Below are 56,351 nucleotides of genomic sequence, written 5' to 3'. Positions count from 1 at the left end.
CGCGTTCACCAGCGGTATGGGCAGCCCGCCGAGCGAGCACCGGATCCTGATCGCGGCCGACTTCCCGCACGGTTACCAGAGTTCGGACGCGCAACGGATCGGCTCGCTGATCATGCGCGGCGACCTGATCGGATTGTCCACGGTGATCGTCGGCAGTGACGAATCCGACTCCACCGACACCACGGTCGCGATGCTCTCGCAATCGTGCCGGCACCTGCCGACCGTGGCCGGGACACCGCTGTTCGATCCGTGGACCGGCAGCCCGTGGCAGCTCGACCTGGATCTGCTCAACCAGGAACCGGAGCGGCTGGCGCGCTACCTGCGCACCCACTGAGCGGACGCGTCCACCTGCGGCTGCCATTCGCGGGTGGGCGCCACCCGGGGGCGCAGCACCTCGGGCAGCCACGGCAGCAGCGGATCGGGCGCGCGGTCGACGATGCCGCCGATCGGGTCGTCCACGTAATCGCGGCGCACCAGGTCTTCGCCGGGGCGATAGATCTGGCGAACGATCAAGGCGCACAAGGCGATCACCGCGAGGTCGCGCAGCACGACGGTGCCGGTGAACCACTGCTCGGGCAGGCCCTTCTTGTCCAGGCCGAGGTAGTAGAACATGCGTGGCGCCCAGACGAGGGCGTCGATGGTCATCCAGGCGAGCAGGATGCGGCGGTGCGGCAGCGCGAGCACGGCCAGCGGCACCAGCCACAGCGAATACTGCGGGCTCCACACCTTGTTCGTCAGCAGGAACGCCGCCACCACCAGGAAGCAGAGCTGCGCGAGCCGGGGGCGCTGCGGCGCGGTGAGCGCGATGTAGCCGATCGCCACGCAGGCCGCGATGAACGCGAGCAGCGACACCGCGTTCAGGATCACCGGCGGTTCGCCGTGCGCGAGTTCCCCGTCGAAACCGGCCCAGCCGGTGAACGAGGTGATCACGTTGTAGATCGAGTCCGGGTCGGCGTGCCGGGAGGTGTTGAGCCGGAAGAACTCTCGCCATCCGGTGGGGTACAGCGCGGCGATCGGCAGGTTCACCACGATCCAGGTGCCGAGCGCGGCCGCGACGGTGACCGCCGCGGCGCCGAGCGGGCGCGCGCCGAGCAGGTGCACCCGGTACGGCGTTTCCCGCACCCAGTCCAGTGCGGCCGCGACGCTGTCGATATCACGCAGCCGCAGGCCGGCCTGGGTGCTCGGCATGCGCTGCATCGGGTCGGTGCGCAGGCACAGCAGCACGATCGGGCCGAGCAACAGCAGCGGATACAGCTTGGCGGCGCCGCCGAGCCCGAGCAGTAACCCGGCCAGCGCGGGTCGCCTGCGGGCCCAGGCCAGCAGGCCGGTCGCGGCCAAAGCCGTTGCCAGCGCGTCGAAATTGGTGAAGATGTGCACGATCACCAGCGGTGAACAGGCGACCAGCGCCGTGTCCCACACCCGGCGCCCGGCCAGTTGCGCGCTCGCCCACACCGTGACCAGCCAGGCGAGCGCGAGGCCGATCGCGACGACGTTGAAGTAGATCACCACCTGCAACGCGCCCGGCAGCGGCGTCATGTCCCAGGCCTTGGCGATTCGCATCGACAGGTACTGGTAGAGACCGGACAGCACCGGATACTCCATGTACCTGGTCTCGCGGCCACCGTCGGGTGTCTGCTCGACCCAGAACTTCTTGTAGGGGAACGCACCCTCGTTCAGCCGCTCGGCGCCATACAGGGGCACGGTGTCCGAGTAGCACATCGCGACGTACTGGCGGCCGTTGTTCCAATCGAGCGTGAGCGTGCCGTCGGCGGTGGTGGTCTGCTGGATGCAGCCCGCCTTGCCGAACCAGCCGAACGCCAGGAACACGACCGTGAAGGCCAGCAGCACGCGCATCGGCGTCCAGAACCGGGCCCGGCCGATCAGCGCGTGCTCACCGACCGGGCCGCCGATCACGGTGGACAGCTGTGCGGTCAGCGAGTCGTTGCGACTGGGCCGATCGCGGGCGTCGGCCGAGCGCAGGTCCGGCGCGAGCGGGCCGGGAGCGGCGTAATACGCCGTGCTGGAAGGCACCTCACTCGCGTGCGGTCCGCTCCCGTTCGCCCGCTGATCCACCAGCTGCTGATCAGTCACGGCACCCGAGGCTACCGGGCGATCACCGTCGGGTGCGTCGCGCACCTGTTCCCCCCTGGTCACCCGACCAGACCTACCTGCTGCGCGTGGTCGGGGGAGTTCCGTTCGTATCGCCCTGCCCGTTGGCGCCCGGGCGCGGCGCACCGGTGGCGGTCGGCGACGATCCGTCCGAAGGGGCCACCGGCTGGCCCGGGAGCGGACCGGCGTCCGGCTTCTCGGGTTGCTCGCTGCGCGGCTGCTGCTGTTGTTGCTGCTGCGGCCGCGGCTGGCCGCCGGGCAGCGGGATCGGGCCGAACGGGGTGTCGATCGTCGGCGGAATGTAGATCGGCGGCAGGATCGACGGCGCCTCGGTGGTCGACGGCGGGGTGTACGGCGCCGACCACTCCGGCACGCCCGCCTGGCCCTTGATCGGGGCCGGCTTCGGGAAGGTCTCGTTCTGCGTGCCCTGCAGGGCGCCGTCCATCGTGGCCTTCCAGATATCGGAGGGCAGGCCGGAACCGTAGATCATGCCGCCGCCGTAGTTGCGCAGCGGCGAATCGTCCACGCTGCCCACCCAGACCGCGGTGGACAGCGACGGGGTGTAGCCGACCATCCAGGCGTCCTTGTTCTCTCCGGTGTCGCCGAGCTGGGCGGTACCGGTCTTGGTGGCCGACTCCCGGCCGCCGGCCAGGTTGTGGTTGCGCGACCAGGCCGCGATCGGCTTCATCGCGGCGGTGACGTTGTCGGCCACCGCGGCCGAGACGCGCGGTTCGCCCGCGACCTCACCGCGATCGAGCAGCACCTGACCGTCGGCGGTGACGACCTTCTGCACGAAGTGCGGCTTGTGATAGGTGCCCGACGCGGCCAACGTGGCGTAGGCCGAAGCCATGTCGAGCGCACGCACCTGGTACTGGCCGAGCACGATGCCGTTGTTCGGGCCGGAGCCGTCGGGTTCGGTCAGCGTCTTCGGCACGCCGGGAATGGCTTCCGGGATGCCGAGCTTGTGCGCCATGTCCGCGATCTTCTTCGGGCCGTTGCCCATGTCGATCTGCATCCGGTAGAAGCTGGTGTTCAGCGAGCGCTTCAGCGCCTCGGCGATGGTGCACATACCGCACTGCTCGCCCTCCACGTTGGTGATCTTGATGCCGTTCACCGTGAGCGGCGAGCTGTCGTACAGCTGCGACAGCGGCACGCCCTGCTCCAGGTTCGCCGCCAGACCGAACACCTTGAACGACGAACCCGGCTGCAGGCCCGCGTTGGCGAAGTCCCAGCCCTGGCCGTCCTCACCGCCGTAGTACGCGCGCACCGCGCCGGTCTTCGGATCCACCGAAACGACCGCGGTGCGCAGCTGCTCCGGCTCGCCCTGCATCTTCTTCTGCGCCGCGTCGACCGCGGCCTTCTGCGCCTTCGGGTCGATCGTCGTGGTGATCGACAGGCCCGCGGTGTTGAGCTGCTGCTCGCTGATGCCTTCCGCGGTCAGTTCTTTGAGCACCTGTGACTTGACCAGGCCCTCGGGGCCCGTGTCGAGGGTCTTGTCCTTGGTCGTGGCGACCGGGACCACCTGCGGGTACTGCATCGCCTGCCGGTCGGCGGCGGAGAGGTTGCCGCCGGAGACCATGCCGTCGAGCACGTAGTTCCAGCGGGTCTTCGCGCCCTCCGGGTTCTTCTCCGGGTCCAGGCCGGACGGCTGCTGGATGGTGGCGGCGAGCACCGCGCCCTCGGCGGGCGTGAGCTCCTGCACCGGCTTGCCGAAGTAGGCCTTGGCCGCGGCGTCGATGCCGTACGCGCCGCGACCGAAGTAGATGGTGTTCAGGTACGCGGCGAGGATCTCGTCCTTGCTCCACTGGCGCGCCATCTTGGCCGAGATGACCAGCTCGCGCATCTTGCGGGTGAGCGAGCGTTCGTCACCGACCAGGGCGTTCTTCACGTACTGCTGGGTGATCGTCGAACCACCACCCGCGCTCTCCCGGCCGAGCACGTTGTCCCGGGCCGCGCGCGCGAAACCGGAGATCGAGAAGCCCGGGTTGGAGTAGAAGTCCCGGTCCTCGGCGGCCATCACCGCGTACCGCACGTGCGGCGGGATCTTGTCGATCGTGACGTCGGTCCGGTTGCCTTCCGGCGGAACGACTTTGCTGATCACCGACTCGCCGTCGGCGGCGAGGATGGTCGCCACCTGATTGGTTTTGAGATCCTGCGGCTGGGGTACCGACACTGTCGTGTACGCGATCAGGAAGACGCCGCTGGGGATCAGGATCATCATCGCGATCAGCACGTAGATGACGCGCCGCACGATCCGCCACGGTGATTTCTTCTTCTGCCCCGGACGCTTGCCGGAGCCACCGCCGGAACCGTCACCGGAGCCGCCGTTACGCCGTGGCGGCGGGCCGGACGGCGGTCCGCCCGCGGTCTTACGACGTTCGCCGGTGCCGGTGGCCGGGTCGCCGACGCGGCGGGCGCGTTCGGCCGGACGTGGGCCGGTGGGCGGTGCGCCGCGCCGATTGCGTTCGGCCACCGCGTTGTTGGGCAGGTTGGCGCGTTCGATCCGCTGGGTCGCCTGCGGTCCGTTCGGCGCGCCGGGCGCGGGACGCCCCTGCGGCGGCCGCTGCTGCGGTGGCGGGGGCGGGCCGGGGCGGCGCTGTGGCTGCGGGCCACGCAGCTCGCCCGGGTACGGGGCCGGACGCTGGGGCGGCGGACCCGGACGCGCGCCGGGCGGTGGCCCGGGACGGGGGTTCTGGTACGGGTTGGGACCTGGATGTGAACTCCGCGGAGCACGGCCGCCGTTCGGGTCATCGCCGTAGGGGGAAGTCTCGTAGGGCGAATTCACTGACAAGATCTCCATAACTCGTGACGTTGCTGGTGGCTCGGTGCGGTCACGCGGACCGCGGCGGACCCGTTACGGCTCCGCGAGTCACCCGACGGGCAGATGACCAGGCACTTCATTCGGCTGCGGTGCGCCGGTTGGCTCGGGTTCCGGTGCGGCGGCGGGTGGGCGCCGGCGCGGTACCGAGCACATAGGACTGCACCAGATGATTCCAGCTGCAGGACCGGCACACCTCGACGACATGGACCGAGAACTCTTCGCGAGTCTCATCGAGACGCGCCAGCTCCTCCGGGGTGCGAGCCGAACCCGCCATCGGTCCCAGACCATCGCCGTAGACCCAAGATACAAGCGTGAGCTGTTCTTTCCGGCAGATCGGGCATGTGACCTCGCTCCCCCGACCATGGAACTTCGCCGCACGCAGGAGATAGGGATTCGCATCACATACCTCGGCGACATCGACACGGCCCGCATACACGTCGGCCAGCAGAGATCGCCGCCGGAGGGCGTAGTCGACCACTTGCCGCTGGATTCGCACGAGAACCAGAGTAGCGGTGTTGCCGGGGGGGTGCCCCGGCTCAGGGGTATGAGAAAGCCGGTAGATCGCGGGTTATATCGAGCGGGGCTGTGCACGGTTATATCGCTCCGATATAGTTTGGAGTCGCATCCATCAATTAGGTCTGTACATAGTCAGGGAGGTGAAGCCCGGTGCTCGAGCTGGCAATCCTCGGGCTGCTCCTCGAATCGCCCATGCACGGCTACGAGCTGCGCAAGCGGCTGACCGGCCTGCTCGGCGCGTTTCGTGCCTTCTCCTACGGGTCGCTCTACCCCACGCTGCGCCGCATGCAGTCCGACGGGTTGATCGCGGAGGAGATCCCGGCGGGCGTGGTCGCGCGCCGTGCGCGCCGGGTCTACCAACTGACGCCTGCGGGCCGGGAGCGGTTCAGCGAACTGCTGGCCGACACCGGACCGCAGAACTACACAGACGACGGCTTCGGCGTGCACCTCGCCTTCTTCAGCCGCACCCCCGCGGAAGCGCGGATGCGGATTCTGGAGGGCAGGCGGCGCCAGGTCGAAGAGCGCCGAGAAGGGCTGCGGGAGGCGATCAAGCGGGCCAGCGGGTCGCTCGATCGCTACACCAGGCAACTCCATCAGCTCGGACTCGAATCAAGCGAGCGCGAAGTGCGCTGGCTCAACGAGTTGATTGCGGCGGAGCAATCGACGAAGGCGGCACCACAGAAAGAGGGAAATATCGGCCATGAGTGAAGCACAGAAGGCTGACAACGCCACCGAAGTTCGCGTCGCCATCGTGGGTGTGGGCAACTGCGCCTCCTCGCTGGTCCAGGGTGTGCAGTACTACAAGGACGCGGACGAGACCGCGACCGTGCCCGGCCTCATGCACGTCAAGTTCGGCAAGTACCACGTCCGCGACGTGAAGTTCGTCGCCGCGTTCGACGTGGACGCCAAGAAGGTCGGCTTCGACCTCGCCGAGGCGATCTTCGCCAGCGAGAACAACACGATCAAGATCTCCGATGTGCCGCCGAGCGACGTGGTGGTGCAGCGGGGTCCGACCCTGGACGGCATCGGCAAGTACTACGCCCAGACCATCGAGCTGTCCGAAGCCGAGCCGGTCGACGTGGTCAAGGTGCTGAAGGACAACAAGGTCGACGTTCTGGTGTCGTACCTGCCGGTCGGCTCGGAAGAGGCCGACAAGTTCTACGCGCAGTGCGCCATCGACGCCGACGTCGCGTTCGTCAACGCGCTGCCGGTGTTCATCGCCTCCGACCCGGAGTGGGCCGAGAAGTTCACCAAGGCGGGCGTGCCCATCGTCGGCGACGACATCAAGAGCCAGGTCGGCGCGACCATCACGCACCGCGTCATGGCCAAGCTGTTCGAGGATCGCGGTGTGCAGCTCGACCGCACCATGCAGCTGAACGTCGGCGGCAACATGGACTTCAAGAACATGCTCGAGCGCGAGCGCCTGGAGTCCAAGAAGATCTCCAAGACCCAGGCCGTCACCAGCAACCTGAAGAAGGAGCTCGGCGCCAACGACGTGCACATCGGCCCGTCCGATCACGTCGGCTGGCTCGACGACCGCAAGTGGGCCTACGTCCGGCTCGAGGGTCGCGCCTTCGGCGACGTGCCGTTGAACCTGGAGTACAAGCTCGAGGTGTGGGATTCGCCGAACTCGGCGGGCATCATCATCGACGCGGTGCGTGCCGCGAAGATCGCCAAGGACCGCGGCATCGGCGGCCCCGTCATCCCGGCCTCGGCCTACCTGATGAAGTCCCCGCCGAAGCAGCTGGCCGACGACATCGCCCGCGCCCAACTGGAAGCCTTCATCATCGAGGGCTGAGTTATCGGCCGCGTGGCCGCGGCGTGTTCATGGCCCCTTGGTGTCTCGCGTCCGAGCGGACGAGACTTGCGCCTGCGGCGCGTGCGCTTCGTCCGCTCGGACGCGAGACGGGCCATGAACGCGCTCGTCGGGCTCGCGCTGTGCGGGGCAAGATATCGATGAGCGAGCCGCCCGGAGGGGTATTCCTCCGGGCGGCTTACGTTTTCGGGGCTCGGCCAGTGGTGGCGACTCAGTCGAGGGAAACGTAGACCTCTACGGAGGTCGGGCCGGTGTAGCGCTCGAGCTCGGCGGTGTGGGAGCGGGTGATGGTGCCGGCGCTTTCGGCCTTGCGGACCTGGGCCCAGGCGGTGCGGAGCAGGTCGTAGGGCTTGTCGGAGACGACGAACTTGGCGTAGCGGCCCTGCGGGACGCGGGTGAGCACGTCGCCTGCGTCCATTTCGGCCATGCCGGTGATCTCGTAACCGAGCACCGCGACCGCATGATCGTTCTGGCCGATGTAGGCGGCCACCCGCGGTACGTTCTTCTCCCGCGCGAGGTAGCGGTCCCAGGTGAAGTTCACCAGGTCGAGGTCGCGGGCGGTCACCTCACGCCCGGCCAGCGGGACCGTCAATCCGGCGACCAGGCTCTCGTCCAACGTGACAATCTCGAAGTCCACAGTCTGTTCCTACCCGTCGACCTGATCGTCTGCCAGCGCTACGAACACTTCGACCGTGCGCGCGTCGGGATAATGCTCCCAGTCGCCGGTATAGGACCGCACGAAACGGCCCGCGGCCTCGGCGTCCCACACCGAGCGCCAGATGTAGACGATGGTGTCGCCGAGGTTGTCACCGCTGGCGATGAACCGCGCGAACCGTCCCGCGGGCACCCGCGCCAGTACGTCGCCGGGCAATAAGTCGTCGAGGCTGCGGCAGCGATAACCCACGATGTGGGTCAGATACGAATTGATCTCCGGCGCGTGGTCGACGTACGCGGTCGTCGGCGGTCCGGGCAGCCGGCGCGCCAGATTGCGCTTCCACGCCTCTTCGACTTTCGCGCGGCGCGGCCCCTCGACCGCGAGCGCCGGGCTGCGCAGTACCGTGCCCGCCACCAGCGTCTCGGGTTGGTCAACGACATTGAAATCCACCGGCGTAGCCCCTATGTCTCGTCTGTCTCCAATTGCGGCGCTCCCTGGCCCTTCGTGGTGCGCCTCCGGGCCGGTTCGCGGGTCGCTGTGTTCCGTTTCGAAGCCCGTCGTGGTCAGGCAAGTCGCCGCCTCCGGGCCTGTCGCTCACACCGCTGTGTCGTCGTTCGAGCGCATATCCTTCCGCATCGATCCCGGGACTCCGGCGTCGGCCTGTTCCGACACAGTCCCTGTTCGCTCTCACTCTGGCAAACGATGCTGCCATGCCAACCGTTCCCCCGGGTGCGCGAAGGTCACAGCATCATCGCTATCCCGGGACCGGAATGCTCAGCCCGGGGAAGATCTCCACTTCCTTGGGCGGCTGCGGGGCGGGCGGGATGATGACGACCGGCTCACGCGGGGCACCCGACGGCGGGTTCAGGATGTCGTAGGTGCCGCCGGAGGGCTTGTTCGCGTTGGGTGGCGCGGCCGGGCCGGGCCCGTCCACGGCGGGGAACTGCTCGACCGGCGTGCCGTCGAGCGCGTTGTCCATCACCTGCTTCCAGATGTCTGCGGGCAGGCCGGAGCCGTAGATGTCCGACCCGCGGGCGGTGTGGATGGGCTGGGACTGCTCGGTCCCGATCCAGACGGCCGTGGACAGCGCCGGGGTGAACCCGATCATCCACGCGTCCTTGTTGTCCGCGGACTCGCCGAGCTGGGTGGTGCCGGTCTTGGCCGCGGATGGCCGGCCCCCGGCGAGGGCGTGGCCGTTGGAGTACGCGGCGATCGGTGTCATCGCCTGCGTGGTCTTGTCGGCGATCGCCTTCGGTATGCGCTGTTGCCCTGCGGGCATCTGTTTGCCGATCTGCTGTTCCGGAGCGCCGCGGTCCAGCAGCACCCGTCCGTCACCGGTGACCACCCGCTGCACGAAGTACGGCTGGTGATAAACACCGGACGCACCGATGGTGCCATAGGCCGAGGCCATATCGATGGGACGAACGAGATACTGCCCCAACACGATTCCGTTCAACGGCCGGCCGCCGTCCTCGGTGAGCGTCTTTCCGGCGACCCCGGGGATCTCCTCCGGGATGCCGGCCGCGTGCGCCGCGTCGGCGATCGCCTTCGGGCCGTCGAACATCGACATGGTGAGCCGGTAGAAGCTGGTGTTCAGTGACCGTTTGAGCGCCTCGGCCATGGTGCATTTGCCGCACGACTCGCCGTCCACGTTGGTGATCTTCGTGCCGCGGTCGGTGACCGGGGAACTGTCCAGCAATCGGGTCAGCGGGACGCTCTGCTGCTGCGCGGCGATCGCCGCGAACGGTTTGAACGCCGACCCTGTCTGTAACGGCGCCTGGGCGAAGTCGTAGCCGATGCCGTCGAATCCGCCGAAGTAGGCGCGCACCGCGCCGGACCGCGGATCGATCGACACCACCGCCGCGCGCAGTTCCGGCGGCTGCCCGGCCAGCCGATCCTGTACCGCGCCGAGCACCGCCTGCTGCGCCTTGGCGTCGATCGTCGTGGTGATCTGCAAAGCCCCGGTGTTCAGTTCGTGTTCGCTGATCCCGGCGGTGCGCAGCTCCCGGACCACCTGGGCGCGGATCAGCCCCTCGGGCCCGCGGGCCACGTTCTCGTCGGGAATCTCGTTGAGCGGGATGATCGCCGGGAACGTCGTCGCGTCGCGGGTGCCCGGTGCGAGCACGCCCATCTCGACCATGCCGTCGAGCACGTACTGCCAGCGGGCCGTCAGGTCGGGCAGGTGGGTTTCCGGGTCGAGGATGGACGGGGTGCGCACGAGTGCGGCGAGCACCGCGCCCTCGGCCAGGGTCAGCTGATTCACCGGCTTGTTGAAATACGCCTTGGTCGCGGCGGCGATCCCGTACGAGCCGCGCCCGTAGTAGATGGTGTTGAGGTAGGCGGCGAGGATGTCGTCCTTGCTCCACTGGCGCGCCATCTTCGCCGCGATGATCAGCTCGCGCATCTTCCTGGTCAGCGTGCGCTCGGAACCGAGGAAGGCGTTCTTCACATACTGCTGGGTGATGGTGGAGCCACCGCCCGCGTCGTCGCGGCCGAGCAGGTTGTCCCGGGCGGCGCGCAGGAAGCCGGAGGTCGAGTAGCCGGGGTTGCTGTAGAAGTTGCGGTCCTCCGCGGACAGCATCGCGTCGCGGGTCGACTGCGGCACCTCGGCCAGCGGGATCGGCGTCCGATTACCGTTCGGCGGCACGACTTTGGCGATGACCGTGCTGCTGTCGGCGGCCAGGATGGTGGCGATCTGGTTGGTCTGCACCGAACTCGGATCCGGGATCTCGGCGCTCCAGTAGACGAGCACCGAGAGCAGCAGCGGCACCACGCCGAAGATGATGAACAGCGCGAGCACGAGCCGGCGGAACCGCTCCGCTCTGGTGCGTGGTGGGCGATTCGGATCCGGGGTGGGTTTCGGCGTGGTCGGTGGCCGGTCCTTCGCCGCGTGCGCGCGCCGCTTCGCGCGGGCGGCGGGTGAGGTCAGCTCGTTGAAGCCCGCGATGGAGGAGTAGGGCGCGGAATCAGTGCCGCGCCGCGATTTCCGCCTGCGAATCGAGCCCACGATCATCTCCTCCCGGAGCGTCGGTCGAAACTCACCTGCACGAACAACGATCGGAAATGTGCCCCCACGGCACGACTGTACTCGTGCCGTGGGTGACCCGCGATGCTATCACCGGGCCGTTGCGGCGCACCGGAATTCTGCGCGTGAGCTAGCTCTTGACGCCGCCGGCGGTGAGGCCGGAGATGATCCGGCGCTGGAACAGCAGCACCATCAGCACCAGCGGAATGGACACCATCGTGCCCGCCGCCATGATCGCCGCGTAGGGCTCCACCAGCGGGTTGTTACCGGAGAACCGGGCGACCGCGACGGTCACCGGCTCGGTCTTGTCCGAGGAGAGCAGCCGGGCCAGCAGGTATTCGTTGACCGCCGCGATGAACGCGAGGATCGCGGTGGTGAACACCGCGGGCGCGGCCAGCGGCAGCATCACCAGGCGGAAGGCCTGCATCTTCGTCGCGCCGTCGATCCGCGCGGCTTCTTCGAGCTCCCATGGCAATTCGGTGAAGAAGGAAGCCAGGATGTAGACCGTCATCGGCAGCACGAAGGAGATGTTCGGGATGATCATCGCCTGGTATTCGCCGATCCAGCCGATGTTGGTGAACAGCTGGAACAGCGGGGTCACCAGCACCACCACCGGGAACATCGAGGCGCTCAGGATCAGGCCCGACACCAGGTACTTGCCGCGGAAGGTGAGCCGCGCCAGCGCGTACGCTGCCAGCACGCCGATCAGCAGGGCGATCACCGTGGTGATCGAGCCGATGACCACGCTGTTGATCAACGCCCGGCCGAAGTTGTTGCCGCGGCTGGTGTCGAAGGCGTTGCGGAAGTTCTCCAGCGTGACGTGCGTGGGCCACGGGGTGCTGTCGAAGGTGTAGTCCGGATCGCGGAACGCGGTCACGGCCATCCAGTAGAACGGCCCGAGCCCCCACACCAGCACGATGAACACACCGGCGTACAGCCGCACCGACTTGAGGCGGTGGGTCCACGGGACCGACTGTGGCGGGCGAGTATTCACAGGATTCGTCGTAGTCATGGGTGCACCGTGCCCGGGTAGGTATAGGTCGACCGGAGAAGCGGAGCGCCTCCGGTGGCGGACCAGCGTCTGGTGGGCAGGACGAAAGCCGAGCGCCAGCGAGGTGTCGTCCTGCTCACCCCGCCTCCCGCTGTTCCTCTTGGGTCCGGACGGCGTTGGCGCCCAAGACCTTCACCAGCACGAAGGCCACCGCGAAGATCAGCAGGAAGGTGATCGTCGACAGCGCGGCCGCGCTGTTGGGGCCCTGCCGGACCTGGTCGACCACCAGGATCGACAACACCCGGGTGGACGGGTTGTTCAGCGTCATGATCGCCGGCAGGTCGTACATGCGCAGCGCGTCCATGGTGCGGAACAGCACCGCGACGAGCAAGGCCGGGCGCAGCAGCGGCAAGGTGATCTGGGTGAAGCGCTGCCAGGCGGTCGCGCCGTCGACCCGGGCCGCCTCGTACACGTCGGCCGGGATCACCTGCAGGCCCGCCAGCAGCAGCAGCGCCATGAACGGCGTCGTCTTCCACACGTCGGCGGCGATCACCGCGAACCGGGCGGCCCAGGCGTCGGAGGTCCACAGGATATGGGTGCCGAACACCCGGTTCACCACGCCGTCGTACTGGAACATGAACTCCCACAGCCGCGCCGTGACCGCGGTGGGGATCGCCCACGGGATCAGCACCGCGGCGCGCAGCAGGGCGCGGCCGCGGAACGTCTTGCCCATCACCATGGCGAAGCCGAGGCCGAGCGTGGCCTCCAGCGTCACCGTGATCACCGTGAAGAACAGCGTGACGCCGATGGCCAGCCAGAACTGCGACCCGAGGTTGCCGGTGGGACAGCTGACCGTCTCGCCGCCCGCCTGGCACTGTTGCAGCAGCCAGTGCGTGTAGTTCGAGAAGCCGGCGCTGCCACCCTCGGTGAACATGCCGGTCGCCGGGTCCAGGCCCGAATCCTTCTGGAACGACATCCACAGCGCGCGCACCACCGGATAGCCGATGACCACCGCCAGCGCCAGTAGTACCGGCGAGACGAACAGCCAGGCTTTACCGGAGCGCCGCATTTCCAATGCCAGGGTTTCGCCGAGGCCACGCTTGCGTGGCAGGAAATCCTCACTCGACACAGTGCTGGCCGCTCCCGAAGGATCCGACACCGTTTCTCTCTCCTACGGGTCTCGTCGGGTCCGTTGCGCTTCCGCCTACGATCCCGCGGTCTCGATGCCCTTCTGCATGCCGGTGATCGCGTCGTCGACCGACTTGGTCTGCTTCAGCGCAGCATAGGCGTTCTCCTGGATGGCCTTCGACACCGCGGGATAGAACGGCGTGACCGGGCGCGGCACCGCGCTGGCGATGGAATCCTTGAGCGCGGGCAGGTACGGCATCTTCGCGATCAGGGCCGGGTCGTCGTACATCGACGCGCGCACCGAGGGCAGCGCGCCGGAGGCGACGATGTGCTGGGCGTCCTCGCTGATCAGGAAGCGCAGGAAGTCGAGCGCGGTGGCCTTGTTCTTGGAGTACGCGCTGATCGCCGCGTTGTAGCCGCCGAGCGTGGACGCGCCGACACCGTTCTCGCCGGGCAGCGGGGCGACCGCGAACTTGTCCTTCACCGCGGAGGCTTCGCCGCCGACGTCACCGTAGGTGGACGGCCACGAACGCAGGAACATGAGCTTGCCCTGCGCGAACGCGTTGCTGCTCTCCGGCTCCTTGAACGAGATCGCCTCCGGCGGGATGTCGCCGTTCTTGTAGGCGTCGACCAGCACCTTCAGGCCGGCCCGGGACTGCGGGCTGTTCACCGTCGGGGTCTTGCCGTCGGCGCCGACGAAGCTGCCGCCGTAGGCGTTGATCACCTCGGCGGTGTTCACCGTCAGGCCCTCGTACGGCGCGAACTGACCGGCGTAGCAGCCGATGTTCTGCTCCTTGGCCAGCGGGCACTGGGCGAGCAGTTCGGTCCAGGTCTTCGGCGCGTTCGGCACCAGGTCCTTGCGGTAGAACAGCAAGCCGCCGTTGGTGTTTCGCGGGGCCGCGTACAGGGTGTTGTTGTAGGTGGCGCTGGCGACCGGCGGGGAGAGCAGCGCGGAGGTGTCGATGGCGAAGGCGTCCTTCAGCGGCTGGATCCAGCCCTTCGCGGCGAACTCGGCGGTCCACGGCACGTCGAGGGCGACCACGTCGTAGTTGGACTGCTTGGAGCGCATGTGCTCGACCAGGTCGTCGTACTGCTGCGAGGCGTCGTTCGACTGTTCCTTGAACGTCACCTGCTCGTCCGGGTGCGCGGCGTTCCAGCGCTCGATGAGCTGCTTGACCGCGCCGGTCTCGGTGGTGTCCTTGCCCTCGACATAGGTGATCGGGCCGCGCCCGGTCAGGTTCTGGCTGGTCGGGCTGCCGCCGCTGTCGCTGGAGCAGGCGCTGGTGAACGTCGCCGTCAGCAGCGCGACCGAGACAGCCGCGACCGCGGCCTTCGGTACGAGCGACGTACGTAGGGACGACACCTTTTTCACAGCCATCGCGGACACTCCAGATCGATCGTGAGCATTAGCACACCCTGCCGGTTGCACAACGCAAGATACATGGTGTGGGAGTTACTCGGGGGAATGTGGCGGGAAGTCCTCGCTACATCGCCGCGTCCCGCCGCCTAAGCTCGCAGGTGATGACATCGCCGAACCCGGTTCCCGAACGGATGCTGACACGCATCGGCGGACTGCTGCGTCAGGCCGAGTCCACCGACAACGCACACGAGGCCGAGGCGTTCCTCGCCGCGGCGCAACGCCTCGCGACCCGCTCGTCCATCGACCTGACGGTCGCGCGTGCGCACGTCGCGGGGCGCGAACGCAGGCCGTCGCCGATCCAGCGGATGATCCCGATCGGTGAGCCGGGTAAGCGCGGATTGCGCACGTACGTGCAACTCTTCGTCGCGATCGCGTCCGCCAACGATGTGCGCTGCGATGTCGCTCGCACCTCGACCCAGGTGTACGCCTACGGTTTCGACTCCGACATCGATACCTGCGAGGCGTTGTACGCGAGTCTGCTCGTCCAGATGGTCCGCGCGTCGGATCAATACATCAAGTCGGGTCAATACCGTTCGGCGACCGTGGACAAGGTGGTCACCGAAAAGCGCTGGGGCCGAAAGGTGCAGCGCCGGGTGCAGGCGCCGGTCGCGGGTGTGACGGCGCGCCTGAATTTCCAGATGGCGTTCGCGGCCCGGATCGGGCAGCGGCTCGCCGCGGTGAAGGCCGAGGTCGAAGCCGAGGTGGTACCCGCCGACGCGCCCGCCACCGGCACCGCGCTCGCCTTGCGCAACAAGGAGATCGAGCTCACCGATTTCTACACCCGCACCTCCGAGGCCCGCGGCACCTGGCGTGGGCCGCAGTCCTCCGCCGGGCATTCCGCCGCGGCGCGGCGCGCAGGGGACCGCGCAGGCAAAGCCGCCCGCCTCGGCACCTCCCCCGAACTCGGTGCGGCGCGCGGACAATTGACCACTCGGAAGGCACGCGGCGCGGGCGACGGATCGGAGTGAGCGCGCCGTTGGCTGCGCCGCGGATTTCCTGCTCGGGTCGCGCGTTCGGGTCCGTAGGACGATGCTCGTGAGCGTGTGTCAGCTGAGTGACTTGAGCCACAGTGGGTTCGGGCGAAGGGCAGGGGAGCCGCGGGCTCGGGGCTTGGGCGGCCGAGTTGTCCGGGACACGGCGGCGAATCGTGCGGACCGAGCCGAATGCTCGTTCCGGCACGGGCGTTCGGCTCGGTCGCGAGTGTTCGGTCCGCAGCTGTTCCGGTGCGCGCCCGCGATGTGCCCGCCGGGAGGTTCGTCGTGAGTGCGCGAGATACCCAGCGCGCCAAGGTGTACGACGCGGAGCAGTTGGTGCGGGGGGTGTTCGATCGCGCCGACGAGCACGGCAACCGCACCGTGGAACTCTATGGCTCGCACATCACTTTGCCGATCGAACGGCGCTTCGCCTCGGTGGATTCGGTGCAGAGCTATGCGGACAAGGTGCTCGCCCTGAATTGGGTTCGGGCACACTGGGATCGCGCCGACGTACCGGTGCGGGTGCGCGCCCGGGCAGGCGCGACCGCCGCCCACTACGAGTCCGCCGACGCCGTGCTCGCCGTCCCGCTGCACACCGGCGCAACCGCCTGGGCGCTGCGCGAACTGGTCGTCCTGCACGAACTCGCCCACCACCTGGAATCCGCGCCCGAAAAAGTCGCCCCCCACGGCCCCGAATTCTGCACCCGCTACCTGGAATTGGTAGACGGCATCATCGGTCCCGAAGCAGCCCTGATCCTGCGCGCCACAATGCTGGGCTGCGGCGTACGCCTGGGTTGACCCTTGCGCCCCAGCGGGTGCGCCTTCCCTCGCGCAATACGGCCGGCGTCACACGCCGCTGGGTCAAGGCTGCGATCCATCGACGGTCGCCGCGATTGTTCGGGGTGGACTCCGTGCACCGCCCAGGCCGGAGGCGGCGATAAGTCAGGTCGACACTGTGCCGGGTCACGGTCGGCGGCGCGCATCGCTGGGTCGGTTCTGCGCTGCTGGGGTCGGTGTCACGCACTCCGGGGCCGAGCTGTGCGTGATGCGCGGGCCGCGACCATTCGGAGGTGGTGGCGAATCAGGTTGCGGCAGGGATCAGTTGGAGGGTGCGCTCGAGGCGGTTCGCCCACCAGGTGACGCGTTCGGGGTCGCATTGGCGGTACTGCTCGAGTAGGGCGGGGTCGGGTTGGGGGGCGGTGCGGGGGACGGGGAGGTAACCGTCGGTGGGGCGCAGCGAATCACGCACCGTGTCGCCGGCGAGCAGGGACAACGTGCCCAGACCGCAGGCGAAGCCGAGTTCGGGGAGGGCGCCGGCGAGGGCTAGTTGGGCGGCCAGGCCGACGCTGGTTTCCAGTGCCGAGGAGATCACGCAGGGTAGTCCGGCGGCCTCGGCGACCCGCAGCGCGCGCCGGACCCCGCCCAGGGGTGTGCATTTGAGTACCGCGATATCGGCGGCTCCGGCGACCGCGACCCGTAACGGGTCTTCCGCGCGCCGGATCGATTCGTCCGCGGCGATCCGGACGTCGACGTGTTTGCGCACCGCCGCCAGCTCCTCGATCGTCCGGCACGGCTGCTCGACGTACTCCAAACCGCCTGCGGCCCGGTCGATTCGGGTGATGTGCGCGACCGCGGTCGCCACATCCCATACCGCGTTGGCGTCGACCCGGATCGCCCCGGCCGGACCCAGTGCGTCCCGCACCGCCTCGACCCGGGCGAGGTCTTCGCTCAGCGAATCGGGATGGTCCGCGATTTTCACCTTGGCCGTGCCGCAGCCCGATCCCGCGACGATCGCGTGCGCGCGCTCCGCGTCCACCGCGGGCACCGTGCAGTTGATCGGGATCCGGTCGCGGACCGGCTCCGGCCATCCGGCGCTCACCTGCTCTAGCGCCGTCGCCAGCCACCCGGCCGCTTCCCGGTCGTCGTATTCGACGAACGGACAGAACTCTCCCCAGCCGAGCGGTCCGCGAATCAGCATCCCTTCGCGCACCGTGATGCCGCGGAATCGGGTGCGCATCGGTATGGCGTAGACGAAGCTCTCCAGCACTTGATCGCTCATCGCCGCCAGCGTAACCGGCACGGAATACCCTCATCCGGCCTGAGTAGTTTTGCGGTACTCGCCGTCGGTCGTGCCCACGATGCTGAAGGCATGACCTACTACCCGGCCGCTTATCAGTCGGCCCAGCCGCAGCAGCGGACCTGGGACGTGATCCTCACCGTCGTCCTCTATTGCGCCGCCGCGGTGCTCGGCCTGCTCGCCGCCTACTGCACCGTTTTCTTCGCCTTCGCCGCCGACGCGTGCGGACCCGGTCGCAACTGTAAGGACGAATATCTGAGCGCGGCTTTCGCCGTCTCCTGGGGCGGTACCGCCCTGGCTCTTGCCGGCTCCTTCGTCATGATCATCATCGCCGCCGTGCAGCGCTGGCTGATGTGGTACTGGCCGGTCGTCGCTATGGCCCTGATCGTGGCCTCGTTCCTCAGCGGTGTGGCCCTGGCCAACGAGGTCTACGACACGCCGTGACGCACCGGTTACGCCACCAATCCGGCTGCCAGCCCGGCGAATACCACCACCGGCACCGCGACGATCCGCCACGACCACTGCCGCTGCCTGCCCACCACGTACAGCGTCTTGATCGCCCAGATCAGCAGGCAGACGCCCAGCAGCACCCCGCCGAGCACGATCCCGACCAGCTGATCGGGATCGGTCAGCGCACCGGCGAACGGAACCCGCTCTAGCCGAACACACAGCAGAATCGCCACGCCGAGAACAGTTCCCGCCAACACCGCACCACCCGGCGCCGTGGCGAGGTCTTCTCCATCGGGTGCGACAGTCATCACCCCATCCTGCTGCACCACGACCGAACCCTCAACGCGGCCAACCGCGCTCACCCGGCGCGCTGGTGGTCGGGCTCGATCAGGGCGACGACGCGGTGGAGTTCGCGGGAGTAGGGCCGGCCGGTGTATTTGATCGCGAGCCGGTCGATGATCGCCCAGGCGGCGTCGCCGTCGAGCCATTCGACGACCCGGCCGCGCAGGATCACCGGGTGGAAGAGGTTGTCGGCGGGGGTCATCGACAACGCGACGCGGGGGTCGCGGCGTAGGTTGCGGGCCTTGCGCGAGTCCGGGCCGGTGAGGATGACGACGTGGTCGCCCTCGGTGCCGACGTAGACGGGCACGGCGTGGGGCGAACCGTCGGGCAGCAGGGTGGCCAGGTGTGCGTGCGGGGCACTGTCGAGTACCTGGCGGACGGCGGGGTCGATCATCGCTGGACCTCGTAGTGCAGGTGGGTGACGCCGGGGGCGGGGACGGCTTCGATCAGCCGCAGTCGCACGTGATCCGGGAGCGACTGGAAGAACGGCCGACCGCCGCCGAGCAGGATCGGAACCTGGTGCAGGAGCACCTCGTCGACGAGCCCGGCCCGCAACGCCGCGGCCAGCACACCGCCGCCCATCAGTCCGACGTCACCGTCCCCGGCCGCGTCGCGGGCCGCCGCGATCGCGTCTTCGATCCCGGTCGTGACCAGGATCTGCCGCTCGCTGACCGGCATCGGCCGATGGCTGAGCACGACCAGCCGGGCGTTCGGATGCGGACTGCCGCCGTTGAATCGTTCCGAGTCCTCGTAGGTGTTGCGGCCGGCGACGATCGCGCCCACCCGTCCGCCCGCGGCGTCGAAGACCCGGGCGCTCGGCGCGCTCAACTTGAAACCGTCGAACACCGCACTGGGTGTGTCGCCGTCGAAATACCAGTCGAACAGCATCCCGCCGTCGCCGAGTCCGTGCCCGGCTCGGGGGTCGCGCCCGGTGATGTAGCCGTCGACGGATACCGAATGGGCGCTGATGACCTTGCTCATCGCCGCTTCCTTTCTGAGTTCCTTCAGGAGACTCCAGAACGGTAGCAGTCAGAGTTTCTTAAGGGAACCCCAATTGCTAAACTGACTTCATGCAGCGGACGAATTTCGGTGAGATGGCCTGTTCCATCGCGCGCACCCTCGATGTCATCGGCGAGGCGTGGTCGCCGCTGATCCTGCGCGACGTGTTCGTCGGCATGACGCGCTTCGATCAGCTCCAGGCCGATCTCGGTGTCTCCCGCAAGGTGCTCACCGAACGCCTGAACCATCTGGTCGAGCACGGCATACTCGAGCGCAAGCCCTACGACCAGCGCCCGCGTTACGAATACGTACTGACCCAGCAGGGCATCGAACTGTTCGAGGTGCTCATGGTCATGAAGGGCTGGGGCGACAAGTGGCGGGCGGGTGCAGCCGGTCCGCCGGTCCTCTACCGTCATCACGCCTGCGGCGAGATCAGCAATGTGGAGCTCCGCTGCGACCACTGCGGGGAACCCATGCGCGCCACCGACATCGACCTGCTGCCCGGTCCCGGCGCGGCGACCTGAGGGCCGCGCGTTTGGCAGGGCGACGTTGCGGGCAGAAATCAGGGGTGAGTTCGGAATTGCGGGGGTGGGGAACGGATATCGTGCGGGCGGTGCTCGGGTCGGTGTTCGTGATCGGTTTTGCCTGGGTGGTGGCGGCATTCGTGTCGGTCTACGACGTGGTGGCATGGGAAGACGCCGACGGCGGGGCGCGGCGCTACCTGGCGGTCGCGCAGTTCGTCGCGTTCGCCGGGATCGTCGGCGCGGTGCTCTGGGCGGTGCTGCTGATGGTGGGAAAGGTCCGGGCCCGCAGGCCTGTCGGGTGGACCCCCGTGGTGGCGGTGCCGGTGATCATCGGCGCGTGGGTAGCCGGACTGCTGGTCGCGATCGTGCTGGTCGCGGTCTGACAGCGCCCACCCCGCAGGGTGGGCACCGATCCGATCAGAGGCGTTCGAGGATCATCGCGTTGGACAAACCGCCTGCCTCGCACATGGTTTGCAGGCCGTAGCGGGCGCCGCGCTCCTGCATGGCATGCACCAGGGTGGTGGCCAAGCGGGTGCCGGAGGCGCCGAGCGGATGGCCGATGGCGATCGCGCCGCCGTGCACGTTGACCTTGGCGAGGTCGGCGCCGGTCTCCTGCGCCCAGGCCAGCACGACGGGCGAGAAGGCCTCGTTGACCTCGAACAGGTCGATGTCGGAGAGCTGGAGTCCGGCCCGCTGCAACACTTTTCGGGTCGACGGGATGACGGCGGTGAGCATCAGCAGCGGATCGTCGCCGGCCACCGCGAAGCTGTGCAGCCGCGCCAGCGGACGCAGGCCCAACTGCTTCGCGCGCTCGCTGGTCATGATGAGCACCGCGGCACTGCCGTCGCTGACCTGGCTCGCGGACGCCGCGGTGACCTCCCAGCCGATCTGCGGGAAGCGGGCCGACATGGCCTCGTCGTAGAACGCGGGACGCAGCTTGGCGAGGGTATCCAGGGTGCTGCCGACCCGGATGCCCTCGTCGGTGTGCAGGCCGTTCAGCGGGGCGAGTTCACGCGTGAACAGGCCGTTCTTCGTTGCCAGAGCGGCCTTTTCGTGACTGCCGATGGCGAATTCGTCGAGCTGTGTGCGGTTCAGGCCCCATTTGGCGGCGATCAGTTCGGCGCTGATTCCCTGTGGTACCAGCCCTTCCGGGTAGCGCTCGGCGAAGCCGCGGCCCGAGACATCGTCGGAGCCGACGAGGTTGGCGCCCATGGGAACTCGGCCCATCGATTCGACACCGGCGGCGACGACGATGTCGTACGCCCCGGCGAGCACGCCCTGCGCGGCGAAGTGGATCGCCTGCTGACTGCTGCCGCACTGCCGGTCCACCGTGGTGGCGGCGACGGATTCGGGGTAGCCGGCGGCGAGCGCGGCCCGCCGGGTCATGTTCATGCCCTGCTCGCCGACCTGGGTGACGATGCCGCCGATCACGTCATCGATGAGTACCGGGTCGACGCCGCTGCGGCTGACCACCTCGCGCAGGCTGTGCGCGAGCAGGTCCACCGCGTTGACCTCGTGCAACGCGCCGTTCGGCTTGCCCTTGCCGATCGGGGTGCGTACCGCTTCGACGATCACCGCGTCTCTCATGGTGCTTCCTTTCGGACCGAGAGCCCGGCGGCTCTGCCTGGCTCTATCAACACATAGCCAGAGTACACCTGGCAATAGTAAAGGCAAGTCAGCTCGGCTATGATGTCGGTCATGGCAGCAGTGATGGAAGGCCGGTTGGCCGATCTGAGCGCGTGGCAGACGACGGATTGCTCGATCGCCAAGGCGATGGATCTGGTCGGCACCCGCTCGGCCGTCCTGATTCTGCGCGAGGCGTACTACGGCACCACCCGGTTCGACGGCTTCGCGCAGCGCGTCGGCATCACCGACGCGGCCGCGGCGAGCCAGCTCCGCAAACTCACCGCCGCCGGCCTGCTCACCAAGCAGCCCTACCAGGAGCAGGGCAAACGCACCCGGCACGAATACGTGTTGACCGAGATGGGCCGCGGCCTGCTCCCGGCCGTCCTGGCACTGATGCAGTGGGGCGACGCCTATCTGCAGCCGGGCCCGGCCCCGCTGCTACTGGTCGAAGAAGCCACGGGCGCACCCGTGCGCGTACAGGTCCGCAGCGAATCCGGCCGCGAGATCGCGCTCGAAGAACTCGGCGTCCGCGTGAACGACGACTACCTCGCCGCCAAGCGGTCCCCAAACCCCTGAAGCCCCCGCACCCTTTCCGTCTTCCCGCACTCGCTGCGCCACGCCAGAGCGGGTGCGGGACCGCAGAAGTGGTGCGGGAGCGATCATGTGTGCCGCGCTCGCCGGCGCCGTGCGGTCGGAGCCGGGCTGACGACTCGCTGATCCGTCTGCTGCCGCCGCGCCGACCTACGGTTGCGGCGGCACCACCGGACTCAATTCAGCCGGCGCCCGTCGGCGGACGAGAAGAAGTACGTGTGCACCGGGTCGGTGGAGAGCCGGACCCGCGTGCCCTTCGACGGCGGGTTACGCCAATCCGCCCGCGCCACAATGGTTTCCCCGGCGGCGTTGCCCTGCGAGGTGGTGCGGCCGTAGATGTAGGCGTCGGAGCCGAGTTCCTCGACCACGTCGACTTCCATCTCGATACCGCCGCCCGCGCCGTTGAGTTCGAAGTGCTCGGGGCGGATGCCGACCGACACCGAACCCTCGGCCGCGTCCACCACCGAACGGGGCAGCGGCAGTTCGTGGCCGCCGAGCGATACGGTCCCGCCGGACACCGGCAGCGTGAACAGGTTCATCGCGGGCGAGCCCATGAACCCGGCGACGAACACGTTGACCGGATCCTGGTACAGGTCGCGCGGGGTCGCGCACTGTTGCAGCAGACCGTCTTTCAGCACCGCGACGCGATCGCCCATGGTCATCGCCTCGACCTGGTCGTGCGTGACGTACACGGTGGTGGTGCCGAGCCGGCGCTGCAGTTGCGCGATCTGGGTACGGGTCTGCACGCGCAGTTTCGCGTCCAGGTTCGACAGCGGCTCGTCCATCAGGAACACCTGGGGCTGGCGCACGATCGCGCGGCCCATCGCGACGCGCTGGCGCTGACCACCGGACAACGCCTTGGGCTTGCGGTCCAGATACGGCTCCAGGTCGAGCAGCTGCGCCGCCTCGAGCACGCGCTTGTCCTTCTCCGCCTTGGCGACCTTGGCCAGTTTCAGTGCGAAGCCCATGTTCTCGGCGACGGTCATGTGCGGGTAGAGCGCGTAGTTCTGGAACACCATCGCGATATCGCGTTCCTTGGGTTCGGCGTGCGTCACGTCGTTGGCGCCGATCAGGATGCGCCCGTCGCTCACGTCCTCCAAGCCGGCGAGCATGCGCAGCGAGGTCGACTTGCCGCAACCGGAAGGGCCGACGAGGACCAGGAATTCACCGTCTTCGATCTCCAGATTCAACTGGTCGACGGCGGGTTTGGTGGAGCCGGGGTACAGCCGCGTCGCGCGGTCGAAGGTCACTGTGGCCATGCGAAATCACTTCCCATCACCGGCAGGAACGTGCCGGACGATCCGAGTAAGGGTTGACCCGCGATATTACTGGTTCTGCGCGATTCCTGCTCGAAATGCTCGAGTTCGCGCGGAATCGATCGCTGGGTGCTGGTTGGATCGGGCGCTGGGCGCTGGTGGAATCGAGCGCTCGGCGCTGGTGGAATCGAGCGCTCGGCGCTGCCTGTCGATGCGGCCCAACCCTCGGAAGCAGTTGCTCTCCAGTCGTTTGACCAGGGGCGAGCGCTCGAGTTGTGATACTGGCGTGGCACAGCGATGGTGGCGTGAACTACCGCCCGCGGCGGGGTCGTTCGTGATGGCCACGGGCATCGTGTCGATCGGGCTGCACCTGATCGGCTTCGAGGTCGTGTCCTGGGTCCTGCTAGCGCTGGCCGTGCTCGTCTGGCTGCTGCTGGTGTTCGATTTCGCGGAGCGGTTGCTGCGCAATCGCGCTCGCTGGACAGCCGAGGCCGATACCCCGCCCGCGCTCACCGGTGTCGCGGCGACCACGGTGCTCGGCAGCCGGATCGCGCAACTGGGTCTGCCCGCGCTGGCGGCGGTGCTGCTCCTCGGAGCGATGTTGTTGTGGCCGTTGCTGTTACACGGCGTGCTGCGCCATACCCGGCGACGCATGCCGGGTGTCGTTTTCCTGGTGTGCGTCTCGACGCAGGGTCTGGCTGTCTTGGCGAGTACCTTGGCGCTCGCCGGGGCAGGCGGTTGGCTGATCCTCGCCGCGTCGGTGTTCTTCTCGCTCGGGCTGCTGCTCTACGTCGCAGCCCTGGTGCATTTCGATGTCGAACAGGTGTGGACCGGGGCGGGTGATCAATGGATCGCCACCGGAGCGTTGGCCATCTCGGCCCTGGCCGCATCGAAACTCGTTGCGGCCCACCAGCTGTCCGGCGGCATGCACGGGCTGTTGCGCGTCGTCGCGCTGATCGTGCTGGGCCTCAACCTGATCGGCTACGCCGTCCTGATGGTCGCCGAGGTCGTGCGCCCGCGACCCGGCTACGACATCCGGCGCTGGGCCACCGTCTTCCCGCTGGGCATGACCGCCGTCGCGACCCTGTCCACCGGTGCGGCCGTGGGTGTGCCCGCACTGCACCTCCTGGGGGAGTTCTTGCTGGTCGTGGCGGTGGGCGCCTGGGTGCTGACCTTCGCGGTCCTGCTCACCGACCGCAGCACCTTCCAGCCGCATCGCGCCTGAACGCTGCGCCGGTCCGTCGGCCGCGGGTAGCCTCGGTCTGGGGAATTGCCGCCGACGTCGAGGAGGAGCGTTGCCATGAGGGAACGAATCATCGGGGCGCAAGGATGAACCGGCCGGTTCGGATCGCAGTGCAGCTGAAGCCGCAGCACTCCCCGAAGTACGGGCTCATCCGCGACGCGGTGCGCCGCGCCGAGGATGCGGGTGTGGACATCGTCTTCAACTGGGATCACTTCTATCCGCTCACCGGCGATCCCGCGGGCGCGCACTTCGAGTGCTGGACCATGCTCGGCGCGATCGCCGAGCAGACCGAACGGGTGGAGCTCGGCGCACTGGTCACCGGCGGCGGCTACCGCAACCCGGATCTGCTCGCCGACATGGCGCGCACGGTGGACCACATCAGCGACGGCCGGCTCATCCTCGGCATCGGCGCGGGCTGGTTCCAGAAGGACTATGACCAGTACGGCTACGACTTCGGCACGGCGGGCAGCAGGCTCGCGCTGCTGAAGGAGAACATGGCCCGGCTCACCGCCCGGCTGCGTGCGCTGAACCCGGCGCCGACCCGCGAGATCCCGATCCTCATCGGCGGCGGTGGCGAACGTAAGACGCTGCGCCTGGTCGCCGAGTACGCGCACATGTGGCACAGCTTCTCCGGTCTGGACGAACTCGCGCACAAGAACAAGGTGCTCGCCGAGCATTGCGGCGCCGTCGGCACCGACGACGCGCGGATCGAGCGTTCCGTGCAGTGGCCGGGGCGCGCGCAGGCGCCCGCCTTCGTCGCGGCGGGTGTGTCTACTTTCACTATCGGCGTCGACGGGCCGGACTACGACCTCAGTGAGGCCGAACGCGCGATCCGCTGGCGCGACGAGGTGAACCCGGAACAGGTCAGCGGGCTCGCCTGAGCCGGTTCTGCCCGGTCGGAGCCCGATTGCCGGTTCGGGACGGTCGTAGCGCGGCGGAATTCGGATCACGCTGAGCCGTATCCGTGCGGTCCTGGTCCGACTTGTCCCGTTCCGGGTGCCCCTGGGGTAGCTGCGGGTTAGCAACCCGCGCGCCGCTAGGGTTGTCCATCATGGCTGGTCTGCCCGCTGTGCGGTCTCGTGCGTTGATCGCCGTGATATTGCTTGCCGTCGGTCTCGCGGCCACGGCGTGTGGTTCCGGCTCCGATGGTGCTTCCTCGGAGCGCAACCTGTGTTCCCCGCCCGGGGTGAGCGCGGCCTCGGCCGCGCCGACCAACCTGGCGTCGGCGCAGACCGCGGGCGCGGACAAATACACCACCGCGACCACCGCGCCGGTCTCCGCGATCGACGTCTCGAAGCTCGGCTTGATCACGCCGGGCAAGCTCAGCGTCGGCACGCTCTCCGACGCGCCGCCGAGCATCTGCGTCGACGGCGCGGGCGCCTTCACCGGATTCGACAACGAGCTGTTGCGCGCGATCGGCGCGAAACTCGGTCTGCAGGTGGAGTTCTCGGGCACCGATTTCGCCGGGCTGCTGGCGCAGGTGGCGGGCGGGCGCTTCGACGTCGGCTCGTCGAACATCACCACCACCGATGCGCGCAGGCAGCTGGTCGGCTTCACCAATGGCTACGACTTCGGCTACTTCTCGCTGGTCGCGCCGGCCGACAGTGCGATCAAAGGGTTCTCGGACCTGAACCGCGGCACCCGGATCGCGGTCGTGCAGGGCACGGTGCAGGACGAGTTCGTGGTCAACACACTGCATTTGGATCCGGTGAAGTTCCCCGACTACAACACCGCCTACGCGAACCTGAAGTCCGGCCAGGTCGACGCCTGGGTCGCGCCGTCGGCGCAGGCGGCGGGCGCGATCAAGCCCGGCGACGGAACGACGGTGTCGCAGAACACCTTCAGCTTGGACAACTTCGTCGGCTACGCGGTGGCCAAGAACAACCGGCCGCTGATCGACGCGCTCAACAGCGGCCTCGACGCGGTGATCGCCGACGGCACCTACGCCAAGCTCTACCAGGACTGGGTGCCGCGCGAACTGCCGCCGGGCTGGCAGCCGGGCTCCAAGGCCGCGCCGCTGCCGCAGCTGCCCGACTTCGCCGCCCTCGCCGCCCAGCAGAAGCCGGACGACACCGCGCAGAGCGCGCCGAAATCCACACTGCAACAACTGAAGGACACGTTCTTCGATTGGTCGTTGTACCGCAAGGCTTTTCCAGACCTGTTCAAGACCGGTCTGCCGAATACGCTGATCCTGGCGGTGGTTTCGGGCGTGCTCGGCACCGTGCTCGGCATGTTGCTCGCGGTGGCGGGCATCTCCCGGACGCGATGGCTGCGCTGGCCCGCCCGGGTGTACACCGATATTTTCCGCGGCCTGCCCGCCGTAGTGATCATCCTGTTGATCGGCCTGGGCATCGGGCCGGTGGCGCGCAACGTGACCGGGAACAATCCGTATTGGCTCGGCGCCGTCGCACTGGCCCTGCTGGCCTCGGCCTATATCGGTGAGATCTTCCGCTCCGGTATCCAGTCCGTCGAGGCCGGCCAGTTGGAGGCGGCCCGCGCCATCGGGTTCGGCTACCGGCAGGCGATGACGCTGGTGGTGATCCCGCAGGGCGTGCGGCGGGTGCTGCCCGCGCTGATGAACCAGTTCATCGCGCTGATCAAGGACTCGTCGCTGATCTACTTCCTCGGCCTGCTCGCCACCCAGCGTGAGCTGTTCGCGGTCGGCCGGGACCTGAACGCGCAGACCGGAAACCTCTCCCCGCTGGTCGCCGCGGGCCTGGTCTACCTGCTGCTCACCATCCCGCTCACCCACCTGGTGAACTACATCGACCGCCGGATGCGCACCGGCGGGCCGGACCGGCCGATCGACCCGGTCGAGACCGCCACGATCACGGAAGGGCGCGGGTAGACCCATGAGTGCTTCCCTCACCGGTACCGGACTGCATCTCACGCTCGGGCACAACCACGTGCTGCGCGGGATCGATATCCACGTCGACGCGGGCAAGACCACCACGGTCATCGGCCCGTCCGGCTCGGGCAAATCGACGCTGCTGCGCGTGCTGAACCGGCTGCACGAGCCCGACCGGGGCGACGTGCTGCTGGACGGCGCGTCGGTGCTCACCGAGGACCCGGACAAGCTGCGCCAGCGCATCGGCATGGTGTTCCAGCACTTCAACCTGTTTCCGCACAAGAGCGTGGCCGACAATGTGGCGCTCGGCCCGCGCAAGCTGCGCGGGCTGTCCAAGGAAGCGGCTCGCGCGCTCGCGGTGGAACAGCTCGAGATCGTCGGGTTGTCCGACAAGGTCGACACGCGGCCGGCGAACCTGTCCGGCGGGCAGCAGCAGCGCGTCGCGATCGCCCGCGCGCTGGCGATGAAGCCGGAGGTGATGTTCTTCGACGAGGCCACCTCGGCGCTGGACCCCGAGCTGGTCAAGGGTGTGCTCGCGCTGATGGCCGACCTGGCCTCGGGGGGCATGTCGATGATCGTGGTGACCCACGAAATGGGCTTCGCCCGAACGGTTTCCGACAGCGTGGTGTTCATGGACGAAGGTCGGGTGGTGGAGACCGGGACGCCCGACGCGCTGTTCGACAACGCGCAGACGCCACGCTTACAGCGTTTTCTGTCGCAGGTGCTCTAACGTCTCCGATGCCGTGGCGTCCGCGTTCCTGCAGCGCGTCGGACGCCACGGTTCGGGGCGGGGCCGGCGCACCCTCAGCAACCTTCATTGATGCGCACATGTTAATGTGTTGACGATCACAAGTTCCATCTGTCCATGCTGGGAAAGAGGGAAAACTGATGACGACAGCGCATATGCAGCACACCGAGCACGAGCACGCGCACGGCCCCGGTTGCGGGCACACCGCGGTCGAGCACGGCGACCATGTCGACTACGCGCACGACGGTCACCTGCATCGCGAACACGACGGCCACTACGACGAGTGCGAGCCGTCGGGCCACACCGAGCACGCCGACCACACCCACGAACACGGCGAAGGCTGCGGCCACGAGTCCGTCCAGCACGGCGACCACGTCGACTACCTGCACGACGGCCACCGCCACGCCGCCCACAACGGCCACTACGACGAACACTGAGTTCGCCCGTCCGTGAACCGGCCGAGCCCGGTCCCCGCGGGCCGGGCTTCGGCTACGGCGTCCGGGTCACAGGTGGTACACCAGCAGTAGCCACAGGGTTCCGCTGGTCTTCGTCTCGTGTGGAACGCACACGGGGACGTTGCCGGGCCGGCGATAGGCCGCCGTGGCGGATCGGCAATCCCGTTCGGTATCGAAGGCGCGAACCACCAGATCCCAGTCGATATCGGCGGTGTTCTCCGTGCGCACCGTTGTCCGCGCAGGTTCAGTCTCGTCCGGCATGGCCAGCGCGGTAGAAACGGAAACGAGGGCAAGAAAGCCGAGCGCTTTCGCGGCAACGAACTTTCGAACCATAGACACCCAACCCTCTGCGGACACCGTATCAAGCGGATCCTCGTTCCGCACAGCCGTTTTCCGCGCCGAGCCGGTGACGGCACCGCGCCCTTCCGGCTACCGCCCGCCGGGCAGCAGATGGCGCAGGAACTTTTCTGGGGCGGCGAGGAAGTCGCGGGTTAGATGCACCGGGAGTGCGTCGTCGTAGTCCACGGTGCTGATCGTGCCGTCGTCGGCGATCTCGAGGATGGTCGCGCCCGGGAGCGCGAGCAGCACGGGGGAGTGGGTGGCCACGACGATCTGGCTGCCCTGCTCTGCGAGTTCTGCGAAGCGCGCGAGCACCGCCAGGCAGCCACGAACCGAGAGCGCCGCCTCCGGCTCGTCCAGCAGATACAGCCCACGCGGACCGAAGCGATGCAGCACCAGATCGACGAACGATTCGCCGTGGGAGCGCTCGTGCGGTGAGACGCCACCGTAGGCGGGCAACAGCGGCGGCCCGCCGCCGCGATCGAGTCGCTCGATCTCCGAAGCCACGTTGTAGTACGACTCCGCCCGCAAAAAGAAGCTGTTCTGCGGCTTGTGGATGCTTCGCTGCAGGACCAGATGGTCACCCAGCGACGATTCGGTGGCGCGGGTGGCGAACCGGAAGTTCCGGCTTCCGCCTTCCGGGTTGAATCCGGCGGCGACCGCGATCGCCTCGAGCAGCGTGGACTTGCCGGAACCGTTCTCGCCCGTCAGGAACGTGACTCCAGGCGGCAACGGCAGGCCTTGGGATTCGGCCAGATACCGCACGGCCGGCAACGTGAACGGATAGTGATCGGTGACCGTGTCCGGGTGCAGCAGAACGCGCCGGATGAAACCACCTCGCGATGCGAAACGGTCATCCGTCACCAGCGTCCTCCGCGTCCGGTACCCACGACATCACCGTACGTGCCACGGAACTGTTCTACTACGGGGCCGCCGTGGGGCGTTGGGCTGCGGCGGGGTGGGGTGGAGGATCTAGAGTCGGTCGGGTGATCGAGGCGACGGAGATTACTACGGGGGCGGGGACGTTCGACGTGTTGACCTGCGGGGACGTGCGGGGGCGGGAAGTCATGCTGTTGCACGGGTTTCCGGAGGGGGCCATCGAGTGGGAGTTCCAGCTGCATACGCTCGGGGGTGGCGGGTGCTATGTGGTGGCACCTGATCAGCGGGGGTATTCCGCGGGGGTGCGGCCGGAACGACCGGCCGAGTACCGGGTCGAAGAGCTGGTCGGCGACGTGCTCGCGATCGCGGACGAATTGGGTTGGCAGCGTTTCGATCTGGTGGGTCACGACTGGGGCGGGTACGTCGGCTGGGCGGTGGCGGCGGCGCACCCGGAGCGGCTGCGCACGTTCACCGCGGTCTCGCAACCACATCCCGGCGCGCTGCTGAAAGCGATGAAAGAGGACGAGGATCAGGCGCTGCGGTCCCAATACGTCGCGCGGCTGCGCGAGCCGCGGACCGCGGAACGCGCCTTGCTCGCCGACGATGCCATCGGCCTGCGGCGGCTCTTCGAATGGAAGGTCCCGGAGGAGCGCGTCGACCACTACGTGGAGCGGCTCAGTCAGCCGGAAGCGCTGACGGCGGCCTTGAATTGGTATCGGGCCGCGCATTTGTCGGGCCGGGTCGGCGAGGTCACGGTGCCGACGCTGTACGTGTGGAGCACCGAGGACAGCGTCATCGGATCGACCGCCGCGCTCGCCACGGAGAAATACGTGACCGGTCCCTATCGCTTCGAAATGCTCGAAGACGTCTCGCACTGGATCCCCGAGCAGGCACCGGAGGACCTGACCCGGTTGATCATGCAGCACCTGCTCGCCCATCGGTCTTGAGCCGGGAGCCCTTCGCCCGGCAACCTTTTCGCGAGCGCGCTCCCCGGTCGCCGGGACGAGCCGGACGATTGTGTTAACGAATCGGTGACACGCCGATCCAAAGGGGCACGCCGCTCCGAATGCGGAGCATGCCCAACTCGAATACGCGCACTCTGCACGAACTGCCGCCGGCCGTCGCGGCGGTCGTCCGCGAAGTGGTGGCAACCGGCGCGGACGCCGTCGTCACCGACGGCGACACCGAGATCGCGGTGATCATGACGATGGCCGATTACGAACGGCTGCACCAGTACGCGGATCTGGCCGATGCGTCGCGACCGGACTATGCGGGCGAGGTGCAGGCGATGTCCATCTCGCAGATGCTCGACGTGCTCGGCGTCGATCCGACGGTGGTCCGGACGGTCCGCGGCCGGGCTTAAGCGCGCAGCGTGGCGAAGGCCGACCAGAGCAGCGGCGAGTGCTCGATCGCGCCGTCGCTGCGCCAGCGGTTCAATTGCGCGCGTTGCCATTCGGCGAGCGCGGTGACCGGGTCCTCGGCTTCGTGCGCCGCGTCGATCGCGCAGATCGCCTGCTGGAGCGGATGGGCGTCCGGCGGGGCGCCGGCGATCCGGTGGAAGGCGAGATCGGTGGGCAGTGGCCAGCGGCTCGCCGTCACCAACTCGGCGCCGCCGTTGATCATGGCCGCGGTCAGGCCGAGCGCCTCGGTGAAACGCAGGTCGCCGCCGCTCTCGCAGGCGATCAGCGCGACCCGGCTGGGGATGGGCCAAAGATCCCGGCCGTTCCCGGGTTCCGCGGTCAGCGTGTGGGTGCCGAGCAGGAAGTCCTTGGCGGACAACGGCCGATGGGTGCGATCGGGTGCGGCGAAACCGAGTGTGTCCGCGGTGCAGGCCAGATGGAGTCGCGCGGCTTCGCTCTGGCCCGACTCGGGCGGCGCGGCGGTGACATGGCCGACGTAGACGAGCCTGCTCGCGCCCGCGCGCAGGGTCGCACTGAGCCAGGTGCGATCGAGGTCGGTGCGGCGGAAGATCTCGGTCGGCGCACCAACTGTGGGCTGCAGGCGACCCTGCGCCGCGTAGTCGGCGATACGCCGGGTGAGTGGGGCGTCCTCGGGCATCCGGCCGAGCACCGAGCCGAGGATCGAGTCCGCGCGGAAGCCGGGAACGCGCGGATCGAGCACGGCGACAACGGGTTCGCGCCGCGTCCGAGCCCAGCTGCGGGCGGTGCGGCCCGGCGCCTGCACGATACCGGCCGGAGCCAGCAGGCTGATGTCGGCGATATCGATCAGGCGCAGGTCGGGTGCCGGTGCGAGGAGTTCCCACGGCACCTGCGCCACCCGCGGCGACGGTTGCAGGCGGATATGCGGCCGAACGCCTTGCCGATACAGCTCGTACAGCTGGGCGGCGAGTCCCTGCGGGAGCAGTGCACGGGAAAGCGCCTGGGCGACCAGGTATTCGGTATCGAGCGCGGCGAACGGGCCGGATGTCATGGCATGTTCCAGCCCGCCCGGCTGTTCCGGGTGTGGGAGCGCATCGGTCAGTCGTCGGACCGCGTCGAGCACCGCTTCGCCGGGCAGCATGGCCGCGCCACGCGCCGCGGTGCCGTCGGGCCAGCGCCAGGACATGTATACATCGCCCGCGTCCGCCATGCGCACCAGGACCGTCGGCTGTGCCGTCATACGGTGAGTACCTTGCTGTCTCGGATCAATCGGCCGTACCGCTGTTCGGCGGCGGCGATGTAGGGGTCCAACGCGATCCGGCCCTCCGCCGCCAGCGCCAAACGTGGCGGCGGGGACACCGGCAGTCCTGCCTCGGCCGCCACCTCGGCCAGCGCGGCACCGAGCTGTAGTGCGTCGACGCCGGGCTGCGCCGCCGCCGCGGCGGGCAATTCGAACAACTCCAGCGGTAGGCGCGCGGCGGCGGTGTCTTCGGCTCGGCCGACGTTCAAGGTCGTTCCCGCGCACTGGGTTTCGATCAAGTCCGCGAGCAGCAAGCCGTTGCCGGAAAGGTAGGCGAAGCGGAACGCCAAGCGCATGGCAGGGTCGGCGATCTGCCGATTCCACTGGTTTCGCTGATTGCCGTTGGGCAGGGTGTACCGCACCGCGTCGATGGCCAGCGCCGCCGGGACGGCCACGTCGACGGCTTTGGCGAGCAGCTCCGCCGAGGGTGACTCCGCAGCCGTGACCGCTCCTTCCAACAGCGTCGCGTACCAGTAGTCGAGTTGGGCGCAGTGCAATCCGAGGCCGCGTTCGGCGTACGCGCTGAAAGCTTGCGCGAGCAGCGCCTCGCACTCTGCGACTCGCCCGTTCTTGAAAGCCACTGTCGCCAACCGCATCCGCAGATCAGCGGCGTCCAGGACCGCGCCGGACTCGACGAAGTAGGCCAGGCTGCGCTCGTAGAGGTCCTGCGCCTGGGCGAGATCAGCGCGGCCCTCGGCGAGGAAGGCCAGGGTCTTGAGCCCGATGCCTGCCCGGTAGCCCAGCCCCGCCTGCTCGAAATACTGCTGACTGGCCCGCAACGGTGGCTCGGCCTCGTCCAGGCGCTCCAGCCGGACCAGCATGGTGGCGAGATTCTGCTGGGTCTCGGCGACGGCGTTGCGGTCGCCGGCCGCATCGAACGCGGCGAGCGCTTGCCGGGCGAAGTCGATGGCCAGCTCGCGCCTGCCGGTCTCGAAATACGTGGCGGCCAGGTTCATCAGCGGATGCCCGGCCAGCTGCGGTGCGAATCGTTGTGCCGCGTCCAGTGATTCACGCGCCAGCTCGGCGGCGTAGGCCCAGTGCTGTCGATGCAGCGCGACGGCGGTCAGCGACAGCAGGCAGGCGACTCGCAGCACACCTTGATCAGGATCGGTGCTCGCCGCGAGCAGTGTGCGCGCCTGCTCCAAAGCGTCCTGCGCGGCGTCGAGTTCGCCGAGATGCTGTAGTGCCTGCGACATGTTGACCAGCGCGTTGGGGCGCAACCGCGGGGCGTCCTCCGGCATGGCCGCCAACGCCTCCTGATAGAGCCGCAACGCCGTCGCATGCTCCCCGAGTTCGTCCGCCATACTCGCCGCGTTGACGATCGCCCCGATCCGCACATCCCCGGTCGTGTTACGCGCGGCATCCTCGAAAATACGCAGCGCCCCGGCCGTATCACCGCGGGTGTACGCCTCCGCCCCCGCCGCAAGCAGCGCGCGCCCGTCATCCGGTGTCGGCTCGGCCATGTCAGAAGTCCGAATCCGAAGCGGCGGCTGCGGTTTCGGCGGCCAGGGGGGCCGCGTCCGGGTCGGTCGTGCCGCGCAGGCGCGCCGCAGCGAAATCCCTTATGCGGTGCCGCATCTCCGCACCGTGCAGCGCGCCGCCGTGCAATCCGTGCTCCGCCCTGGCGTTGCTCGCCGCGTTCTCGCTTGTCCCGCCGCTATTCGGCAGGCTGCCGCTCGATCCGTTGTCCGGCTCGGTGCCGCCCGAGCCGGAGTCGACATCGCCTACGCCCGGCACTGAAACCGCGACGCGCACAGTGGTATCCGCTGCGTCGGGTGCCGTTACCTCGGCAGTCCATTGGTCACCGTGTGGCGCCAAGGTTGTTTCGATGGTTCCGGTGGAGGTGTGGATCGCGGCGTGCGGGTGTAGATGTTCGGGGACCTCGGCGGGCAGCCCGGGGGCAGCGACGGCGCGTACGGAGACGGTGGTGCGGCCGCCCTCGCGCCGGACTTCCCAGGAGATCGCGCGTTCGGAGGCGTCGAGCAGGCCGGGTGGGCAGCAGCGCCAATCCCAGCCGGTGCTGCCGCGGGCGAGGACCAACGCGCCGCTCGGCGTGGCGGTGGGTCCGGCGGCCAACGCGTAGTCCTCGGCGCGCCCGGCGTACACCGGCAAGTCCACTTCCTCGATCGCCTGGTCGGCTCCGTCGACGAGCATCTCGCATTCCGCGCCGAGCACGGCGATCTCGTCGAGCAGGAGCCGCTCGTCCAGCGGCGCGATTCCGTCGAGGACGGACGCGGGCCACCAGCGGGCGGCCCAGTGCGCGTAGGCGAGCCGCCACGCACTCAGCACCAGCTCCGGCAATTCGGGGGCGGCCGGCAACTCGACGTCGTCGCCCGCTTCGACGGCGAGGGCGATCGGTTCGCCGAACACCGCCCACAACCACTCCTGTGCTAGGTCGGCACGATCGAGCACCGCGGCGGGTAGCGGCCCGCCGTCGAGCAGGCTCCAGGTCAGATGCCCGCCCAGCACCTCGAGCACGGTCACGTCCAGCCGCGCCGCCGCGTCGAGGACGGTCGGCGCGCCGGCTGGGGCGATCACCACGAGCCCGTCTTCGGTCCGGTGGATGCGCACCGCATCGTTCATCAGCTCGCCCTCGATTCGGTCGAATCCGGCTCGGCCGCCATGACACTCAACGCCTGTTTGACCCTGGTGCGGTGATCGAGGATGACCGAGCGGGCGACACCGTCGAGCAGATCCCACAGTTCGTCCGGGTCGTAGACCGCGTACTCCCGGACATCCCGGCCGTGCAGCCGAACCCACAGCCGCCGCAGGTAAGGCCGCCACGGTGTGGACAACTCCGCGGCGATGGCGGCGAGCGGTCCGCCGGGCGGCGGCGTGGTGGCGCTGCGGACCACCAGCCGCCGGGCTTGCAGCACATATGCTTCCCGCCGCCACCGGCTGTTGATCACGCGGTGCGCAGCGGTTTCCGGACCGCGGGCATGCTGCCCGCCGATCGGCGCGAGACCCTGTGCCAGCGTGACGCCGGTCGACGCCGCCACCCGCAGCGTTTCATCCAGAAGCGCCCAAGGTGAACAACTTCGAGCGATCTCGGCGCGCACCAGCTCGGGAATCGGTGGTAGATCGGCGCGTTCGGTCGAGGCTTGTAGTGCGGTGAACACGCGCTCGTAGACGGTGCGATCGAACGGCAGGCCGAGGGTGGCCGTCGAGGCCGAGACACCGACGGCGGGCGGGCGCGGCACGGGGTGCACCGTGAGCCCGAGTTCGCCTGCGGAGCATTCGGATTCGTCCTGCCACAGCCGGATCCCGGCGTGCGTGCCCGCGTGCGCGGCGACGAGCCGGTCCAGCCTCGCCTGACCGTTGTCCCGATGCTGCCCCTGCCGCGCGGCGGCGCACGCGTCGAGCAGCTCGACGATCGCGGCGGTGTGGTCACCGCCCGTCGGGCCGGTCAACGGCCTGCGCCGCCAAGCGATTTCGATCAAGCCGGCGAGTTCGGTCGTGCGTTGTGCGACATACTCCTTCAGGGCCTGGGTGGTCCGGCCCGCCGCGAGATCGTGCACATCGCGCAGTGTCGCCTCGGCGACCGCGCGGTCGCGCACCGCGTCTGGCGGGCCCGCCGTCGTCGCGAGTTCGAAGCAGCGCTGGAAGTACAGGTCCTGCGGGTTCCCCTCGGTGATCCGCAGGGCTCGGCGCACCTGCTTGAGCAGCGTGAACCAGGCCGCGGTCGCGCGCAGCACGTCCGCGGCGGCGTGCACGCGGGTGGCGAGCAGCACCGCGCCGTCGGCGCTGAGGATCGGGCCGGCGCAGAGCGGATGCTGCACGGGCCGGATCACCAGCGGATCGAGCACGAGTTTCACCGTGCGGCGCAACGGCCCGCCGTGCGGACCGCTGAGCGGTGCCACTCCGTCGAGCTTGCGCCACACCTCGTCGAGCACCATGGCGCGCGGTCGTCGCATTCGACCAGGTTAACGGACATTTGTCGGATTCGGACCGGCGCAAACCTGGGATCGGTAGGGCGCGAACCGTTCCTACCTTTCTCGTATCGGCCCAGCCACACCGGGCCGGCCGAACTCCAGGAAGGCACCGAGCCCTCCACAGACAGTCAGGAAGCATCATGAACACCAAGTCCGTCACCGCCGTCCTCGTCACCGCCGCCGCCGCTACCGCGCTGTTCGTCACCGGATGCAGCGACGACGCGAGCAGCAGCCCGGCCAAGTCCTCGGCCGCCGCGACGCCGTCCGCGCAGGGCAACCCGGCGCCGGCGGGCAAGTCGACCGCCTCGGTCGACGGCAAGGCCCTCACCGCGACGTTCACCACCACCTGTGCGAAGCAGGCGGGCACGCTGGCGCTCGCGCTGACCGACACCGCCAACGCCACCTACGGCAACCTGTCGGTGAGCGCCACCATCACCGGCGCCGACACGGTCCAGGCGGTGGGGTTCGCGGGCACCAAGGGCGGCGAGTCGGGCCAGCCCTATGCGATCGGCTTCGGCAACGGCATGCCGGGCGGCTCGGCCACCCTCACCAAGGACGGCAACACCTACAAGATCTCCGGCGAGGGCGTCGGCGCCCCCGACCTGACCAACCCGCTGGCCGGCCCGAAGACCTCGAAGTTCGACGTCACCTTCGCCTGCTCGGACCTCGTCGGCGGCTGATCGCCCGCGGCGCCAACCTTTCCGCCCCACCCCGTCGTCGCGGCCACGACCTCGACGACGGGGTGGGCTCGAATCCATAAGGAGCATCATGAAATACCTGCGCTGGGGCGCCGTCGCGGTCGGCGCGCTCGCCATCGGCTACTACGTCTTGCACGGCCTCACCTATAACCGCACCGATGTCTACGAACCGGCCGGAATGGCTTGGCTCGGTTGGCAGATGGTGCTGCCCATCCTTGCGCTCACCCTCGTCCCGATCGTATTCGCATGCACCGGCGAGGGCATCGCCGCGGCGTTCACCGGCCGGAACAGTGCGGCGTTCCGCAACGGTTTGCTGGGTCTCGGCACCATCAGGTCGGTCGGTCAGACGGGTATGACCGTCAACGATCAACCGCAGGTGCGGATCGAGTTCGCGGTCGAGGGCGCGGACGGGAAGAACTTCGTCGCGACCGCGAAAATGATTGTGCCGCTGACCGAATTGGCTCTGCTGCAGCCCGGAGTGGTGCTGCCGGTTCGCTACCTGCCGGACCGCACCGACAAGGTCGAGGTGGATCTTTCCGGTGATACCGCCCAGGCCCAGCAGGCCATGAACGAGTCGATGATCCGCAAGGGCATCACCACGCGGCACAAGCTCGACATCGCCGAGCGGGGCATCGCGACCCAGGCGGTGGTCCGGTCGCTGTCGGTGACCGGCGAGATCCGCGACGGCCACTCGAAGATCGCCCTCGGGCTGGTCGTGACCAGGCCCGACGGGTCGACGTTCAGCACGCTGGTGGAGAAGTTCCTGGCCCCGAGCAGTGTCGGCCAGGTGCAGGTCGGTCGCATCCTGCGGGTGCACTATCTGCCGGAGGCCGAGCACGAGGTCGTCATCGCGCTCGCCGTCAATGCCTGAAGCCCGGCGAATGCCGCGCTGCTCCGAATCATGCGGAGAGCGCGGCATTTGTTTGTGCCGAGCGGTAGCTGGGCAAACTGAGGGTTACCTAATTGTTCCGCTGTTCACCTTTTGTCCGTTTCTGGATTGTCCGGATCGTTTAGCGTGCCGTTCGTGAGTTTCCAGCCCCTCGCCTTGTTCGTGAAACACGACGGCCAGTCCTCGCGCGCCGCGGTCACGTGTGAATACAAATGTGCGAACGCGTGTTTCCACGAGGTCCCCAACACCTCGGCCGGCGCCTACTTCGGTGACATCGTCAGCTCGCTGAACCGGCGCGGCCTGATCAAGGGCGGCGCGGCGGCCGTGCTCGCCGTCGGCGCCGGCAGTGTGCTCGCGGCCTGCGGCGACGACGTCGAGCAGACGGGGTCGGCCGGCCCGTCGCCCAGCGGCCCGCCCGGGACCGGCACCGACTTCGCGGCGGTCGCGCCGAACAAGGAAGACGCGCTCGTGATCCCGGAGGGCTACGAGCAGGGTGTCGTGATCCGCTGGGGTGATCCGCTTTTCGCGGACGCGCCCGCATTCGATTTCGACAAGCAGACGGCGGCCGCGCAGGCCAAGCAATTCGGCTACAACAACGACTTCGCCGCGCTGTTGCCGATCGAGGGGCAGGCGAATGGCTTCCTGCTCGTGGTGAATCACGAATACACCACGGGCCCGCACATGTTCCGCGGATACAACAAGGACGCACCGACCGATGAGCAGATCGCGATCACTCAGGCCGCGCACGGCCTGACCGTGGTCGAGGTGCGCGGCGAAGCGGGTACGGGCAAGCTGACCCCCGCCTTCGGCAAGTACAACCGCAGGATCACCGCGACCACCGAGTTCAAGCTCACCGGTCCGGCCGCGGGCAGTGATCTGGTCAAGACCTCCGCCGATCCGACCGGCACCAAGGTGCTCGGCACCTTCGCCAACTGTGCGGGCGGCGTGACCCCCTGGGGCACAGTCCTTTCCGGCGAAGAGAACTTCAACGGCTACTTCGCCAACGGCGACAAGCTCACCGAGGCCACCGCGGCCGCCCGCGCCAAACGGTACGGCTTCGCCGCGGGTAAGACGCCCAACCAGTGGGAGCGTGCCGACAAGCGGTTCGACCTGGCCCAGGAACCCAACGAGGCCAACCGATTCGGCTACGTGGTGGAGGTGGATCCGTGGGATCCCACCTCGACCCCGATCAAGCACACCGCGATGGGCCGGCTCAAGCACGAGGGCGCCACCATCTACGTCACCGCGAAGGGTGAGGTCGTCTCCTACACCGGCGACGACGAAAAGTTCGACTACATGTACAAATTCGTGTCGTCGCGCAAAATGGAATCGGGTGCGGGCGCATCGAGCATGCGGCACAACCTGACCATCCTGGACGCGGGCACGCTCTACGTCGCCAAGCTCACCGGCGACCATCCGGACAAGGTCGACGGCACCGGGGCGAAGCCCTCCGACAAGGGTTTCACCGGTACCGGCCAATGGATTCCGCTGCTGGAGACCGGCGCGGACGGCAAGGGCAAATCGCTGGTCGACGGCATGAGCGCGGAAGAGGTCGCGGTGTTCACCCGGCTGGCCGCGGACAAGGTCGGCGCCACCAAGATGGACCGTCCCGAGGACTTCGAGGCCAACCCGTACACCGGCAAGGTCTATGTCGCGTTGACCAACAACGACAATCGCGGGGCCAGCGGCAAACAGGGCCCGGACGAGGCGAATCCGCGCAACCTGAACAAGAACGGCCAGATCCTGGAGATCGAGGACGAGCACGCGGGCACGAAGTTCACCTGGTCGCTGCTGCTGGTCTGCGGTGACCCGAACGCCGCGGACACCTACTTCGCCGGATACGACAAGTCGAAGGTCAGCCCGATCTCCTGCCCGGACAACCTGGCCTTCGACCCGTACGGCAACCTGTGGATCTCCACCGACGGCAACGCGCTCAAGTCGAATGACGGCCTGTTCTCCGTCGTGCTCGACGGCGCGAATCGCGGTGCCACCAAACAATTCCTGACGGTGCCGCGCGGTGCGGAGACCTGCGGCCCGGTGGTCACCGAGTCGCGCGTGCTGGTGTGCGTGCAGCATCCCGGCGAGTCCGACGACGCCACCCCCGAGAACCCGCTGTCGCACTGGCCCGACGGCGGCACCGCGCAACCGCGTCCTTCGGTTGCCGCGGTGTGGAAGAAGAACGGCGGCCGGATCGGCGCTTAGCGTCCGGTGCGCCGCCCTGCGAAACCGCCACTGTATCCCCTGCAGGAGTGGCGGTTTCGTGGTTTCCGGGTGGCGCTACATGTTGGCGAAGCGGGCGAAATCGCCCTGCGCGCCGCTGTAGCGGTTCAGGTCGGTGTTACCCGCGATGCCGTCGATCCGGCCGCTGTCGGTGGTCTGCCAGAAGGTCCAGTGCGGCCAGCCGCCCGGTACCTCGGGATCGTCGTTGTCCCGGTAGTCGGCGATCCACAGCGGATACCGGGTGAACTCGTTGGTATCGGCCATCGCCGTCCGCCAGAAGTGCGGATAGGTGTAGACGATCGGGACTCGCCCGGTGAGGGCCTGCACCGTGTTGAGATACCGCCGCGTCCAGTCGATCAGCGCGGCGGGCGGCAGTCCGCCGGTGGTCTCCAGGTCGAGCACCGGCGGCAGGTCCAGTGCGCCGTTCTGCCCGAGCACCACGGTCGCGTACAGCGCGGCCTGCGGTTCGGGCGGCAGGTTCGGCCGGGCGTAGTGGTAGGTCCCGCGGGCCACCCCGGCCGCCCGCATCAGCAAGCTGTCCGGGACGAAGTACGGGTTGATGTAGCTGAGGCCCTCGGTGGCCTTCACCATGGCGAAGTCGTGGCCGGAACGCTTGACCGCGAACCAGTCGATCAGCCGCCCGTCGATGTGCTGCCAGGACGAGACGTCCGGGCCGGTCGGCGTCGCCACCGCGGTGCCCGGCAGGGTTGCGGTGAGGATGCCGGTGAGCGCGAGCAGGGTCAGTGCCGAACCGCGGCGACGGATGGTCGAGCTCCAACGAGGGATGTCCATGGCTTTCGACGATAGCTATTTGATCTTCCTGTGACCAGTGTTGCGTAAGAGGCAGTTGCGGAACATTTACCCAACGGCATGCGAACCGGGTGGTTCAGCCCAGCCAATCCAGCACCGAGGCGGCGGTCCACGACTGCTGCATGCTGCCGAGCGGTTCGCCGGTGAACGGCTCGTAGTACTCGGCGAAGCTGCCGTCGCTGGCCTGGCGCAGCCCCTCGGCCCGCAGCATGAACGAGCGTTCGGCCCAGCCACGCCGGGCGAACACCCAGGAGAACAGCCAGCTCATCACCGGCCATACCGGCCCGCGCCAATATTCGCGGGACCGGAACTCCCGCGACACCGGCGAGGTCGAGGGCGGCAGCGCGTAGCGCAAGTCGGGATGCCCGCAGAAGCGCGGACCCTCGAACGTGCGCAGCAGCGCCCGCTCGGTATCGCGCGCCAGCCCGCCGCACAACAGCGGCGCGAACATCGCCAGCGTCTCGGTGCTGATCCAGCGCTGCGCGCGCACATCGTAATCCCGGGCCGCGCCGGTGCGCGGGTCCGTCGTCGCGACGACGCCAGCCCGGAACCGATCGGCCCACATGTACAGCTCGCGCACGTCGGCGTGCGGCTGCTTGTACTCCTCGCCGATGTGCGCGAGCACCTCGCACGCCAGCGCGAAGATCCCGGTGACGAACACGTCCTCGACGGCGAAACTCATCGTCGAGGAAAGCTGATAGTCGTCGTAGCCCGCCCGCCGCATCTGCTCCACCAGCCAGAGATAACGGTCGTACTCGCGATCGCTCGGGCGCTGGGTGGGGTCGGCGACCACCGCGGTGTCCTCGCGCCGGTAGGGCGGCAGATCCTCGGGCACCACGTTGGCGTAGGCCCGATCCCAGCGCGGCGAATTGTCCATACCGGATTCCCAGCCGTGATACAGCGTGATCCGGCCGGTTTCCTTGGGGTCGCGGGCGTGCGCCAGCCAGCGATGCCAGCGCACCAGGTCGGGCCAGCGCCGGTGCAGGAAGTCCTCCGCGACCGCGCGGGTGCTGCGGCCGTGCCTGCGCGAGTGATCGAGGATGCGCTGCACCGCGATGGCGTGCACCGGCGGCTGGGTGATCCCGGAGGTGTCCGGCCCGTCGGGCGCGTTCGCGGCCAGCCTGCGGCACTCCCACCGCGCGGGACCCGGAAAGTAGCCGTCGACGCCGTTGGCGAACACGATGTGCGGGATCATGCCGTTCTTCCACTGCGCCGAGAGCAGCGTGTCGAGCTCGATCACGGCCCGTTCCACGCTCAGCGGCGCCAAGCCGACCGCGACGAACGCGGCGTCCCAGCTCCACATGTGCGGATACAGGCGCGGCGCCGCGCTGGTCATCGTGCCCAGGTCGTTGCCGCGCAGCAGATACGCGGCGCGGGCCGCGAGCTGCGTGGGCGTGAACCCCGGGTGTGCCATCCCCCTATTCTGCGGTGCCACCCGCAAGTACGCCCGTTCTGTGATGTCCGACTCGGCCTCGTCCCACCTGGTGGCGGGGGGCTCGTGCGCGGCGGTTGTCACTCTCGAATGCCCCGTCCGTATTTCACTGCTCGAGATGGTCGATCGATATATGCATGCATCGCTCTGTTTTCCTGGGCTATTACGGTGGGGCGCATGACCAATGCCGTGACCAGCTCCCCGAAGCCGACCGCGCTGATCACCGGTGCGAGCCGTGGGCTCGGCGCCGCCATCGCCCGAGAGCTCGCGCCGACCCACGACCTGCTGCTCGGTGCCCGATCGGCCGACGCGCTGCGTCCTGTTCTCGACGAGCTGCCCGGCGCGACCGCGTGGCCGGTCGAGCTGACCGACTACCCGGCGGTGGCCGCGGCGACCGCGCAGATCCCGCGCCTGGATGTGTTGGTGCACAACGCCGGTGTCGCGGATCTGAACAGCATCGCCGAGTCCACCGTAGAGCAGTGGCGACATACGTTGGAAGCCAACGTGATCGCCGTCGCCGAGCTGACCCGCCTGCTGCTGCCCGCGTTGCGGGTCGCGAACGGCCATGTGGTGCTGATCAATTCGGGCGCGGGGCTGCGCGCCAACGCGGGCTGGGCCTCCTACGCCGCGAGCAAGTTCGCGTTGCGTGCCTTCGGCGATGCCCTGCGGCTGGAGGAGCCCGCCCTGCGCGTCACCGCCATCCACCCCGGCCGCATCGACACCGATATGCAGCGCGAGATCATCGCTCACGAGGGCCGCGAATACCAGCCGGAGCAGTTCCTGCGCGCGGAGACCGTGGCCGGCGCGGTCCGTACCGCCGTCGAAACCCCGCGCGACGCCCACCCCACTGAGATCGTGCTCCGCCCGATGCCCAGCTAGCACCGGAAAGACTACGGCCCCTTCCCGTTCCGTCTGCCGGAAAGGAAGGGGCCGAAACCGGTTCGCGCACGGGCCGGTCACCGTCGCCGTCGATCAGTCGTCGCCGTCGGTCCTGGTGTAGTAGACCGTGACCGACGGCCAGTCACCTTCGGCGGTAACTTCGTTGTGCAGCACCAGATCCTGCACGCTGACCGCGCCGAGTTCCGTCAGCGTCGCGGCGATCGCCCGCAACAGCGCAGGCACGTCCCCCTGCCCAGCCCCCCGCGGATTCGCCTGCGAGAAATGCAGCGCACGGTATTCGGTCTTCGACACAGGGCTACTCGGGTGGGTCAGGCGACGATGTTGATCAGGCGGCCGGGGACGACGATCAGTTTGCGGGGGGCGGCGCCGTTGAGGAGGGCCGCGATCTTTTCGTCGGTGAGGGCGGCGGCCTCGATCGCGGCGTTGTCGGCGTCGGCGGGGACCTGGATTCGGCTGCGGACCTTGCCGTTCACCTGAATCGGGTACTCGACGGACTCCTGCACCAGCAGCGCGGGATCGGCCACCGGGAACGGGCCGTGCGCCAGGGACTCGTTGTGTCCCAGGCGTTCCCACATCTCCTCGGCGATATGCGGGGACAGCGGCGCCAGCATCAGCACCAGCGCCTCCACCACGGCGCGCGGCGCGCCGTCGGGATAGGTCTTGGTGAGATGGTTCGTCAGCTCGATCAGCTTGGCGCCCGCGGTGTTGTCGCGCAGCGCGGCGTAGTCCTCGTCGACACCGGCGATGGTCTTGTGCAGCAGGCGCAGCGTTTCCGGCGTGGGATCGAGTTCGGCGACGCGCACCGCGCCGGTCTCCTCGTCCACCACCAGCCGCCACACCCGCTGCAGGAACCGGTGCGCGCCCACGACGTCCTTGGTCGCCCACGGCCGCGAGCTGTCCAGCGGGCCCATCGACATCTCGTAGAAGCGGAAGGTGTCCGCGCCGTAGAGGTCGTACATCTCGTCCGGCGAGACCGCGTTCTTCAGCGACTTGCCGATCTTGCCGTACTCCTGGAACACCTCGATCTCGGTGCCGCCCGGTTCGGTCCAGAAGAACTTGCCGTCCCGCTCGACGATCTCGGCCGCGGGCACGTACGCGCCGCGGGCGTCGGTGTAGGCGTAGGCCTGGATGTAGCCCTGGTTGAACAGCTTTCGGTACGGTTCCCGGCCGCTGACATCACCCAGATCGAACAGCACCTTCTGCCAGAACCGGGCGTACAGCAGGTGCAGCACCGCGTGCTCCATGCCGCCGATGTACAGATCGACACCGCCCGGATCGTCCGGGCCGTGTTCGGCCGGACGCGGGCCGAGCCAGTACTGCTCGTTCTCCTTGGCGCAGAACGCTTCCGGGTTGGTCGGGTCGGCGTAGCGCAGCTGATACCACGAGCTGCCCGCCCAGTTCGGCATGACGTTGGTGTCGCGCCGGTACATCTTCGGGCCGTCGCCCAGGTCCAGTTCGACGTTGACCCACTCGGTGGCCTTGGCCAGCGGCGGTGACGGCTCGGAGTCGGCGTCGTCCGGGTCGAAGGTGACCGGGGCGAAATCGTCCAGCTCCGGAAGCTCCACGGGCAGCATCGATTCCGGCAGCGCGTGCGGCCTGCCGTCCTCGTCGAAGACGATCGGGAAGGGCTCGCCCCAGTAACGCTGGCGGGCGAACAGCCAGTCGCGCAGCTTGTACTGGATGGTGCCGGTGCCGTGACCGTCGGCTTCCAGCCGGGCGATGATGGTCGCCTTGGCCTCCTCGACGGACAGTCCGTCGAGATAGCCGGAGTTCACCAGCGCGCCGTCACCGGAGTACGCGGCCTCGGCGAGGTCGCCGCCGGTGATGACCTCCACGATCGGCAGGCCGAGCACGGTGGCGAATTCCCAGTCGCGCTGGTCGTGGCCGGGCACCGCCATGATCGCGCCGGTGCCGTAGCCGCTCAGCACGTAGTCGGCGACGAAGACCGGCACGGCTCGGCCGTTGGCCGGGTTCACGGCATGGACGCCGAGGAAGACGCCGGTCTTCTCCTTGTTCTCCTGGCGCTCCAGATCCGACTTCGCCACGATCGACTTGCGGTACGCCGCAACGGCATCCGCGGGATTCGCGGCGCCACCGTTGGTCCAGCGCGGATCGGTGCCGTCCGGCCACGCCGCCGCGGTCAGCTTGTCCACCAGTTCGTGTTCCGGTGCGAGCACCACGTAGGTCGCGCCGAACAGGGTGTCGGGCCGGGTGGTGAACACTTCGATCTGCTCGCCCGCGACGTCGAACTTCACCTGGGCGCCGCGCGAGCGGCCGATCCAGTTGCGCTGCATCGCCTTCACCTGATCCGACCAGTCCAGGTGGTCCAGGTCGTCGATCAGCCGGTCGGCGTAGGCGGTGATCCGCATCATCCACTGCCACAGGCGCTTACGGAACACGGGGAAGTTGCCGCGCTCGCTGCGGCCGTCGGCGGTGACCTCCTCGTTGGACAGCACCGTGCCGAGGCCGGGGCACCAGTTGACCATCGAATCGGTCAGGTAGACCAGGCGATACGAGTCCAGCAGCGCGCCGCGCTCGGTGGCCGAGAGCCCGTCCCACGTCTTGCCGTCCGGGACCGGCCGTGCGCCACTGGCGAATTGAGCTTCGAGCTCGGTGATCGGGCGCGCGCGGTCGAGTTCCTGGTCGTACCAGGAGTTGTAGATGCGCAGGAAGATCCACTGGGTCCAGCGGTAGTACGCCGGATCGGTGGTCGCGAACGAGCGCCTGCTGTCGTGGCCGAGTCCGAGTCTGCTCAGCTGGCGCTGCATGTTGGCGATGTTCGACTCGGTGGTCACCCGCGGGTGCGCGCCGGTCTGTACCGCGTACTGCTCGGCGGGCAGGCCGAAGGCATCGAAGCCGAGCGCGTGCAGCACGTTGCGGCCGTGCATCCGGTGATACCGCGCGAACGTGTCGGTGGCGATGTAGCCGAGCGGATGCCCGACGTGCAGGCCCGCCCCCGACGGGTACGGGAACATGTCCTGGATGAAAAGCTTGTCCGCCGGGGTGTCGCCCGCTAGCGGACCGACCGGGTTCGGCGCATGGAAGGTCCCGCGGTCGGCCCACGTCCGCTGCCAACGCGCTTCGATACGGGCGGCAAGCGCGGCGTTGTACCGATGCTCGGGTACATCGCTATCGGTCGCACGAGTGTCCTGCACGGTCCTGCCTTCTTGTTATCGCCGATCCCCGACAAACTTCGTCTATCAGGGTAGAACGTGCACACCGCAGTACTGAAAATCGGGCTGCGCTGACTCCGTTCGCGCGCCCGTGCCGATCTCTGTTCCCGGGTTACCCACCCGTCGGTATGCGGCTGCGGCACACCGGTTTCGCGATACCGCAGAGTTGGCATTCTCCGCTCGGCGGACCCAACAGTGCGTTTGGTTGCTAGGTCCGCGAGCTGTCCCGGCGCAGTGTGGAAAGCGCTTGTCCGCAGTGGTGACGCGCCGGGTGCTGCAGGGTTGCGCGGGAGCTGTCGGCGGTCCGTCGACACCGATGCGATAGCCTGCATGGGTGTTCGTCGTCGCTCTCGTCTTGTTCGTGCTCGGCCTCGTCGCCCTCGCGACCGGAGCGCTCGGGCTGACCGGCCGGCTGCCGCGCAACCGCTTCGTCGGGGTGCACACCGAGGCCGCCCTCGCCGACGACGAGACCTTCCGCGTCGCGAATCGCATCGCCGCCCCCACCTCCCTGGCCGCGGGTGCGCTGCTGCTGGCGGGTGGTCTCGTCGTGCTCGCCGCGGGTGGTTTCGCGGCGCTGTTCGTCGCCGTAGGTGTCGCCGTCGTCGCGCTGTTCACCCTGGGGGCGGGCGCCAACGCGGCCGCGGCCAAGGCCGCGGCGATCGCCCCGCCCGCCGAGGTCGGCGGCTGCGGCAGCGCGTGCGGCGCCTGCTCGCTGCGCGACGCCTGCCAGCCCGCGACTTAGGGCCTGTTTCATCCGGTCGAACCATTCCACCGGCCCGCTCGTAACCCTATTCGCCCAGGTTTCGATCCGATCACCTCGCCGAATCCGGTTGGCACTGGTGTGGGGCGGTCCCATACTGGGGAAACTACTGGCACGACTCCGGGGTGGATATGGGTACGTTCGACCGGAGCGCGGGCTCCGATCTCGTCGTCGCGGCAGGCGAGACGTGGGGCATCTCCGGATCCGATTTCTTGGCGATCTATCTGCCGTTCGCGCTGCTCGCGGTGGCGCTCGGGGTGTGGATGCGGCTACGGGTGACGCGCGCCGCGCCGGACCCGGGCACCGCGCACCCCGGCGCCGAACTGTCCGTGCCCGAGGTCGGCCTGCTGTTCGACGACCGGCGCGCGGTGCTCACCGCGCTGGCCCGGCTGCGCAGCGCCGACCTCATCGATTCCAGCGCCGCCCCGACCCGGCCGCTGGAGCAGGCGGACGAATTCCGGTTGGACCCGTTCACCTTGGCGGTGCACCGGCAGATCGTCGCCGGGACCAAGCCGACGGTGGCCGCGCTCACCGTCGCGTTGTCCGGCACGCTCGCCAAGCTGCGCGATTCCATGGTGCGGCGCGGCTACTTTCCGGACGCGGACTTCAAGCGGCGGATCTGGGACGCGGGCCTGCCGACGCTGGTCGTCATGACGGTCGGTGTGGTGCGGCTCGTCGCGGGCATGCTCAACAACAACCCGGTCGCGTTCCTCGTCCTCGCTCTCCTGGCGCAGTTCCTCTGCTACTGGTTCCTGGTGGGCAAGCCGCGGCTGACTCCGCTCGGCAAGCGGGCCCGTACCGACGCGAGGACCAGCAGTCAGCATCTGCGGCCGGCCAACTCGCCCGCCTACGCCACCTACGGGGCGGAAAGCGCCGCGCTCGCGGCGGCGGTCTTCGGTGGGGCCGCACTGTTGACGCTCGATCCCGGGCTGGCCGGCGCGGTCGAACCGCCGAGCTCGTCCGGTGGTGACAGCGGCGGGAGCGGGGACAGCGGTGGCGGCGGCTGCAGTGGCGGCGGTGGCTGTGGCGGGGGCGGCGGCTGTGGTGGGTGACGGTCCGGCCGCCCGATGAATGGACTGTTGCCGGCGGCGGCACTCGGCATCGGCTGGCGGCCCGAGATCTGCGGCGTCATCGCCGAACTGGACGGGCTCGGTTTCGCCGAGGTGATCGCGGAGTCGCTGCCGTTGCGGCGGCGGTCCCGGCTGCGCGGCGGGCTGACGGCGGCGCCGCCCGCCGAGCTGACCGCACTGATCGATCGCGGTGTCGCTGTTGTGCCGCATGGTATTTCGCTGTCGCTGGGCGGGGCCGAGCCGGTCGGCGAGCAGCGGATCGCGCACCTGGCCACCGCTGCGGCGGCGCTGGCCGCTCCGCTGGTGAGCGAGCACATCGCCTTCGTGCGCGCGGGCGGCGTCGAGGCGGGGCATCTGCTGCCGGTGCCGCGGTCGGCCGCGGCGCTGGCTGTGCTCGAACGCAACATCATCCGGACCCAGGCGGGGCTCGGGGTACCGCTGGCCGTGGAAAACATTGCCGCGCTGTTCGATTGGCCCGACGACGAGTACACCGAGTCGGAGTTCCTCACCGAGTTGGTCGAGCGGACCGGGGTGTATCTACTGCTCGATATCGCGAATGTCTATGCCAACGCCCGCAATCGGGACCGCGATCCGCTCGGCGAACTACTGCGCCTGCCCGCCGACCGGGTCGCCTACTGTCACGTCGCCGGTGGTCACGAGGCCGGCGGCCGCTATCACGACACGCACACCGATCCCGTTCCGGCTGAAGTGCTCACCCTCGTCACGGAATTCACCGCCCGGCAGCCGGTGCCCCTGATGCTCGAGCGCGACGGCAACTACCCGCCCGCCGCCGAACTCTTGGACGAACTCGACGCGATCGCCGCCGCGGCGCACCGTCCGTCGATCACCGGCCGTGCCCGGGCGGTGCGCGCATGAGTGCCGAATTGGCTGCGCAGCAAGCGGCTCTGGTCCGTGCCCTGGTGGCCGGGGCCCCGGTGCCCGCGGGATTCGACTGCGCGGACGTCGCGGCCGCCGCGCACGCCCTGCTCCGCAAACGCGCGGACGAGGTAGCCCGCCGCTTCCCGATGCTGGCCCAGGCCTGCGGCCCCGACTTCCGCGAGCGTTTCCTCGCCTGGGCCGACGGCAGATCGAAGACCAGCACCGCGGCCGACGCCACCGCCTTCGCGGCGTCTCAGGGTCTCCCGGCACCTGTCGGCACCACTACGAAGAGATGGCCGCGCCGCTGATCCCCGCGACCCCGATAAGCACGAACGTTCGGCTTCGTCCGGAGTGATATCGCAATTCATGGGATGTGAGAAAGTACGCACGGTGTGGGCGCGCTAGGGGCTCGATGCGGCGTTAGCCTGGGCTGTGCGATTCCTCAGCAAGTTCTATATCGACGGATTCATCCTGTCGATCCTCGCTTCTGTCGCCCTGGCCAGCGTTTTCCCGGCCAGAGGTACCGCGGCGGACGTGGTCGACGTGCTGACGAAGATTGCCATCGCATTGCTCTTCCTGCTGTACGGCACGCGTCTCTCGCCGAAGGAGGCGCTGGCCGGCCTCACGCACTGGCGGTTGCATCTGGTGGTGCTCGCCTGCACCTTCGTCGCCTTCCCGTTGCTGGGCCTGGCGGCACGGGTGCTGGTGCCGAGCGTGCTGACCGACGACCTGTACACCGGTCTGCTGTTCCTCTGCCTGGTCCCGTCCACTGTGCAGTCGTCCATCGCGTTCACCTCGATCGCGAAAGGCAATGTGCCGGGCGCGATCGTGAGCGCGACGACCTCGAACCTGCTCGGTGTGTTCATCACCCCGCTGCTGGTGATCCTGCTGATGAACACCACCGGCCATGCCAGCGTGGACTTCTCGTCGATCGGCGACATCGTGCTGCAACTGCTGGTCCCGTTCGCGATCGGGCAGCTGATCCGGCCGAAGGTGATCGGCTGGTTGAGCCGCTACGCCGAGCCGACGAAGCTGGTGGACCGCGGCTCCATCCTGCTCGTCGTCTACGCCGCGTTCAGCGCGGGCATGGTGGAGGGCATCTGGCACATGCTCTCGCCGTGGCGGATTCTCGCGCTGGCCGGCGTGTGCTGTGTGCTGCTCGCGCTCATCATCGCCTTGACCATGCTGATCGGCCGTTTCGCCGGCTTCTCCCGGGCCGACCGCATCGTGATCGTGTTCTGCGGCTCCAAGAAGAGCCTCGCGACCGGATTGCCCATGGCGACGGTGCTTTTCGCCAGCCAGCCGGTGGGCCTGATCGTGCTGCCGCTGATGATGTTCCATCAGATCCAGCTGATCACCTGTGCCGCACTGTCGCAGCGCTGGGCCAAGCAGGCCGACGATCCGGGGGAAACCAGCGAATTGAAACCGGCCGCTTAACGTAGTCCGGCCAGCGCGTGCAACACGGCCCGGTCGGCGTCGGGGTCGCCGACCGAGATGCGCGCGCTCCCATCGGGATACGCCTTCGCACCGATACCGGCCCGGCGCAGCGCGGTGGCCACACCGGGACCGGGCAGGAACAGAAAGTTGGCCTGGCTGCGCGGCACCGCGATACCGCGGTCCCGCAACGCGGTGCGCAGTTCCTCGCGGGCGGCGGTGATGCGCAGGGTGCGTGCGGCGAGTTCCGGTGCCGCGGCGTAGGAGGCGGCGACCGCCGCCTCCGCCGTCGAACTCATCCCGAACGGCAGTTGCAGCCTGCGCACCCGGGCCGCCAGATCGCGCCTGCCGAACGCGTAGCCGATGCGCAGCCCGGCCAGACCGTACGCCTTCGAGAAGGTGCGCAGCACAAGCAGGTTCGCATGTCTGCTCAGCAAGACGCGCGGGTCGACATGGTCGGCGGCGTCGAGGAATTCGACATAGGCCTCGTCCAGGATCACCGGTACTCGCGCGGGCACCGCGCGCAGGAACGCGGCCAGCTCTGCGGCCGGGACCACGGTGCCGGTCGGGTTGTGCGGGCGGCACACCACCACCAGCCCGGTGCGCCTGTCGACGGCCTTGGCCAGCGCCCTCAGGTCCTGATCGCCGCCGGCGTCCAACGGCACCGGCACCGGGTCGAGCCCGGCCATCTCCGCCATGATCGGGTAGCCGTCGAAAGTCGGTGACCCGTAGACCATTCCGGCACCCGGCGTGGTCAGCGACTGGATGATCTGCCAGGCGACCCCGGTCGCGCCCGCGCCGACCACGAGCTGATCCGCTCGGACGCCGAGGTGCCGGGCGATCAGCCGGGGCAACCGTTCGGGCAGGAACTCGGGATACCGATTCGCCTGCGCCAGCGGGACGGATACCGCGCGCAGCACCGAAGGCAATGGCGGGAACGGGTTTTCGCTCAGGGCCAGATCGAACCGCGGCGGCGTAGCGGCGCCGCGCCGCTGTCGTGACGGCGTGGTCTCCTCGACGAACCGGACGTTCATCCGGCCGCGCCCCACCGGATGGCCGCGGCGGCCGCGAAATCACCCGCGTGCGCGAAGGCCGACAGCAGGACCACCGAGCCGTTGCGCAGCCGGCCCGCTCGGTTCTCCACATCCAGGGTCACCGGAATGCCCGCGGCGAACAGGTTTCCGCACCGGTCGAAGGTGTCCGGGTGTCGTTCGGCGGGCAGTTCCAGTGCGTCGTGCCAGTTCCGCAGGAACAGGCGGTTGGGTTGATTGGTGACGAAGGTGTCGATGTCGCGACCCTTCACCCCGATCCGATCGCACACGGCCAGCGCCACTTCCGGCACCAGCCGGTTACCGCGCGCGAACACCTTGGTGATCTTCGATTCGGTGAAGCTCACGCAGCCCTGCCCCTCGCCCGGCTCCCAGTACTTGCGGTCCCCGTTGGTGGAGAACTCCATGTCACCGGCGAACTCGGGGTACGTGCGGCATTCGATGTCCAGGATCGGCGCGCTGTCGTCTTTGACCAGCAGGCCGACGCCGCACCCGTCCCCGGGCACCGGCGCCTGGGCCAGCTTGCGGATCTCGGGCTGGGTGAAGACCGGGCCGGCGCAGTTCTGGGTGGCCGCGATCAGCGCGGTGCGCGCGTCGGTGGTCTGCAACACCATCTGCGCCATCGACATCATGTGCACGAAGGCCGCGCAGCCGCCGTTGTGCACGTCGTAGACGAAGCCGGGTCGCGCGCCGAGCCGCCGGGCGACCTCGGGCCCGCAGCCCATGACCGGATTGGTCGGCAGCTGGGTGTGCGTGATCAACACGTCGATCTGCGAGAGGAATTGTGCCCCATGCCGTTCGATCAGCGGGGCGACCGCGCGCTCGACCATGTCCACCGCGGTCTCGTCGCGATCCACGTGGTGGCGGGCCGTGGGGGACCGGAACATCACGTTCTTCGCCATCCGGTCCGAGCGGGAGAACTGGGTGAAGTATTCGGTGCCGACCGGTTCGCCGGGCAGATACCCGGCGACGTCGACGAGGCTGACCGTGGGAAAGGAATTCATACCGGGCTCAGTTCATCCAGTCGGGCTTGACGGGCAGGCCGTTGGCCGCCCGGTACTCGCAAATCGCTTTGAGGTTGTCCATTTCCAGCTGATGGCCCGCGGAGAACATCTCCCAGAAGTCACCGACCCACACCGGCCGCCTCGGCGGCGCGGTCTCGGGGTAGGGGTTCTCGTCGTAGAAGGGGTGTTTGCAATTGACCCACAGCACCACCGATCCCGGCTTGTCGAACACCGTCTGGGCATCTATCACGCGCAGCAGGTAGATCATCCACAGATGCCGGGACTGATCCCAGGCGCAGTGGTAGTCCACGGTCATCGCCGCGGGATGCGCCACGGTGCGCGTGAAGATCTGGGTCTCGTCGCCGAGCCGGTCGTAGGCCAGCCAGAGGCCGGGCTCGTCGGTCTCGGCGAAGCCGCGCAGGCTGTAGGTCCACTCCTCCAAAGACCTGGTGTCCGCGAGGTATTCGTAGACCTCGCGCGGCGGTGCGGCGATATACGCCTGCACCGGGCAGTATTCGCCGAAGATCTGGTCGTGCGGATAGACCGACCGCAGCATGTCCATGATGATCGGGGTGGTCGCGTCCTTGTCGGAGTTCTCGATGCGCAGCACACCCGGGACGACCTCCGCCGGGATATCGCTGAGCGCGGGCAGCGCGCCGGGCGGCCGGACGCCGCTGCTGCGGGAATCGCTACGCGATGCGGTCATTTCTACTCCTGGAGTGTTCGATGGTCGTCAGGAACGGGAGGAACGGCGGGACCTCGTCGGGATCGACGTCGATCGAAAGGAACGACGGCCCAGGTGTTTCCAGGCAGGCGCGCAGTGCTGCGGGAAGTTCGCCGGGCGCGCGCACCGACACGGCGGGCAGCGCCGGGAACATCGCGCCGACGCCGTCGCCGAGTTGCGCGGGCCGGAACCTGTTGTAGCTGTATCGATCCCGGTAGTACAGCTGCTCCCGGGTCACGCACATGGCGTGCGCGTTGTTGTTGAGCACGATGAAGGTGATCGGCAGCGCGTGCTCGACCGCGGTGTGTATCTCCATGCCGTGCATGAAGAACGCGCCGTCACCCGCGATCACCACGGTGCGCCGGCCACCGTCGCGCCGGGCGAACGCGGAACCGATCGCGGCGCCGAACGCGTAGCCCATGCCGCCCATGCCGAGCGCCACGGCGAACCGGCCACCGCGCGGCACCCGCAGCTGATGCACCACCGCCGCGCCGGTATTGCCCGCGTCCGCGAAGACGTCGGTGCCCGCGGGCAGTGCCGCCTCGATGGTTTCGACGAGTTCGCGATAGCGCAGCCCGGGCCCGGTCGCGGCGGGCACATGCAGCGGTGTGAGCGCGGTGGCCGTGTGTGACTCGGAAAGAATTGCGGTGGTGGCGAATTCGCCGGCCAGCTCGGCCAGGGTGCGGGCCAGATCGGTGCTCGTCGCGTGGATCGCGGACAGATGCGGGGGGACGACGCCGAGGCTCGCCACGGTGCAGCCGGCCAGCGCGTCGTCCAGTCCGGTGCGTGCCGTGATCGGCATGGGGGTGCCGATGATCAGGCACAACGCCGAGGTCCGCAGTGCGGCGGCGAGTTCGGGATGACCCATGCTGCCCGCGACCCCGCAGAAACCTGGGTCGGTGTTGTCGAAGGCGTCCTTGGCATCGGGTGCGACCCCGACGGCGGCGTCCAGCACCGCGGCCAGGCGGGCCAGTGCGTCGCGGGCATCGTCGCGGGCCACCTGATCACCGGCGATGAGCACGATCTTGCCGGTCCGGCGGGCCGCTCTCAGGGCGGTGACCACGCGCGTGAGCCCCGCTCGGTCCCGCCGATATGTCTTGGCGGGCAACCGGAACGGAGGCGCCTGACCGAGGTCGGCCTGCTGCACGTCTTTGGGCAGCAACAGCACCGCCGGGCCGCCGCGGCGGGCCGCGCCGACCGCCCTCGCCACCTGCTCGGGGAGGTCGGCGGCCGCCTCGACGCGGGCGCAGTACCGGGTGATCGCGCCGAACACGCGGGCGGCATCGATGGTGCCCGCCCGTCCGCTGGTGTCCTGGAAGGCGCCGTGGCCTGCCGACGCGGTCGGCGGCTGACCCACCAGCGCGAGCACCGGAACCCGGGAAGCGAACGATTCGGCCAGGCCCGCAACAAGATTCATGGCCCCGCCGCCGGAGGTGGCGGCTACGACGCCGAATCCGCCGGTGGAGCGGGCATAGCCGTCGGCCATGGTCGCCGCGCCGAATTCATGTTTGGCGACCACCGCGGTGAGGTCGTGCGCGGTGTCGAAGACGGCGTCGTACAGGTCCTCGATGTTCGCGCCGTCCACGCCGAAGATGTGCCGTACGCCCAGGCCGGCGACCACTTGGACCAGATAGTCCACGACCCGCGTCTGCATCGGCACTCCTCCCCGCGTGGCCGTGTGCCGGGCTCCGCGAGATCACTTCCTGCGTACAGAGGTGATACGGGTGAGCCCGGCAGCCGGTTCAACGGTGAACCAGTGCGTGCAGGGGATCAGAGCGAGATGGGGTCGCTGTACACCGCGTCGCTGGCCTGACCCGCACCGGTGATCAGCGTGAACTTCACGAAGGTGCGGATGGTGACCGGGCCGAGGGCGCCGGTGACGGTGAGGTGGGTGTTGGACAGATCCGCGTAGGCGAACGGCTGGGTCAGCGTGAATTTGGCCAGCGACACCTCGGTGATGCCGCCGTGCCCGACCTGGAAGGACAGCTGCTGCGACGGGAGAATGGTGGCCTGGGCGCCCAGTTCGGCGCCGAGTTTGGCGCCGAGCGGGAACTCGATCTGCGCGCCGGGGGTCGGCGCGATGTTGATCTGCGGGGTCACCCCGGCCGAGAGTTCGGGGCGGACCGCACCGGAGACCGAGACCGAGGGTGAGTTCAAGGTGACGGTGATGCCGTTCGGTGCGAACGACATCGGATAGCCGACCTCGTAACCCACCTCCATCACGGCGCTGGCGACGTGCGCGTCGGGCGGTCCGTCGATCTGCCCGATGCCGATGCCCGACAGGAACGCCTCGCGGCTGAACGGGCTGCCGTCCAGCGGCGGGATGACCCGCGCGTTGGTGTTCGCCTCGGTGGTCATCATGGCGAAGCCGTCGAGCGTGGGTTTCACCTCTTGGTGGCCGATGCGGATGTTCAGCGTCGCCGGGTCGACGAACTGGGCCGACGCGGGCGCCGCGGTGTTCAGCAGCAACGTCGAGACGAGGAGGCCGACCGCGAGCGCCACCGGCGCCGGTAGCTTCCGCAGGTTCTTCAGAGAGATCACCACAGCACCTTTTTCGCTTCTCCGGGCGGCATCGGGTGCTCACCCAGCATCCTGCCGGTCGAGTCCCTGAGCTCAGGCAGCGTCGGCTGAGTACATCTCAGTGAATGTTCAGCAACTTACAAGAAGTTGTTTCGCAATGGAAGTATCAGCGGAGAGTCTTCTTCGCCACTTGCGTGTACGTATACATCTACGTATAGTCGTGTCATGCCCAACAAGACGATCTACGTTGCCGATGACGATCTGGCGCTGTTCCAGCGAGCGCAGGAGCTGGTTGGCGGCAATCTCTCCGGAGCGGTGACCACGGCGCTGCGCCGTTTCATCGAGC

Annotated in this window: 56 protein-coding genes (2 of these 56 running past the window's edge); 26 read left to right on the top strand and 30 right to left on the bottom strand. The window is 68.5% G+C overall.

Annotated elements, in window-relative coordinates; all coding sequences use genetic code 11:
• Positions 1 to 334, top strand: the end of a protein-coding gene (locus O3I_RS41405; protein WP_051066861.1) for a TerD family protein. 1,295 nt of this gene lie to the left of the window's left edge; 334 of the gene's 1,629 nt are visible here — the last part of the coding sequence; its start codon lies off the left edge, out of view; the stop codon is at positions 332 to 334.
• On the opposite strand, the gene O3I_RS41400 is transcribed toward O3I_RS41405, so the two are convergent.
• From O3I_RS41400 to O3I_RS41390, 3 genes are all read right to left on the bottom strand, one after another.
• Entirely contained in the window at positions 316 to 2,091 is a 1,776-nt protein-coding gene (locus O3I_RS41400) for a glycosyltransferase 87 family protein (protein WP_141691840.1), read from the bottom strand. The two genes, O3I_RS41405 and O3I_RS41400, sit on opposite strands and share 19 nt — an antisense overlap.
• A gap of 73 nt (positions 2,092 to 2,164) precedes the next feature.
• Positions 2,165 to 4,330 (bottom strand): transglycosylase domain-containing protein, encoded by a 2,166-nt coding sequence (locus O3I_RS41395; protein WP_237748438.1) that lies wholly within the window; start codon positions 4,328 to 4,330, stop codon positions 2,165 to 2,167.
• A 676-nt stretch (positions 4,331 to 5,006) separates the two neighbouring features.
• Positions 5,007 to 5,426 (bottom strand): DUF5318 domain-containing protein, encoded by a 420-nt coding sequence (locus tag O3I_RS41390; protein WP_158439950.1) that lies wholly within the window; start codon positions 5,424 to 5,426, stop codon positions 5,007 to 5,009.
• 170 nt (positions 5,427 to 5,596) lie between these two features.
• On the opposite strand from O3I_RS41390, the gene O3I_RS41385 reads away from it, so the two are divergent.
• A complete protein-coding gene (locus O3I_RS41385) occupies positions 5,597 to 6,154 on the top strand; it encodes a PadR family transcriptional regulator (RefSeq protein WP_014989047.1) in 558 nt (185 codons plus the stop codon).
• Positions 6,147 to 7,244, top strand: a complete 1,098-nt coding sequence (locus O3I_RS41380; protein ID WP_014989046.1) for an inositol-3-phosphate synthase — start codon at positions 6,147 to 6,149, stop codon at positions 7,242 to 7,244. The genes O3I_RS41385 and O3I_RS41380 overlap by 8 nt, the downstream gene beginning before the upstream one ends.
• A 229-nt stretch (positions 7,245 to 7,473) precedes the next feature.
• Here the strand turns inward: O3I_RS41380 and O3I_RS41375 are convergent, their stop codons facing one another.
• From O3I_RS41375 to O3I_RS41350, 6 genes are all read right to left on the bottom strand, one after another.
• Positions 7,474 to 7,899: a GyrI-like domain-containing protein gene (locus tag O3I_RS41375; protein WP_014989045.1), complete on the bottom strand. Its 426-nt coding sequence runs from the start codon at positions 7,897 to 7,899 to the stop codon at positions 7,474 to 7,476.
• Between the two features lie 9 nt (positions 7,900 to 7,908).
• Positions 7,909 to 8,367: a GyrI-like domain-containing protein gene (locus O3I_RS41370; protein WP_014989044.1), complete on the bottom strand. Its 459-nt coding sequence runs from the start codon at positions 8,365 to 8,367 to the stop codon at positions 7,909 to 7,911.
• A gap of 304 nt (positions 8,368 to 8,671) precedes the next feature.
• Entirely contained in the window at positions 8,672 to 10,930 is a 2,259-nt protein-coding gene (locus O3I_RS41365; protein ID WP_014989043.1) for a transglycosylase domain-containing protein, read from the bottom strand.
• Positions 10,931 to 11,072: 142 nt separating this feature from the next.
• A complete protein-coding gene (locus tag O3I_RS41360) occupies positions 11,073 to 11,954 on the bottom strand; it encodes a carbohydrate ABC transporter permease (RefSeq protein WP_051066860.1) in 882 nt (293 codons plus the stop codon).
• A 115-nt stretch (positions 11,955 to 12,069) separates the two neighbouring features.
• Entirely contained in the window at positions 12,070 to 13,002 is a 933-nt protein-coding gene (locus O3I_RS41355; protein WP_041564981.1) for a carbohydrate ABC transporter permease, read from the bottom strand.
• A 135-nt stretch (positions 13,003 to 13,137) separates the two neighbouring features.
• A complete protein-coding gene (locus tag O3I_RS41350) occupies positions 13,138 to 14,439 on the bottom strand; it encodes an ABC transporter substrate-binding protein (protein ID WP_014989040.1) in 1,302 nt (433 codons plus the stop codon).
• A 143-nt stretch (positions 14,440 to 14,582) separates the two neighbouring features.
• On the opposite strand from O3I_RS41350, the gene O3I_RS41345 reads away from it, so the two are divergent.
• Together O3I_RS41345 and O3I_RS41340 are read left to right on the top strand one after the other, a co-directional pair.
• Positions 14,583 to 15,449, top strand: coding sequence for a DUF2786 domain-containing protein (locus O3I_RS41345; protein ID WP_171904470.1), 867 nt, complete (start codon positions 14,583 to 14,585; stop codon positions 15,447 to 15,449).
• Positions 15,450 to 15,740: 291 nt separating this feature from the next.
• On the top strand, positions 15,741 to 16,253 hold the full coding sequence (locus O3I_RS41340; RefSeq protein ID WP_041564980.1) for a TIGR04338 family metallohydrolase: 513 nt from the start codon (positions 15,741 to 15,743) through the stop codon (positions 16,251 to 16,253).
• Positions 16,254 to 16,536: 283 nt separating this feature from the next.
• On the opposite strand, the gene O3I_RS41335 is transcribed toward O3I_RS41340, so the two are convergent.
• The gene (locus tag O3I_RS41335) at positions 16,537 to 17,514 is read right to left on the bottom strand and encodes an o-succinylbenzoate synthase (protein ID WP_014989037.1); all 978 of its coding nucleotides are present in this window, start codon (positions 17,512 to 17,514) and stop codon (positions 16,537 to 16,539) included.
• Between the two features lie 90 nt (positions 17,515 to 17,604).
• Between O3I_RS41335 and O3I_RS41330 the strand changes: the two genes are divergently transcribed.
• Positions 17,605 to 17,976, top strand: a complete 372-nt coding sequence (locus O3I_RS41330) for a hypothetical protein (protein WP_014989036.1) — start codon at positions 17,605 to 17,607, stop codon at positions 17,974 to 17,976.
• 8 nt (positions 17,977 to 17,984) lie between these two features.
• Here O3I_RS41330 and O3I_RS41325 read toward each other — a convergent pair whose 3' ends face one another.
• The 3 genes from O3I_RS41325 to O3I_RS41315 are packed head-to-tail and all read right to left on the bottom strand — an operon-like array spanning position 17,985 to position 19,305.
• Positions 17,985 to 18,290: a hypothetical protein gene (locus O3I_RS41325; protein ID WP_014989035.1), complete on the bottom strand. Its 306-nt coding sequence runs from the start codon at positions 18,288 to 18,290 to the stop codon at positions 17,985 to 17,987.
• A gap of 50 nt (positions 18,291 to 18,340) precedes the next feature.
• Positions 18,341 to 18,718 carry a TIGR03618 family F420-dependent PPOX class oxidoreductase gene (locus tag O3I_RS41320; RefSeq protein WP_014989034.1) on the bottom strand — a complete coding sequence of 126 codons (378 nt, stop codon included), beginning with the start codon at positions 18,716 to 18,718 and terminating at the stop codon, positions 18,341 to 18,343.
• Positions 18,715 to 19,305 carry a dihydrofolate reductase family protein gene (locus tag O3I_RS41315; RefSeq protein WP_014989033.1) on the bottom strand — a complete coding sequence of 197 codons (591 nt, stop codon included), beginning with the start codon at positions 19,303 to 19,305 and terminating at the stop codon, positions 18,715 to 18,717. Before O3I_RS41315 ends, O3I_RS41320 begins: the two co-directional genes overlap by 4 nt.
• An 89-nt stretch (positions 19,306 to 19,394) precedes the next feature.
• On the opposite strand from O3I_RS41315, the gene O3I_RS41310 reads away from it, so the two are divergent.
• On the top strand, positions 19,395 to 19,847 hold the full coding sequence (locus O3I_RS41310; RefSeq protein WP_014989032.1) for a winged helix-turn-helix transcriptional regulator: 453 nt from the start codon (positions 19,395 to 19,397) through the stop codon (positions 19,845 to 19,847).
• Positions 19,848 to 19,891: 44 nt separating this feature from the next.
• Complete coding sequence (locus tag O3I_RS41305; protein ID WP_014989031.1) at positions 19,892 to 20,230, top strand: hypothetical protein; 339 nt, start codon at positions 19,892 to 19,894, stop codon at positions 20,228 to 20,230.
• A 34-nt stretch (positions 20,231 to 20,264) separates the two neighbouring features.
• On the opposite strand, the gene O3I_RS41300 is transcribed toward O3I_RS41305, so the two are convergent.
• A complete protein-coding gene (locus O3I_RS41300; protein WP_014989030.1) occupies positions 20,265 to 21,434 on the bottom strand; it encodes a thiolase family protein in 1,170 nt (389 codons plus the stop codon).
• A 99-nt stretch (positions 21,435 to 21,533) separates the two neighbouring features.
• Here O3I_RS41300 and O3I_RS41295 point away from each other — a divergent pair, with 99 nt between their 5' ends.
• The gene (locus O3I_RS41295) at positions 21,534 to 22,049 is read left to right on the top strand and encodes a winged helix-turn-helix transcriptional regulator (protein WP_014989029.1); all 516 of its coding nucleotides are present in this window, start codon (positions 21,534 to 21,536) and stop codon (positions 22,047 to 22,049) included.
• Between the two features lie 191 nt (positions 22,050 to 22,240).
• Here the strand turns inward: O3I_RS41295 and O3I_RS41290 are convergent, their stop codons facing one another.
• Entirely contained in the window at positions 22,241 to 23,323 is a 1,083-nt protein-coding gene (locus O3I_RS41290) for an ABC transporter ATP-binding protein (protein ID WP_014989028.1), read from the bottom strand.
• A 283-nt stretch (positions 23,324 to 23,606) separates the two neighbouring features.
• Between O3I_RS41290 and O3I_RS41285 the strand changes: the two genes are divergently transcribed.
• The 5 genes from O3I_RS41285 (at position 23,607) to O3I_RS44385 (ending at position 28,596) form a co-directional block, all read left to right on the top strand.
• Complete coding sequence (locus tag O3I_RS41285) at positions 23,607 to 24,545, top strand: tellurite resistance/C4-dicarboxylate transporter family protein (protein ID WP_202804912.1); 939 nt, start codon at positions 23,607 to 23,609, stop codon at positions 24,543 to 24,545.
• A 104-nt stretch (positions 24,546 to 24,649) separates the two neighbouring features.
• On the top strand, positions 24,650 to 25,444 hold the full coding sequence (locus O3I_RS41280; RefSeq protein ID WP_014989026.1) for an LLM class F420-dependent oxidoreductase: 795 nt from the start codon (positions 24,650 to 24,652) through the stop codon (positions 25,442 to 25,444).
• A gap of 170 nt (positions 25,445 to 25,614) precedes the next feature.
• Positions 25,615 to 27,411: an ABC transporter substrate-binding protein/permease gene (locus O3I_RS41275; RefSeq protein ID WP_041563198.1), complete on the top strand. Its 1,797-nt coding sequence runs from the start codon at positions 25,615 to 25,617 to the stop codon at positions 27,409 to 27,411.
• Positions 27,412 to 27,415: 4 nt separating this feature from the next.
• A complete protein-coding gene (locus O3I_RS41270; protein WP_014989024.1) occupies positions 27,416 to 28,141 on the top strand; it encodes an amino acid ABC transporter ATP-binding protein in 726 nt (241 codons plus the stop codon).
• Between the two features lie 158 nt (positions 28,142 to 28,299).
• Complete coding sequence (locus O3I_RS44385) at positions 28,300 to 28,596, top strand: hypothetical protein (RefSeq protein ID WP_081594256.1); 297 nt, start codon at positions 28,300 to 28,302, stop codon at positions 28,594 to 28,596.
• A gap of 66 nt (positions 28,597 to 28,662) precedes the next feature.
• Here O3I_RS44385 and O3I_RS45265 read toward each other — a convergent pair whose 3' ends face one another.
• Together O3I_RS45265 and O3I_RS41255 are read right to left on the bottom strand one after the other, a co-directional pair.
• Positions 28,663 to 28,998, bottom strand: a complete 336-nt coding sequence (locus O3I_RS45265) for a hypothetical protein (RefSeq protein WP_141691841.1) — start codon at positions 28,996 to 28,998, stop codon at positions 28,663 to 28,665.
• A 45-nt stretch (positions 28,999 to 29,043) separates the two neighbouring features.
• Complete coding sequence (locus O3I_RS41255; RefSeq protein ID WP_014989022.1) at positions 29,044 to 29,817, bottom strand: AAA family ATPase; 774 nt, start codon at positions 29,815 to 29,817, stop codon at positions 29,044 to 29,046.
• Between the two features lie 122 nt (positions 29,818 to 29,939).
• On the opposite strand from O3I_RS41255, the gene O3I_RS41250 reads away from it, so the two are divergent.
• A complete protein-coding gene (locus O3I_RS41250; RefSeq protein ID WP_041563196.1) occupies positions 29,940 to 30,779 on the top strand; it encodes an alpha/beta fold hydrolase in 840 nt (279 codons plus the stop codon).
• 128 nt (positions 30,780 to 30,907) lie between these two features.
• Complete coding sequence (locus O3I_RS41245; RefSeq protein WP_014989020.1) at positions 30,908 to 31,195, top strand: hypothetical protein; 288 nt, start codon at positions 30,908 to 30,910, stop codon at positions 31,193 to 31,195.
• Here the strand turns inward: O3I_RS41245 and O3I_RS41240 are convergent.
• From O3I_RS41240 to O3I_RS41225, 4 genes are read right to left on the bottom strand one after another with little or no spacing between them, the layout of a single operon-like run.
• The gene (locus O3I_RS41240; RefSeq protein WP_014989019.1) at positions 31,192 to 32,451 is read right to left on the bottom strand and encodes a CHAT domain-containing protein; all 1,260 of its coding nucleotides are present in this window, start codon (positions 32,449 to 32,451) and stop codon (positions 31,192 to 31,194) included. The genes O3I_RS41245 and O3I_RS41240 overlap by 4 nt on opposite strands.
• A complete protein-coding gene (locus O3I_RS41235) occupies positions 32,448 to 33,974 on the bottom strand; it encodes a tetratricopeptide repeat protein (RefSeq protein ID WP_014989018.1) in 1,527 nt (508 codons plus the stop codon). The genes O3I_RS41240 and O3I_RS41235 overlap by 4 nt, the downstream gene beginning before the upstream one ends.
• Position 33,975: 1 nt before the next feature.
• Entirely contained in the window at positions 33,976 to 35,094 is a 1,119-nt protein-coding gene (locus O3I_RS45870; RefSeq protein ID WP_014989017.1) for a hypothetical protein, read from the bottom strand.
• On the bottom strand, positions 35,094 to 36,407 hold the full coding sequence (locus O3I_RS41225) for a hypothetical protein (protein WP_014989016.1): 1,314 nt from the start codon (positions 36,405 to 36,407) through the stop codon (positions 35,094 to 35,096). The genes O3I_RS45870 and O3I_RS41225 overlap by 1 nt, the downstream gene beginning before the upstream one ends.
• 176 nt (positions 36,408 to 36,583) lie before the next feature.
• On the opposite strand from O3I_RS41225, the gene O3I_RS41220 reads away from it, so the two are divergent.
• From O3I_RS41220 to O3I_RS41210, 3 genes are all read left to right on the top strand, one after another.
• Positions 36,584 to 37,123: a lipoprotein LpqH gene (locus O3I_RS41220; protein ID WP_014989015.1), complete on the top strand. Its 540-nt coding sequence runs from the start codon at positions 36,584 to 36,586 to the stop codon at positions 37,121 to 37,123.
• Positions 37,124 to 37,208: 85 nt separating this feature from the next.
• The gene (locus O3I_RS41215; RefSeq protein WP_041563194.1) at positions 37,209 to 38,012 is read left to right on the top strand and encodes a hypothetical protein; all 804 of its coding nucleotides are present in this window, start codon (positions 37,209 to 37,211) and stop codon (positions 38,010 to 38,012) included.
• Positions 38,013 to 38,165: 153 nt separating this feature from the next.
• A complete protein-coding gene (locus O3I_RS41210) occupies positions 38,166 to 40,232 on the top strand; it encodes a PhoX family protein (protein WP_041564976.1) in 2,067 nt (688 codons plus the stop codon).
• A 75-nt stretch (positions 40,233 to 40,307) separates the two neighbouring features.
• Here the strand turns inward: O3I_RS41210 and O3I_RS41205 are convergent, their stop codons facing one another.
• Together O3I_RS41205 and ggh are read right to left on the bottom strand one after the other, a co-directional pair.
• Complete coding sequence (locus tag O3I_RS41205) at positions 40,308 to 41,042, bottom strand: glycoside hydrolase family 25 protein (RefSeq protein WP_014989012.1); 735 nt, start codon at positions 41,040 to 41,042, stop codon at positions 40,308 to 40,310.
• Between the two features lie 94 nt (positions 41,043 to 41,136).
• A complete protein-coding gene (gene ggh / locus O3I_RS41200; protein ID WP_014989011.1) occupies positions 41,137 to 42,474 on the bottom strand; it encodes a glucosylglycerate hydrolase in 1,338 nt (445 codons plus the stop codon).
• A gap of 195 nt (positions 42,475 to 42,669) precedes the next feature.
• On the opposite strand from ggh, the gene O3I_RS41195 reads away from it, so the two are divergent.
• Positions 42,670 to 43,371, top strand: a complete 702-nt coding sequence (locus O3I_RS41195; protein WP_014989010.1) for an SDR family oxidoreductase — start codon at positions 42,670 to 42,672, stop codon at positions 43,369 to 43,371.
• Between the two features lie 93 nt (positions 43,372 to 43,464).
• Here O3I_RS41195 and O3I_RS41190 read toward each other — a convergent pair whose 3' ends face one another.
• Both O3I_RS41190 and leuS read right to left on the bottom strand, forming a co-directional pair.
• Positions 43,465 to 43,683 carry a hypothetical protein gene (locus O3I_RS41190; protein WP_014989009.1) on the bottom strand — a complete coding sequence of 73 codons (219 nt, stop codon included), beginning with the start codon at positions 43,681 to 43,683 and terminating at the stop codon, positions 43,465 to 43,467.
• A gap of 17 nt (positions 43,684 to 43,700) precedes the next feature.
• Positions 43,701 to 46,547, bottom strand: a complete 2,847-nt coding sequence (leuS, locus tag O3I_RS41185) for a leucine--tRNA ligase (protein ID WP_014989008.1) — start codon at positions 46,545 to 46,547, stop codon at positions 43,701 to 43,703.
• A 352-nt stretch (positions 46,548 to 46,899) separates the two neighbouring features.
• Between leuS and O3I_RS41180 the strand changes: the two genes are divergently transcribed.
• From O3I_RS41180 to O3I_RS41160, 5 genes are all read left to right on the top strand, one after another.
• The gene (locus O3I_RS41180) at positions 46,900 to 47,307 is read left to right on the top strand and encodes an SdpI family protein (protein WP_014989007.1); all 408 of its coding nucleotides are present in this window, start codon (positions 46,900 to 46,902) and stop codon (positions 47,305 to 47,307) included.
• A gap of 149 nt (positions 47,308 to 47,456) precedes the next feature.
• Positions 47,457 to 48,377, top strand: a complete 921-nt coding sequence (locus O3I_RS41175; protein WP_014989006.1) for a TIGR04222 domain-containing membrane protein — start codon at positions 47,457 to 47,459, stop codon at positions 48,375 to 48,377.
• Between the two features lie 15 nt (positions 48,378 to 48,392).
• Positions 48,393 to 49,271: a DUF692 domain-containing protein gene (locus tag O3I_RS41170; RefSeq protein ID WP_014989005.1), complete on the top strand. Its 879-nt coding sequence runs from the start codon at positions 48,393 to 48,395 to the stop codon at positions 49,269 to 49,271.
• Positions 49,268 to 49,582, top strand: coding sequence for a hypothetical protein (locus tag O3I_RS41165; protein ID WP_014989004.1), 315 nt, complete (start codon positions 49,268 to 49,270; stop codon positions 49,580 to 49,582). Before O3I_RS41170 ends, O3I_RS41165 begins: the two co-directional genes overlap by 4 nt.
• A 124-nt stretch (positions 49,583 to 49,706) precedes the next feature.
• Complete coding sequence (locus tag O3I_RS41160) at positions 49,707 to 50,711, top strand: bile acid:sodium symporter family protein (protein ID WP_014989003.1); 1,005 nt, start codon at positions 49,707 to 49,709, stop codon at positions 50,709 to 50,711.
• Here O3I_RS41160 and O3I_RS41155 read toward each other — a convergent pair.
• The 5 genes from O3I_RS41155 to O3I_RS41135 form a co-directional block, all read right to left on the bottom strand.
• Complete coding sequence (locus O3I_RS41155) at positions 50,708 to 51,742, bottom strand: aminotransferase class I/II-fold pyridoxal phosphate-dependent enzyme (RefSeq protein WP_041564974.1); 1,035 nt, start codon at positions 51,740 to 51,742, stop codon at positions 50,708 to 50,710. The genes O3I_RS41160 and O3I_RS41155 overlap by 4 nt on opposite strands.
• Entirely contained in the window at positions 51,739 to 52,761 is a 1,023-nt protein-coding gene (locus O3I_RS41150; protein ID WP_014989001.1) for a 3-oxoacyl-ACP synthase III family protein, read from the bottom strand. Before O3I_RS41150 ends, O3I_RS41155 begins: the two co-directional genes overlap by 4 nt.
• Positions 52,762 to 52,768: 7 nt before the next feature.
• Complete coding sequence (locus tag O3I_RS41145; protein ID WP_014989000.1) at positions 52,769 to 53,467, bottom strand: hypothetical protein; 699 nt, start codon at positions 53,465 to 53,467, stop codon at positions 52,769 to 52,771.
• Entirely contained in the window at positions 53,451 to 55,139 is a 1,689-nt protein-coding gene (locus O3I_RS41140; protein WP_014988999.1) for a thiamine pyrophosphate-binding protein, read from the bottom strand. The genes O3I_RS41145 and O3I_RS41140 overlap by 17 nt, the downstream gene beginning before the upstream one ends.
• Positions 55,140 to 55,255: 116 nt before the next feature.
• A complete protein-coding gene (locus O3I_RS41135) occupies positions 55,256 to 56,026 on the bottom strand; it encodes an MspA family porin (protein WP_141691842.1) in 771 nt (256 codons plus the stop codon).
• Positions 56,027 to 56,230: 204 nt separating this feature from the next.
• Between O3I_RS41135 and O3I_RS41130 the strand changes: the two genes are divergently transcribed.
• Positions 56,231 to 56,351 carry the start of an EXLDI protein gene (locus O3I_RS41130; RefSeq protein ID WP_014988997.1) on the top strand. The gene runs 395 nt beyond the window's last position, so only the first 121 of its 516 coding nucleotides appear in the window; it begins with the start codon at positions 56,231 to 56,233; the stop codon falls past the right edge of the window.

Source organism: Nocardia brasiliensis ATCC 700358, from assembly GCF_000250675.2.
In the GTDB taxonomy this organism is placed as follows: Bacteria; Actinomycetota; Actinomycetes; order Mycobacteriales; family Mycobacteriaceae; genus Nocardia; species Nocardia brasiliensis_B.
Note: the sequence above shows the minus strand (reverse complement) of the source record. Positions and strands in the feature narration are given on the sequence as shown.

Excerpts from the sequence above, each read along its gene's own strand:
- O3I_RS41395 (WP_237748438.1), bottom strand. The coding sequence starts at position 4,330 with ATGATGATCCTGATCCCCAGCGGCGTCTTCCTGATCGCGTACACGACA.
- O3I_RS41380 (WP_014989046.1), top strand. The coding sequence starts at position 6,147 with ATGAGTGAAGCACAGAAGGCTGACAACGCCACCGAAGTTCGCGTCGCC.
- O3I_RS41365 (WP_014989043.1), bottom strand. The coding sequence starts at position 10,930 with ATGATCGTGGGCTCGATTCGCAGGCGGAAATCGCGGCGCGGCACTGAT.
- O3I_RS41360 (WP_051066860.1), bottom strand. The coding sequence starts at position 11,954 with ATGACTACGACGAATCCTGTGAATACTCGCCCGCCACAGTCGGTCCCG.
- O3I_RS41355 (WP_041564981.1), bottom strand. The coding sequence starts at position 13,002 with ATGCGGCGCTCCGGTAAAGCCTGGCTGTTCGTCTCGCCGGTACTACTG.
- O3I_RS41350 (WP_014989040.1), bottom strand. The coding sequence starts at position 14,439 with ATGGCTGTGAAAAAGGTGTCGTCCCTACGTACGTCGCTCGTACCGAAG.
- O3I_RS41345 (WP_171904470.1), top strand. The coding sequence starts at position 14,583 with ATGACATCGCCGAACCCGGTTCCCGAACGGATGCTGACACGCATCGGC.
- O3I_RS41335 (WP_014989037.1), bottom strand. The coding sequence starts at position 17,514 with ATGAGCGATCAAGTGCTGGAGAGCTTCGTCTACGCCATACCGATGCGC.
- O3I_RS41330 (WP_014989036.1), top strand. The coding sequence starts at position 17,605 with ATGACCTACTACCCGGCCGCTTATCAGTCGGCCCAGCCGCAGCAGCGG.
- O3I_RS41325 (WP_014989035.1), bottom strand. The coding sequence starts at position 18,290 with ATGACTGTCGCACCCGATGGAGAAGACCTCGCCACGGCGCCGGGTGGT.
- O3I_RS41320 (WP_014989034.1), bottom strand. The coding sequence starts at position 18,718 with ATGATCGACCCCGCCGTCCGCCAGGTACTCGACAGTGCCCCGCACGCA.
- O3I_RS41315 (WP_014989033.1), bottom strand. The coding sequence starts at position 19,305 with ATGAGCAAGGTCATCAGCGCCCATTCGGTATCCGTCGACGGCTACATC.
- O3I_RS41310 (WP_014989032.1), top strand. The coding sequence starts at position 19,395 with ATGCAGCGGACGAATTTCGGTGAGATGGCCTGTTCCATCGCGCGCACC.
- O3I_RS41300 (WP_014989030.1), bottom strand. The coding sequence starts at position 21,434 with ATGAGAGACGCGGTGATCGTCGAAGCGGTACGCACCCCGATCGGCAAG.
- O3I_RS41295 (WP_014989029.1), top strand. The coding sequence starts at position 21,534 with ATGATGTCGGTCATGGCAGCAGTGATGGAAGGCCGGTTGGCCGATCTG.
- O3I_RS41290 (WP_014989028.1), bottom strand. The coding sequence starts at position 23,323 with ATGGCCACAGTGACCTTCGACCGCGCGACGCGGCTGTACCCCGGCTCC.
- O3I_RS41280 (WP_014989026.1), top strand. The coding sequence starts at position 24,650 with ATGAACCGGCCGGTTCGGATCGCAGTGCAGCTGAAGCCGCAGCACTCC.
- O3I_RS41275 (WP_041563198.1), top strand. The coding sequence starts at position 25,615 with ATGGCTGGTCTGCCCGCTGTGCGGTCTCGTGCGTTGATCGCCGTGATA.
- O3I_RS41270 (WP_014989024.1), top strand. The coding sequence starts at position 27,416 with ATGAGTGCTTCCCTCACCGGTACCGGACTGCATCTCACGCTCGGGCAC.
- O3I_RS44385 (WP_081594256.1), top strand. The coding sequence starts at position 28,300 with ATGACGACAGCGCATATGCAGCACACCGAGCACGAGCACGCGCACGGC.
- O3I_RS41245 (WP_014989020.1), top strand. The coding sequence starts at position 30,908 with ATGCCCAACTCGAATACGCGCACTCTGCACGAACTGCCGCCGGCCGTC.
- O3I_RS41240 (WP_014989019.1), bottom strand. The coding sequence starts at position 32,451 with ATGACGGCACAGCCGACGGTCCTGGTGCGCATGGCGGACGCGGGCGAT.
- O3I_RS41235 (WP_014989018.1), bottom strand. The coding sequence starts at position 33,974 with ATGGCCGAGCCGACACCGGATGACGGGCGCGCGCTGCTTGCGGCGGGG.
- O3I_RS45870 (WP_014989017.1), bottom strand. The coding sequence starts at position 35,094 with ATGAACGATGCGGTGCGCATCCACCGGACCGAAGACGGGCTCGTGGTG.
- O3I_RS41225 (WP_014989016.1), bottom strand. The coding sequence starts at position 36,407 with ATGGTGCTCGACGAGGTGTGGCGCAAGCTCGACGGAGTGGCACCGCTC.
- O3I_RS41220 (WP_014989015.1), top strand. The coding sequence starts at position 36,584 with ATGAACACCAAGTCCGTCACCGCCGTCCTCGTCACCGCCGCCGCCGCT.
- O3I_RS41205 (WP_014989012.1), bottom strand. The coding sequence starts at position 41,042 with ATGGACATCCCTCGTTGGAGCTCGACCATCCGTCGCCGCGGTTCGGCA.
- ggh (WP_014989011.1), bottom strand. The coding sequence starts at position 42,474 with ATGGCACACCCGGGGTTCACGCCCACGCAGCTCGCGGCCCGCGCCGCG.
- O3I_RS41195 (WP_014989010.1), top strand. The coding sequence starts at position 42,670 with ATGACCAATGCCGTGACCAGCTCCCCGAAGCCGACCGCGCTGATCACC.
- O3I_RS41175 (WP_014989006.1), top strand. The coding sequence starts at position 47,457 with ATGGGTACGTTCGACCGGAGCGCGGGCTCCGATCTCGTCGTCGCGGCA.
- O3I_RS41170 (WP_014989005.1), top strand. The coding sequence starts at position 48,393 with ATGAATGGACTGTTGCCGGCGGCGGCACTCGGCATCGGCTGGCGGCCC.
- O3I_RS41165 (WP_014989004.1), top strand. The coding sequence starts at position 49,268 with ATGAGTGCCGAATTGGCTGCGCAGCAAGCGGCTCTGGTCCGTGCCCTG.
- O3I_RS41155 (WP_041564974.1), bottom strand. The coding sequence starts at position 51,742 with ATGAACGTCCGGTTCGTCGAGGAGACCACGCCGTCACGACAGCGGCGC.
- O3I_RS41150 (WP_014989001.1), bottom strand. The coding sequence starts at position 52,761 with ATGAATTCCTTTCCCACGGTCAGCCTCGTCGACGTCGCCGGGTATCTG.
- O3I_RS41145 (WP_014989000.1), bottom strand. The coding sequence starts at position 53,467 with ATGACCGCATCGCGTAGCGATTCCCGCAGCAGCGGCGTCCGGCCGCCC.
- O3I_RS41140 (WP_014988999.1), bottom strand. The coding sequence starts at position 55,139 with ATGCAGACGCGGGTCGTGGACTATCTGGTCCAAGTGGTCGCCGGCCTG.